Origin of the sequence: Kluyvera genomosp. 2, from assembly GCF_036759865.1 — a bacterium.
GTDB lineage: Bacteria > Pseudomonadota > Gammaproteobacteria > Enterobacterales > Enterobacteriaceae > Kluyvera > Kluyvera ascorbata_B.
Map to the genome: position 1 here is coordinate 182,651 of NZ_JAPKIA010000008.1, position 57,671 is coordinate 240,321.

The 57,671-nt window shown below is 56.4% G+C and carries 48 protein-coding genes, 1 tRNA gene, 1 other RNA gene and 1 pseudogene (2 of these 51 running past the window's edge); 18 read left to right on the forward strand and 33 right to left on the reverse strand.

Annotated features, from left to right (window positions below):
- Both V6942_RS10885 and V6942_RS10890 read left to right on the forward strand, forming a co-directional pair.
- A tRNA-Tyr gene (locus V6942_RS10885) sits at positions 1 to 32 on the forward strand; it begins 153 nt to the left of the window's first position.
- Positions 33 to 78: 46 nt separating this feature from the next.
- Positions 79 to 209: non-coding RNA, RtT sRNA (locus V6942_RS10890), on the forward strand.
- 237 nt (positions 210 to 446) lie between these two features.
- Here V6942_RS10890 and narI read toward each other — a convergent pair.
- The 5 genes from narI to V6942_RS10915 all read right to left on the reverse strand — a co-directional run bounded on the left by narI (position 447) and on the right by V6942_RS10915 (position 8,895).
- On the reverse strand, positions 447 to 1,124 hold the full coding sequence (gene narI / locus V6942_RS10895) for a respiratory nitrate reductase subunit gamma (RefSeq protein WP_035895580.1): 678 nt from the start codon (positions 1,122 to 1,124) through the stop codon (positions 447 to 449).
- On the reverse strand, positions 1,124 to 1,834 hold the full coding sequence (narJ, locus tag V6942_RS10900) for a nitrate reductase molybdenum cofactor assembly chaperone (protein WP_182929003.1): 711 nt from the start codon (positions 1,832 to 1,834) through the stop codon (positions 1,124 to 1,126). The genes narI and narJ overlap by 1 nt, the downstream gene beginning before the upstream one ends.
- Positions 1,831 to 3,369 (reverse strand): nitrate reductase subunit beta, encoded by a 1,539-nt coding sequence (gene narH, locus V6942_RS10905; protein ID WP_106928863.1) that lies wholly within the window; start codon positions 3,367 to 3,369, stop codon positions 1,831 to 1,833. Before narH ends, narJ begins: the two co-directional genes overlap by 4 nt.
- A complete protein-coding gene (locus V6942_RS10910; protein ID WP_333501246.1) occupies positions 3,366 to 7,109 on the reverse strand; it encodes a nitrate reductase subunit alpha in 3,744 nt (1,247 codons plus the stop codon). The genes narH and V6942_RS10910 overlap by 4 nt, the downstream gene beginning before the upstream one ends.
- A gap of 397 nt (positions 7,110 to 7,506) precedes the next feature.
- Positions 7,507 to 8,895, reverse strand: a complete 1,389-nt coding sequence (locus V6942_RS10915; protein ID WP_106928866.1) for a NarK family nitrate/nitrite MFS transporter — start codon at positions 8,893 to 8,895, stop codon at positions 7,507 to 7,509.
- A 311-nt stretch (positions 8,896 to 9,206) separates the two neighbouring features.
- Here V6942_RS10915 and narX point away from each other — a divergent pair, with 311 nt between their 5' ends.
- Together narX and narL are read left to right on the forward strand one after the other, a co-directional pair.
- A complete protein-coding gene (gene narX / locus V6942_RS10920; RefSeq protein ID WP_106928868.1) occupies positions 9,207 to 11,006 on the forward strand; it encodes a nitrate/nitrite two-component system sensor histidine kinase NarX in 1,800 nt (599 codons plus the stop codon).
- A complete protein-coding gene (gene narL, locus V6942_RS10925) occupies positions 10,999 to 11,649 on the forward strand; it encodes a two-component system response regulator NarL (RefSeq protein ID WP_182928277.1) in 651 nt (216 codons plus the stop codon). Before narX ends, narL begins: the two co-directional genes overlap by 8 nt.
- 43 nt (positions 11,650 to 11,692) lie before the next feature.
- Here narL and V6942_RS10930 read toward each other — a convergent pair whose 3' ends face one another.
- From V6942_RS10930 to nasR, 7 genes are all read right to left on the reverse strand, one after another.
- Positions 11,693 to 13,084: a YchO/YchP family invasin gene (locus V6942_RS10930; RefSeq protein WP_106929054.1), complete on the reverse strand. Its 1,392-nt coding sequence runs from the start codon at positions 13,082 to 13,084 to the stop codon at positions 11,693 to 11,695.
- A 117-nt stretch (positions 13,085 to 13,201) separates the two neighbouring features.
- Positions 13,202 to 15,808 (reverse strand): nitrate reductase, encoded by a 2,607-nt coding sequence (locus tag V6942_RS10935; RefSeq protein ID WP_333501247.1) that lies wholly within the window; start codon positions 15,806 to 15,808, stop codon positions 13,202 to 13,204.
- Complete coding sequence (nirB, locus tag V6942_RS10940) at positions 15,805 to 19,869, reverse strand: nitrite reductase large subunit NirB (RefSeq protein ID WP_333501248.1); 4,065 nt, start codon at positions 19,867 to 19,869, stop codon at positions 15,805 to 15,807. Before nirB ends, V6942_RS10935 begins: the two co-directional genes overlap by 4 nt.
- Before the next feature lie 11 nt (positions 19,870 to 19,880).
- Complete coding sequence (locus tag V6942_RS10945; protein WP_106928876.1) at positions 19,881 to 20,669, reverse strand: ABC transporter ATP-binding protein; 789 nt, start codon at positions 20,667 to 20,669, stop codon at positions 19,881 to 19,883.
- Positions 20,670 to 20,679: 10 nt separating this feature from the next.
- Complete coding sequence (ntrB, locus tag V6942_RS10950) at positions 20,680 to 21,558, reverse strand: nitrate ABC transporter permease (RefSeq protein WP_106928878.1); 879 nt, start codon at positions 21,556 to 21,558, stop codon at positions 20,680 to 20,682.
- Between the two features lies 1 nt (position 21,559).
- On the reverse strand, positions 21,560 to 22,816 hold the full coding sequence (locus V6942_RS10955) for a CmpA/NrtA family ABC transporter substrate-binding protein (RefSeq protein WP_333501249.1): 1,257 nt from the start codon (positions 22,814 to 22,816) through the stop codon (positions 21,560 to 21,562).
- Positions 22,817 to 23,016: 200 nt separating this feature from the next.
- Entirely contained in the window at positions 23,017 to 24,225 is a 1,209-nt protein-coding gene (gene nasR / locus V6942_RS10960) for a nitrate regulatory protein NasR (protein WP_106928880.1), read from the reverse strand.
- 71 nt (positions 24,226 to 24,296) lie between these two features.
- Here nasR and V6942_RS10965 point away from each other — a divergent pair, with 71 nt between their 5' ends.
- Both V6942_RS10965 and V6942_RS10970 read left to right on the forward strand, forming a co-directional pair.
- Positions 24,297 to 24,650 (forward strand): DsrE/DsrF/TusD sulfur relay family protein, encoded by a 354-nt coding sequence (locus tag V6942_RS10965; RefSeq protein WP_106928881.1) that lies wholly within the window; start codon positions 24,297 to 24,299, stop codon positions 24,648 to 24,650.
- 247 nt (positions 24,651 to 24,897) lie between these two features.
- Entirely contained in the window at positions 24,898 to 25,143 is a 246-nt protein-coding gene (locus tag V6942_RS10970) for a DUF1883 domain-containing protein (RefSeq protein ID WP_064544976.1), read from the forward strand.
- 39 nt (positions 25,144 to 25,182) lie between these two features.
- On the opposite strand, the gene V6942_RS10975 is transcribed toward V6942_RS10970, so the two are convergent.
- Entirely contained in the window at positions 25,183 to 25,863 is a 681-nt protein-coding gene (locus V6942_RS10975; RefSeq protein ID WP_182929010.1) for a gamma-glutamylcyclotransferase, read from the reverse strand.
- A 364-nt stretch (positions 25,864 to 26,227) separates the two neighbouring features.
- Between V6942_RS10975 and chaA the strand changes: the two genes are divergently transcribed.
- The 4 genes from chaA (at position 26,228) to V6942_RS10995 (ending at position 30,298) form a co-directional block, all read left to right on the forward strand.
- Complete coding sequence (gene chaA / locus V6942_RS10980) at positions 26,228 to 27,328, forward strand: sodium-potassium/proton antiporter ChaA (protein WP_333501250.1); 1,101 nt, start codon at positions 26,228 to 26,230, stop codon at positions 27,326 to 27,328.
- A gap of 156 nt (positions 27,329 to 27,484) precedes the next feature.
- Positions 27,485 to 28,552 carry an ABC transporter substrate-binding protein gene (locus V6942_RS10985; protein WP_106928887.1) on the forward strand — a complete coding sequence of 356 codons (1,068 nt, stop codon included), beginning with the start codon at positions 27,485 to 27,487 and terminating at the stop codon, positions 28,550 to 28,552.
- On the forward strand, positions 28,539 to 29,540 hold the full coding sequence (locus V6942_RS10990; protein ID WP_106928889.1) for a FecCD family ABC transporter permease: 1,002 nt from the start codon (positions 28,539 to 28,541) through the stop codon (positions 29,538 to 29,540). The genes V6942_RS10985 and V6942_RS10990 overlap by 14 nt, the downstream gene beginning before the upstream one ends.
- Entirely contained in the window at positions 29,540 to 30,298 is a 759-nt protein-coding gene (locus V6942_RS10995; RefSeq protein WP_182965487.1) for an ABC transporter ATP-binding protein, read from the forward strand. The genes V6942_RS10990 and V6942_RS10995 overlap by 1 nt, the downstream gene beginning before the upstream one ends.
- On the opposite strand, the gene V6942_RS11000 is transcribed toward V6942_RS10995, so the two are convergent.
- The 4 genes from V6942_RS11000 to V6942_RS11015 all read right to left on the reverse strand — a co-directional run bounded on the left by V6942_RS11000 (position 30,276) and on the right by V6942_RS11015 (position 35,198).
- Positions 30,276 to 31,013: a substrate-binding domain-containing protein gene (locus V6942_RS11000; RefSeq protein WP_182965489.1), complete on the reverse strand. Its 738-nt coding sequence runs from the start codon at positions 31,011 to 31,013 to the stop codon at positions 30,276 to 30,278. The genes V6942_RS10995 and V6942_RS11000 overlap by 23 nt on opposite strands.
- Positions 31,014 to 31,081: 68 nt before the next feature.
- On the reverse strand, positions 31,082 to 31,918 hold the full coding sequence (locus V6942_RS11005; RefSeq protein ID WP_106928895.1) for a shikimate dehydrogenase family protein: 837 nt from the start codon (positions 31,916 to 31,918) through the stop codon (positions 31,082 to 31,084).
- The gene (locus V6942_RS11010) at positions 31,908 to 33,257 is read right to left on the reverse strand and encodes an MFS transporter (protein WP_182929014.1); all 1,350 of its coding nucleotides are present in this window, start codon (positions 33,255 to 33,257) and stop codon (positions 31,908 to 31,910) included. Before V6942_RS11010 ends, V6942_RS11005 begins: the two co-directional genes overlap by 11 nt.
- A gap of 90 nt (positions 33,258 to 33,347) precedes the next feature.
- Positions 33,348 to 35,198 carry a bifunctional sugar phosphate isomerase/epimerase/4-hydroxyphenylpyruvate dioxygenase family protein gene (locus tag V6942_RS11015; protein ID WP_333501251.1) on the reverse strand — a complete coding sequence of 617 codons (1,851 nt, stop codon included), beginning with the start codon at positions 35,196 to 35,198 and terminating at the stop codon, positions 33,348 to 33,350.
- 132 nt (positions 35,199 to 35,330) lie between these two features.
- On the opposite strand from V6942_RS11015, the gene V6942_RS11020 reads away from it, so the two are divergent.
- On the forward strand, positions 35,331 to 35,969 hold the full coding sequence (locus V6942_RS11020) for a TetR family transcriptional regulator (protein ID WP_106928901.1): 639 nt from the start codon (positions 35,331 to 35,333) through the stop codon (positions 35,967 to 35,969).
- Between the two features lie 7 nt (positions 35,970 to 35,976).
- On the opposite strand, the gene fumD is transcribed toward V6942_RS11020, so the two are convergent.
- On the reverse strand, positions 35,977 to 36,192 hold the full coding sequence (fumD, locus tag V6942_RS11025; protein WP_106928903.1) for a fumarate hydratase FumD: 216 nt from the start codon (positions 36,190 to 36,192) through the stop codon (positions 35,977 to 35,979).
- Positions 36,193 to 36,432: 240 nt separating this feature from the next.
- Between fumD and V6942_RS23445 the strand changes: the two genes are divergently transcribed.
- The 3 genes from V6942_RS23445 to V6942_RS11035 all read left to right on the forward strand — a co-directional run bounded on the left by V6942_RS23445 (position 36,433) and on the right by V6942_RS11035 (position 38,600).
- On the forward strand, positions 36,433 to 36,633 hold the full coding sequence (locus V6942_RS23445; RefSeq protein ID WP_420107849.1) for a hypothetical protein: 201 nt from the start codon (positions 36,433 to 36,435) through the stop codon (positions 36,631 to 36,633).
- A gap of 7 nt (positions 36,634 to 36,640) precedes the next feature.
- Positions 36,641 to 38,053 carry a pyruvate kinase PykF gene (gene pykF, locus V6942_RS11030; protein ID WP_106928905.1) on the forward strand — a complete coding sequence of 471 codons (1,413 nt, stop codon included), beginning with the start codon at positions 36,641 to 36,643 and terminating at the stop codon, positions 38,051 to 38,053.
- A 310-nt stretch (positions 38,054 to 38,363) separates the two neighbouring features.
- Positions 38,364 to 38,600 (forward strand): major outer membrane lipoprotein, encoded by a 237-nt coding sequence (locus V6942_RS11035; protein WP_006118977.1) that lies wholly within the window; start codon positions 38,364 to 38,366, stop codon positions 38,598 to 38,600.
- Between the two features lie 63 nt (positions 38,601 to 38,663).
- On the opposite strand, the gene ldtE is transcribed toward V6942_RS11035, so the two are convergent.
- The 9 genes from ldtE to V6942_RS11080 all read right to left on the reverse strand — a co-directional run bounded on the left by ldtE (position 38,664) and on the right by V6942_RS11080 (position 48,255).
- Positions 38,664 to 39,656: a L,D-transpeptidase LdtE gene (gene ldtE / locus V6942_RS11040; RefSeq protein ID WP_106928907.1), complete on the reverse strand. Its 993-nt coding sequence runs from the start codon at positions 39,654 to 39,656 to the stop codon at positions 38,664 to 38,666.
- A gap of 110 nt (positions 39,657 to 39,766) precedes the next feature.
- A complete protein-coding gene (sufE, locus tag V6942_RS11045; RefSeq protein WP_106928909.1) occupies positions 39,767 to 40,183 on the reverse strand; it encodes a cysteine desulfuration protein SufE in 417 nt (138 codons plus the stop codon).
- A 12-nt stretch (positions 40,184 to 40,195) separates the two neighbouring features.
- Positions 40,196 to 41,416, reverse strand: a complete 1,221-nt coding sequence (gene sufS, locus V6942_RS11050; protein WP_106928911.1) for a cysteine desulfurase SufS — start codon at positions 41,414 to 41,416, stop codon at positions 40,196 to 40,198.
- Positions 41,413 to 42,687: a Fe-S cluster assembly protein SufD gene (gene sufD / locus V6942_RS11055; RefSeq protein WP_182965499.1), complete on the reverse strand. Its 1,275-nt coding sequence runs from the start codon at positions 42,685 to 42,687 to the stop codon at positions 41,413 to 41,415. The genes sufS and sufD overlap by 4 nt, the downstream gene beginning before the upstream one ends.
- Positions 42,662 to 43,408: a Fe-S cluster assembly ATPase SufC gene (sufC, locus tag V6942_RS11060; protein WP_106928915.1), complete on the reverse strand. Its 747-nt coding sequence runs from the start codon at positions 43,406 to 43,408 to the stop codon at positions 42,662 to 42,664. Before sufC ends, sufD begins: the two co-directional genes overlap by 26 nt.
- Before the next feature lie 17 nt (positions 43,409 to 43,425).
- Positions 43,426 to 44,913: a Fe-S cluster assembly protein SufB gene (gene sufB, locus V6942_RS11065; protein WP_333501252.1), complete on the reverse strand. Its 1,488-nt coding sequence runs from the start codon at positions 44,911 to 44,913 to the stop codon at positions 43,426 to 43,428.
- Positions 44,914 to 44,923: 10 nt separating this feature from the next.
- The gene (gene sufA / locus V6942_RS11070; protein WP_106928919.1) at positions 44,924 to 45,292 is read right to left on the reverse strand and encodes a Fe-S cluster assembly scaffold SufA; all 369 of its coding nucleotides are present in this window, start codon (positions 45,290 to 45,292) and stop codon (positions 44,924 to 44,926) included.
- Between the two features lie 639 nt (positions 45,293 to 45,931).
- Positions 45,932 to 46,759, reverse strand: a complete 828-nt coding sequence (locus V6942_RS11075; RefSeq protein ID WP_182929019.1) for a universal stress protein — start codon at positions 46,757 to 46,759, stop codon at positions 45,932 to 45,934.
- Between the two features lie 17 nt (positions 46,760 to 46,776).
- Complete coding sequence (locus V6942_RS11080) at positions 46,777 to 48,255, reverse strand: SulP family inorganic anion transporter (protein WP_106928923.1); 1,479 nt, start codon at positions 48,253 to 48,255, stop codon at positions 46,777 to 46,779.
- Between the two features lie 737 nt (positions 48,256 to 48,992).
- On the opposite strand from V6942_RS11080, the gene V6942_RS11085 reads away from it, so the two are divergent.
- Entirely contained in the window at positions 48,993 to 49,514 is a 522-nt protein-coding gene (locus V6942_RS11085) for a hypothetical protein (RefSeq protein ID WP_106928925.1), read from the forward strand.
- Positions 49,515 to 49,901: 387 nt separating this feature from the next.
- On the opposite strand, the pseudogene V6942_RS11090 reads toward V6942_RS11085, so the two are convergent.
- Positions 49,902 to 50,392: pseudogene (locus V6942_RS11090) on the reverse strand (ATP-binding protein); the annotation flags it as partial.
- 115 nt (positions 50,393 to 50,507) lie between these two features.
- On the opposite strand from V6942_RS11090, the gene V6942_RS11095 reads away from it, so the two are divergent.
- The gene (locus V6942_RS11095) at positions 50,508 to 51,020 is read left to right on the forward strand and encodes a hypothetical protein (protein WP_106928927.1); all 513 of its coding nucleotides are present in this window, start codon (positions 50,508 to 50,510) and stop codon (positions 51,018 to 51,020) included.
- A 415-nt stretch (positions 51,021 to 51,435) separates the two neighbouring features.
- Here V6942_RS11095 and uraH read toward each other — a convergent pair whose 3' ends face one another.
- The gene (gene uraH / locus V6942_RS11100) at positions 51,436 to 51,846 is read right to left on the reverse strand and encodes a hydroxyisourate hydrolase (RefSeq protein WP_333501253.1); all 411 of its coding nucleotides are present in this window, start codon (positions 51,844 to 51,846) and stop codon (positions 51,436 to 51,438) included.
- Positions 51,847 to 52,258: 412 nt separating this feature from the next.
- On the opposite strand from uraH, the gene ydfZ reads away from it, so the two are divergent.
- Positions 52,259 to 52,462 carry a putative selenium delivery protein YdfZ gene (ydfZ, locus tag V6942_RS11105; RefSeq protein ID WP_106928930.1) on the forward strand — a complete coding sequence of 68 codons (204 nt, stop codon included), beginning with the start codon at positions 52,259 to 52,261 and terminating at the stop codon, positions 52,460 to 52,462.
- A gap of 79 nt (positions 52,463 to 52,541) precedes the next feature.
- Here ydfZ and umuC read toward each other — a convergent pair whose 3' ends face one another.
- A complete protein-coding gene (gene umuC, locus V6942_RS11110; RefSeq protein WP_106928933.1) occupies positions 52,542 to 53,795 on the reverse strand; it encodes a translesion error-prone DNA polymerase V subunit UmuC in 1,254 nt (417 codons plus the stop codon).
- Positions 53,779 to 54,213, reverse strand: coding sequence for a translesion error-prone DNA polymerase V autoproteolytic subunit (umuD, locus tag V6942_RS11115; protein ID WP_333501254.1), 435 nt, complete (start codon positions 54,211 to 54,213; stop codon positions 53,779 to 53,781). The genes umuC and umuD overlap by 17 nt, the downstream gene beginning before the upstream one ends.
- Before the next feature lie 312 nt (positions 54,214 to 54,525).
- Between umuD and ttcA the strand changes: the two genes are divergently transcribed.
- Positions 54,526 to 55,461, forward strand: a complete 936-nt coding sequence (gene ttcA, locus V6942_RS11120) for a tRNA 2-thiocytidine(32) synthetase TtcA (RefSeq protein WP_333501255.1) — start codon at positions 54,526 to 54,528, stop codon at positions 55,459 to 55,461.
- 46 nt (positions 55,462 to 55,507) lie between these two features.
- Here the strand turns inward: ttcA and dbpA are convergent, their stop codons facing one another.
- Positions 55,508 to 56,881, reverse strand: a complete 1,374-nt coding sequence (gene dbpA / locus V6942_RS11125; RefSeq protein ID WP_106928938.1) for an ATP-dependent RNA helicase DbpA — start codon at positions 56,879 to 56,881, stop codon at positions 55,508 to 55,510.
- Between the two features lie 332 nt (positions 56,882 to 57,213).
- A protein-coding gene (gene zntB / locus V6942_RS11130) for a zinc transporter ZntB (protein ID WP_182930643.1) crosses the window boundary here: on the reverse strand, positions 57,214 to 57,671 show its end. It continues 526 nt past the right edge of the window; the window shows 458 of its 984 coding nt (coding positions 527-984); its start codon lies off the right edge, out of view — the gene reads right to left on this strand; its stop codon occupies positions 57,214 to 57,216.

Below are 57,671 nucleotides of genomic sequence, written 5' to 3' on the forward strand. Positions count from 1 at the left end.
CTTCGAAGGTTCGAATCCTTCCCCCACCACCATCACTTCCTGATAGTATCTCATTTAATTAAAACGCTAAAATTGTGTATTCTGCCCATGCGGGGAAAGATGAGAAGCTTCGACTAAGGTTCGATTCGAGCGTAGCGAGAAAGCGTTGTCGCAGACAACGACCCGAAGGGCGAAGCGCGTAGCGCTGAGTAATCCTTCCCCCACCACCACCTACTCTCGGTAGTATCTCCTCTGATTAAATATTCAAATCTTTCTCAGTTATTTCTTTTATTTCTCTAGCTCTATCTTGCGTCTTTGCCATATATATCCCGGCGGCGCTGCGCTTGGCCGGGCTACACGGATATCGAAGCATTTGTAGCCCGGCCAAGCGCAGCGCCGCCGGGGAACACAGGCCGCACAAACAAAAAACCCCGCCGAAGCGGGGTTTAGCACGTCACTACGCCGTATTAATGGCGCGCACGAACAATCTGATACTTGCGGGTCAAATACTCGACCGGCACGCTCCAGATGTGCACCAGACGCGAGAATGGGAACAGCAGGAACAGCGTCATCCCCAGCACCAGGTGCATACGATAGATAAACGCCACGCCGTCCAGGTGTGCAGACGCACCACCGTGGAAGGTCACCACGGACTGCGCCCAACCAACCAGTTTCATCATCTCGCTGCCGTCCATATGTTGCGCCGAGAACGGAATGGTCAGCAGGCCCAGCGCACACTGGATAACCAGCACGGAAAGCACCAGGATGTCAGCACCGGTCGTCGTCGCACGCACGCGTGGGCTGAACAAACGGCGTTTAAGTAACAGCACGCCGCCGACCAGACACATCAAGCCAGCCGCGCCACCGCCAAACATCGCCATCTTCTGTTTGACTTCCAGCGGCAGCCACGCTTCATACATCCAGTGCGGCGTCAGCATACCCAGGAAGTGACCGGCGAACACGCCCAGGATCCCAAGGTGGAACAGGTTAGATGCGAGATTCATCCCTTTACGATCCAGCATCTGGCTGGACGCGGCGCGCCAGGTGTACTGGCCGTAGTCGTAACGTAGCCAACTGCCAATCAGGAAGACAGAACCCGCAATGTACGGATAAATGTCGAAGAAGAACATATTCAGGAAGTGCATTATTGCTGTCCTCCGTTAGAGATATTCAGATATTGCGGGGCCACGGCACCGGCAAAACGACGCTGGTGGTGAGTAATTTCCGAGTCACCACAGCCCTGGTCGGCAAAGAATTTCACCTGCTCTTCTTCCCACACCGCATCCAGCGCCTGAGGCGTATCATCGCGCGCTTCGTCGGCAATTTTTTCCGCCACTTTCGCTTCATCAACCGCGCTGTTCGCAAGCTTCAGCAACTGCTCAAACAGCACCGCATAACGACTCTCACGCTGTTGCAGACGCGCGCAGAGCAGCGCCAGAATCGGCGCGATGTCCTGCAAGCCGCCAATCGCTTCGCTCTCTGGCAGCTGCGCCAGGTACTCCAGATACAGCGGCAGGTGGTCCGGCAGCTCGCGGCTGTCGAGAACCAGACCATGCTGCTCGTACTGATTCAGCAGATCGACCATCGCCTGCCCGCGGTCGCGGGATTCACCATGCACGTGTTCGAACAGCAGCAGCGACGTCGCACGGCCGCGGTCAAACAGCTCACTGTAGGCAGCCTGAGCATCCAGCAGATCCTGCGCGGTTAAATCGCGCAGGAAAACGCCCAGCGCCTGGGCATCCGCTTTTTCCAGTTTTTCTGATTCAGACAGAACGTCAAAGAGTTCGCCTTGATGCTGCCATAAGGCAGCATCCGGGTACTCAAGGAGACGTGAAATCACCACGAGTTCAATCATGCGTGTGGCTCCGTTTTGCTGCTCACATCCACAGAATCAATACGACGGCTGTTGAACAGGTTGAACTTGCTGTCCGAACCGTGGCAGCCATCGCCGAAGCTAAAGCCACAACCGTTTTTCTCCGGGAACGCGTCGCGCGCTTGTTCACGGTGACTGCTTGGTACCACGAAACGATCTTCGTAGTTGGCAATCGCCAGGTAACGGTACATTTCCTGCGCCTGCGCTTCGGTCAGACCGACCTCTTCCAGCGCGCGGGTATCAATCACACCGTCAACGGTCTCGGTACGTTTGAAATGGCGCATCGCCAGCATACGTTTCAGCGCCAGCACTACCGGTTGGGTGTCGCCTGCGGTCAGCAGGTTTGCCAGGTACTGAACCGGGATACGCAGGCTTTCCACGTCCGGCAGAATGCCGTTGCTGCCCAGTTCACCCGCATCGGCTGCGGACTGAATCGGTGACAGCGGTGGCACATACCAGACCATCGGCAGCGTGCGGTATTCCGGGTGCAGCGGCAGTGCCAGCTTCCAGTCCATCGCCATTTTATAAACCGGCGATTTCTGTGCTGCATCAATCACGCTCAGCGGGATACCATCTTTCTGCGCCTGCTCGATCACTTTCGGATCGTTCGGATCGAGGAACACGTCCAGCTGACGCTGATACAGGTCTTTCTCGTTCTCGGTGCTGGCTGCGGTTTCAATGGCATCCGCGTCGTACAGCAGCACGCCGAGGTAACGAATACGGCCCACGCAGGTTTCAGAACATACTGTCGGTTGACCGGCTTCGATACGCGGGTAACAGAAAACGCATTTTTCCGATTTACCGCTTTTCCAGTTGAAGTAGATTTTTTTGTACGGGCAGCCGGTGATGCACATACGCCAGCCGCGGCACTTATCCTGATCGATCAGTACGATGCCATCTTCTTCACGCTTGTAAATTGCACCGCTCGGGCAAGTAGCAACACACGCCGGATTCAGGCAGTGCTCGCACAGGCGCGGCAGGTACATCATGAAGGTGTTTTCGAACTGGCCGTACATTGCCTTCTGCATGTTCTCGAAGTTTTTGTCTTTCGACAGCTTCTCGAACTCACCGCCGAGGTCGTCTTCCCAGTTCGGACCCTTGGTGATTTTGTCCATGCGCTTGCCGGTAATCAGCGAGCGCGGACGTGCAATCGGCTGCGCCTTGCTATCAGCCGGCGCGTTGTGCAGCGTCTGGTAGTCAAAATCAAACGGCTCGTAGTAATCATCCAGACCCGGAAGATGCGGGTTGGCGAAGATTTTACCCAGCAGCAGCGCTTTGTTACCCATGCGCGGTACCAGCTTGCCGTTGATTTTACGGATCCAACCGCCTTTGTACTTCTCCTGATCTTCCCAGTTGGTCGGGAAACCGGTGCCCGGCTTGGTTTCAACGTTGTTGAACCATGCGTACTCGGTCCCTTCACGGCTGGTCCAGACGTTTTTACAGGTGACTGAGCAGGTATGACAGCCGATGCATTTATCGAGATTCAGCACCATGCCGACTTGTGAACGAATTTTCATTTTACGCTCTCCTGTACCTGGTCATTGCCTTCGCCGTCCAGCCAGTTAATGTTCTTCATCTTACGTACCACCACGAACTCATCACGGTTTGAACCTACGGTGCCGTAGTAGTTAAAGCCGTAGGCCAGGTGCGCATAGCCACCGATCATATGGGTCGGTTTTGGCGTAATGCGGGTCACCGAGTTATGGATACCGCCGCGTTGACCGGTAATTTCTGAACCCGGCAGGTTCACGATACGTTCCTGCGCGTGGTACATCATGGTCATGCCGGCCGGTACACGCTGGCTGACTACCGCACGCGCGGTCAGTGCACCGTTGTTGTTAAAGACTTCAATCCAGTCGTTGTCTTCAATACCGATCTCTTTGGCATCTTCTTCACTCATCCACACCACCGGGCCGCCGCGACCTAAAGTCAGCATCAGCAGGTTGTCGCTGTAGGTAGAGTGAATGCCCCATTTCTGGTGCGGCGTCAGGAAGTTCAGCGCCTTCTCTGGGTAACCGTTGGATTTCTTACCCATCACCTCTTTCACCGAGCGGGTGTCGATAGGCGGACGGTAAACCAGCAGGCTTTCCCCGAAGTCGCGCATCCACTGGTGATCCTGATACAGCGACTGACGACCAGACAGCGTACGCCATGGAATCAGCTCGTGAACGTTGGTATAACCCGCGTTGTAAGAGACGTGTTCGTCTTCCAGACCGGACCAGGTTGGGCTGGAGATAATCTTGCGCGGCTGCGCCTGAATATCGCGGAAGCGAATTTTCTCGTCTTCTTTGTTGAGCGCCAGGTGCGTGTGGTCACGACCGGTAAACTCACTCAGCGCAGCCCAGGCTTTCACCGCTACCTGACCGTTGGTTTCCGGCGCCAGGGTGAGGATCATCTCTGCCGCATCAATCGCCGTATCCAGCATTGGCTGGCCTTTCGCCGGGCCTTCCGCCTTGGTGTAGTTGAGCTTACGCAGCAGATCCATTTCGCTCTGGGTGTTCCAGGCAATCCCTTTACCGCCGTTACCGATTTTTTCCATCAATGGGCCGATGGAGGTAAAGCGTTCATAGGTTGCCGGATAATCACGCTCAACCGGAATAATGTGCGGTGCGGTTTTGCCCGGAATCAGGTCGCATTCGCCTTTTTTCCAGTCCTTCACGTCTAACGGCTGTGCCAGTTCGGCAGCGGAGTCGTGCTGAATTGGCAGCGTGACAACGTCGGTTTCTTTACCAAGGTGCCCCACGCAGACTTCGGAGAATGTCTTCGCGATGCCTTTGTAGATTTCCCAGTCGCTTTTTGATTCCCAGGCTGGGTCAACGGCGGCAGACAGCGGATGAATAAACGGATGCATATCCGAAGTATTCATATCGTCTTTTTCATACCAGGTCGCGGTAGGCAGCACGATGTCGGAGTATAGACAGGTGCTCGACAGACGGAAGTCCAGCGTCACCACCAGATCCAGCTTGCCGTCGAGGCCGTTATCCTGCCATTCCACTTCTTCCGGCTTCACGCCGCCCTGCTTGCCGAGATCCAGCCCCTGAATGCCGTGCTCGGTACCCAGCAGGTACTTCAGCATGTATTCGTGACCTTTACCGGAAGAGCCCAGCAGGTTAGAACGCCAGATGAACAGGTTACGCGGGTGGTTTTTACCGTTTTCCGGCTGTTCAGCCGCAAAACGGATAGAACCTTCTTTCAGCGCTTTAACGGTGTAGTCCACCGGGGTCATACCCGCTTTCTTCGCTTCATCGGCAATGCGCAGTGGGTTAGTACCTAACTGCGGAGCAGACGGCAGCCAGCCCATGCGTTCAGCACGCACGTTGAAGTCCAGCAGGTGACCGGTATAGCGAGATTTGTCCGCCAGCGGTGACAGCAGTTCCTGTGCAGTAACCGACTCATAGCGCCATTGGCTCGAGTGGTTATAGAAGTAGGACGTACTGTTCATATGACGAGCCGGACGCTGCCAGTCAAGGGCAAACGCCAGCGGCTGCCAGCCGGTCTGCGGACGCAGTTTTTCCTGGCCTACGTAGTGTGCCCAGCCGCCGCCGCTCTGACCGACGCAGCCGCAGAACACCAGCATGTTAATCAAACCACGATAGTTCATATCGAGGTGGTACCAGTGGTTCAGACCGGCACCGACGATGATCATCGAACGACCGTGCGTCTTATCGGCGTTATCGGCGAACTCACGCGCGATACGGACGATCTGCGCGCTGGATACACCGGTGATTTTCTCAGCCCACGCCGGGGTGTACGCTTTAATATCTTCGTAGCTGGTTGCGCAGTTTTCATCGTTCAGGCCGCGTTCCAGGCCGTAGTTGGCCATGGTCAGGTCATAAACGGTGGTCACCAGCGCGGTGCTGCCGTCTGCCAGCTGCAGGCGTTTCACCGGCAGTTTGTGCAGCAGAATATTTTCCAGTTCTACGCTGGCGAAGTGTTCGGTACCGTCGCCGCCAAAGTACGGGAAGCCAACCTGTGCAACATCGTCATGGCTGCCCAGCAGGCTAAGGCGCAGCTCAACCTCTTCGCCGGTTTTGCCGTCGCGCTGTTCGAGGTTCCACTTACCTTTATCGCCCCAGCGGTAACCGATAGAACCATTTGGCGCGATCATCTCACCTTTTTCATCAAAGGCGACGGTTTTCCATTCTGGATGCTCTTCCTGGCCCAGGCCATCAACCAGATCCGCTGCGCGCAGCATACGGCCCGCGGCGTAGAAGCCGTCACGCTCTTCCAGCATCACCAGCATTGGCATGTCGGTATAGCGGCGAACGTAATCGGTGAAGTACTGGCTCGGCTTGTCGAGGTGGAATTCACGCAGCATCACGTGGCCCATGGCCAGCGCCATGGCCGCATCGGTACCCTGCTTCGGAGCTAACCACAGGTCGCAAAGTTTAGCGATTTCAGCGTAGTCCGGCGTGATAGCAACGGTTTTGGTGCCTTTATAGCGAACTTCGGTGAAGAAGTGGGCGTCCGGGGTACGCGTTTGCGGAACGTTGGAACCCCAGGCGAGGATGTAGCTTGAGTTATACCAGTCGGCTGATTCTGGAACGTCAGTCTGCTCACCCCAGGTCTGCGGAGAAGCCGGCGGCAGGTCGCAGTACCAATCGTAGAAGCTCAGGCAGGTACCGCCAATCAGGGAAAGGTAACGTGCGCCGGAGGCGTAGGAGACCATCGACATCGCCGGAATTGGCGAGAAGCCTGCCACACGGTCTGGGCCGTAGGTTTTTACGGTGTAGACGTTAGACGCCGCAATCAGCTCATTCACTTCCTGCCAGGAGGAACGAACGAAACCACCGCGACCACGCGCCTGCTTAAAGCTTTTCGCTTTATCCGCATCTTCAATAATGGAGGCCCAGGCATCAACCGGATCGCTGTGCAGTTTCTTCGCATCACGCCACATTTTCATCAGGCGTTTACGCATCAGCGGGTATTTCAGGCGGTTGGCGCTGTAGAGGTACCAGGAATAGCTCGCGCCGCGCGGGCAGCCACGAGGTTCGTGGTTCGGCAGGTCCGGGCGGGTGCGCGGATAGTCAGTCTGCTGGGTTTCCCAGGTGACCAGACCGTTTTTAACGTAGATTTTCCAGCTGCAGGAACCGGTGCAGTTTACGCCGTGCGTGGAACGAACCACCTTGTCATGCTGCCAGCGCTGGCGGTATCCATCTTCCCAATCCCGGTTGGTATTTAGAATCTGTCCGTGCCCATCGGCAAATGTTTCACCCTTTTGTTTAAAGTAGCGAAACCGGTCCAGGAATTTACTCATCGGGTCTCTCCTGTGTGGAGCCTGACGGCTCTCTGATAAGTCGACATTGCTGAATTTGCAGCGAAGGTAACGCGCTGAAAGATGAAGGGAATTGATAACGATCAAGATGCTCTTGCTTAACAACCACCACGCAAAACACACATACCACTAAGGTGGTATTAACACCTATTTTTTAACACTATGTATTTTAAGGATATTTTATTAATTTTATGCGTTTCGTATTGTTACAACTTAGCGCACTGGTATTAAGGGGTAGGTATTTCTCTCTCGCTGCAAGGCCCCCAACGGGCACGCGGCTACAAGCACAGATTCGGTTATTAGTATGTTGTAACTAAGAGGGAATAAAATAAAAGCGCGAACCCTCGCGCTTTTATTTCACAAATAACCGTCGCGGTTATTATTTTGCTTTACGACCGTATACTGCCCAGGTGACGATCACGCAGACAATATAGAACACGAGGAATACTTTCATCGCGCCAGCCGGTGAGCCGGTTAATTCCAGCGAGGTCCCGAAGGCTTTCGGAATAAAGAACCCGCCGATCGCACCAATGGCGGAAATAAAGCCCAACGCTGCCGCCGTATCGGTCGCCGCTTCACGCATCGCTTTCTCTTCAGAACCGCCTTCGGCTTTCACGCGATCCATCGTCAGCTTACGGAAAATAACCGAAATCATCTGGAAGGTAGAACCACTGCCCAGACCGGCCGTCAGGAACAGCGCCAGGAACACGCCGTAGAACGCGATAAAGTTACCGCCTTCACCGTTGCTCGGCAGCGTCATGAACAACAGCGCGCTGAATACCGCCATCATAATGAAGTTGATCAACGTCACGCGCGTGCCGCCCAGGCGGTCAGAGATCGCCCCGCCCGCTGAACGCGCCAGTGCGCCAATAAACGGGCCGAAGAAGGCGTAATGCAGGATCTGAATTTCCGGGAACTGGGTTTTTGACAGCATCGCAAAGCCCGCCGAGAACCCGATAAACGAACCGAAGGTCGCCAGATACAGCAGGCTCATGATCCACAGGTGGCCGCGTTTCAGCACCGGCAGCTGCTCTTTCAGCGATGCCTTAGACGTCGCCAGTTCGTTCATCCCGAACCAGGCCGCGACGGTGAAGATGGCCAGGAACGGCACCCAAATCCACGCGGCGTTTGCCAGGAACAGCTCGGAGCCGTCCGGCTGCTGTACGCCATGACTACCGAAAGCGGCAAAGATGGACAGCGAGATCGCCAGTGGAGCCACCAGCTGCATCACGCTCACGCCCATATTCCCCAAACCGCCGTTCAGGCCCAGCGCCCCGCCCTGCTTTTGTTTCGGGAAGAAGAAGCTGATGTTCGCCATGCTGGAAGCGAAGTTAGCGCCCGCAAAACCACACAGCAGTGAGATAATAATAAAGGTGCTAAATGGCGTAGACGTATCCTGAACCGCAAAGCCCAGCCATACGCAAGGAATGATCAAGATCCCGGTACTGAATGCCGTCCAGCGACGGCCGCCGAACATCGGCACCATAAAGGAGTAAGGAACACGCAGCAGCGCCCCGGACACCGACGGCAGCGCCGTCAGCATGAACAACTGGTCAGTGGTAAACTGGAAGCCCACTTTCGGTAAATTCACCGCGACGGCGCTGAACAGCATCCAAACGCAGAACGCCAGCAGCAAGCACGGTACTGAAATCCACAGGTTCCGGCTTGCGACGCGATGGCCGCGCTCTTGCCAGAACGCCGGATCTTCCGGACGCCAGTCGGTAATGACAGCGCCGGTTGCCCTTTCGGGGGCAGTGGAGTGACTCATAGACACCTCTGATTATTAATATTAACCCCCGCCACATTAGGGTTTACACCGTGAGGTAAGTTGATATAAATCAAAGGAAAAGTTGGCTGTAGAATGCGCAAAAAAACAGCGTCATCCTTAGGGAGTAGGCTTTTATGCCCAAAAAAACCTGTTTTATCACGTGGCTGTTACGTCGCTACCCCTCCGCGTACCCGCGCTTTACTATTATGGAAATAAAGAGGTAACCCTTTAGGGGTATGGGTATACTCCAGGCGATAGCCGAAAATAACGCCACTCGCCGGAGAGTCTTCCGCCAGGAGCCGCATCGCACAATGTTTAAACGTTTTTTTACACCACTCACGCTGGTGAATCAACTGGCCCTCATCGTCCTGCTATCAACCCTTATCGGGGTGGCAAGCATGATGATTTCTGCCCGCCTGGTCAACGGTGTCCAGGGCAGCGCACACGCCATTAACCAGGCCGGTTCGCTGCGTATGCAAAGCTATCGCCTGCTGGCGGCCATCCCGGTAAAACCGAGCGACCAGACGTTATTTGATGAAATGCAGCGCACCGTCTTCAGCCCCGAGCTGCAGCTGGCAGCCGAGCGCGACGGCCAGGTGCCGCAGCTGAAGTCGTTACAGCAATACTGGCTGGGCCATCTGGCGCCGGACATTCGTAACGCCCGCAGTCAGGATGAGGTGCTGAACGACGTGACCGGTTTCGTGAGCCGTATCAATCAGTTGGTGACCGTCTTTGACCACACCACGGAAGAACGTATTACCCACGTGGTATGGATGCACCGCCTGATGGCCTTCTTCATGGCGCTGCTGTTTATCTTTACCGTCTTCTGGCTGCGTACTCGGCTGCTGCATCCGTGGCGTCAGCTGCTGCGTATGGCTGAAGCCATCAGCCATCGTGATTTTACCTACCGCGCGCAAATCAGCGGGCGCAATGAGATGGCAACCCTCGGTATGGCGCTGAACAATATGTCCGCCGAGCTCGCCGAAAGCTACGCCTCGCTGGAGCGGCGCGTTCAGGAAAAAACCGCCGGGCTGGAGCAGAAAAACGCCATCCTCTCCTTCCTGTGGCAGGCCAACCGCCGCCTGCACGCCAGCGCGCCGCTATGTGAACGCATTTCGCCAGTGTTGAACGGCCTTCAGGCGCTCACCCCGCTGCGGGAAATTGAAGTGCGGGTTTACGACACCGAAGATGAGGAAAACCATCAGGAATTCAGCTGTCATTCCGGCCGTGAATGCGACGACCGGGGCTGTTATTTGTGCCCGCGCGATGAAGAAGCCTCCGCGCCGGACGGCGTCACGTTGAAATGGCGGCTCACCGACCCTCGCAACCAGTACGGGATCCTGCTCGCCACGCTGCCACACGGGCGTGAACTGAGCCACGATCAGCAGCAGTTAGTCGACACGCTGCTCGAACAGCTAACGTCGACGCTGGCATTGGATAAACAGCTCGAACGCCAGCAGCAGCTGATCGTGATGGAAGAGCGGGCGACCATTGCCCGTGAGCTGCATGACTCTATTGCCCAGTCGCTCTCTTGCATGAAAATGCAGATCAGCTGTCTGCAAATGATGCAAAACGAAAACGCCTCGGCAGAGAGCCGCGAGCTGCTCGGCCAGGTGCGTAACGAGCTGAACACCTCCTGGGCGCAGCTGCGCGAGCTGTTAACCACCTTCCGTCTGAAGCTGACCGAGTCAGGTCTGCGTCCGGCGCTGGAAGCCAGCTGTCAGGAATACAGTAATCACTTCGGCTTCCCGGTCCAGCTGGATTACCAGCTGCCGCCGCGCCACGTGCCGTCACACCAGGCGATCCACGTCCTGCAAATTGCCCGCGAGGCGCTCAGCAACGCGCTAAAACACGCGCAGGCCAGCGAAGTGAAGGTAACGGTCACCCAGCAGGCCAATCAGGTCAAACTGGTGGTGGCGGATAACGGCTGCGGCGTGCCGATGCACGCAGAGCGCAGCAACCACTACGGTCTTATTATTATGCGTGATCGCGCACAAAGCCTGCGCGGCGATTGCCAGGTTCGCCGTCGTGAAAGCGGCGGCACTGAAGTCGTGGTCACGTTTATCCCCGAAAAATCGCTTTCAACCCTCCAAGGAGAAATCCATGACTAATCAGGAACGGGCTACCATCCTGCTCATTGACGACCATCCCATGCTGCGTACCGGCGTTAAACAGCTGGTCAGTATGGCCTCGGATATCCAGGTCGTCGGGGAAGCCAGCAACGGCGAGCAAGGTATTGAACTGGCGGAAACGCTCGATCCGGATCTGATTTTGCTCGATCTCAATATGCCCGGCATGAACGGTCTGGAAACGCTCGACAAGCTGCGTGAAAAGTCGCTCTCCGGGCGCGTTGTCGTGTTCAGCGTATCGAATCATGAAGAAGACGTTGTCACCGCCCTCAAACGCGGCGCCGACGGCTACCTGCTGAAAGATATGGAACCCGAAGATCTGCTGAAGGCGCTGCAACAGGCTGCCGCCGGTGAAATGGTGCTGAGTGAAGCATTAACGCCGGTGCTGGCCGCCAGCCTGCGCGCTAACCGCGCAACGTCGGATCGCGACATCAACCAGTTGACCCCACGCGAACGCGATATCCTCAAGCTGATTGCCCAAGGCCTGCCGAACAAGATGATTGCCCGCCGTCTGGACATCACCGAAAGCACGGTGAAAGTGCACGTGAAGCATATGCTGAAAAAGATGAAGCTGAAATCCCGCGTGGAAGCTGCCGTTTGGGTGCATCAGGAACGTATTTTCTGAGCCACCGCCGCTTAATTGTCGTGGCAGCCGCTGTCACGCACAATTAAGGTGCAACGTTCGACCAACCGTTCTCGGTCGGCGAAACGCTGACCACCGGTTCGGTCAACGCCAGCGTGATCTCATTCGAGGTCACCCGCTGGCCCTTGTTATCCTCCACCACCACCGATAAATGCCAGGTGTTGCTGGCGCCTTCCGTATAATCCCACGCCGGCATGATGATGCTCCAGCCCTCGGTGCTGTTATTAGCCGCAGGTGGCGTCAGGCTGAGCGCCGTGGTATCCCCCTGCCAGGTCAGCGACTTCACGCCATACCGATCGCGCACCTGCAGCTTAAGCTCAACCGTTTCATCATCGGTGAGGTTCCACGGCGGCGTCGCCAGATACACCGTCAGGCTCTTACGCTGACGAAACTCCATGACCGGTAGATTATTGCGCTCCGGCGCATCGTAGCGGCTGCCGCGTAGCGTACGCCGCTGCGCAACCTCGTCGGCTGCCAGCTGTTTTTTTAACGGCACGCCGAAGCGGTAGTTCACCTTCATGCCAAGGTTGTTCTGATTAACCCCGCTTTCGCCCTGTTTGTGCTGGGCGCTGAAGGTAAGCAGCGGAACGGGCGTGTAATTGAGCCCCAGGGAAACGGCGACCGGATTGTGGTAGCCGGTACCGCTGCGAAACAGATCAACGTTATCACCAAAGTATTGTTCAACGCTGAGGCTGGTATTGATGTGGTTATAGGCCGGTATCCAGGCCTGTGCGGTCACATCGTAACCGCGCGCCATCCGCTGCTGCAACGTCGTACCGCCACGATACCAATCATGAAGAGGATGATAATAGTTGGCTGAGAAGCGCAGGTTCTCGCCCCACGCCTCCGCGCCGACGCCGCCGCGATCGAGGCTGGCGTCCAGCAGGCTGTCATAAAAGGTGTTATAGCCCAGCAGCCAGTGCCCCGCGACCCAACGCTGCCCCACGCCGAGATTGCCCACCAGCCCTTCATCCTGCTGGCTGAGTCCAAGCTGGCTCCAGGTGAGGTAGCGCGTATTGTCCTCAAGCGGAATAAACCAGCTGCCGTGGCTGCCGGTCAGTTTGCCCTTTTCATCCACCAGCATCTGGAAGTCGGTGTTCCCCCACGGCGACAGCCAACTGCCCAACTGTTCGTTCACTTCGCCGTTGACCTTTTCCTGGATCTGCGTGAGGGCAAAAAGCCGCGCCTGCTCGCCGGTATCAAGGCCGTTGTCGGTCATGCTGGCTTCGCCAAACGACTTTACCATTTCGGCAAACTGTTTTTCGCCATCGTGTGTTTCCGGCGCGATACCCAGATCCGGTAGATTATCGAAAGGGTGTTCGGCCTCTTCAATAAACGTTTGCCGTGCCCGCGCGCTGCCGCTGGTTAATATCAGCAGCACCAGAAATGACGAGTAAAAACGCAAAGACAAATCCACAACCTCATAGCCAGCGTAAATCAAAGGTCGGAAATCGCCGACCCTAACGCCTTAAGTCTATTCCCTTTACGCGCATTGTTCAGCTTCTGCGGCGCATTCCAGGAATAGACTGAAAGGCTATAAAATCGCCGCCCTGCGTTCGGCGCAGGCCAGCAGCGCCTTTAGCTCCGGCAGACACGAACCGCAGTTGGTCCCGCATTTCAACCGTTCCCCCAAAGCCTCCGTTGTGGCGCATCCCTGCCTTTCAATGGCATCGACGATGGTTTTTTCACCCACGCTGAAACAGCTGCACACAATTTTCCCCACCGCCGGCCGCGCCAGATCGCGCCCGCCGAGCAGCGCATGACGTTCGGCAAGCGCCTGCGGCGCTTCGTCGAAAGCGCGTAAAATCAGCGAGACGTCAACGTCCGGCAGCGTGCGGCTGCTCCAGAATCCCAGCATCAGCTGCCCGTCATGCCAGGCCAGCAGATGCCAGGTATCCCCCAGGCTTGCGACCTGAATCTGCCAACCTTGCCGTTGACACCAGGCGAGCAGTGCGCTCTGAATCAGGCGCTCGCCGCACAGCGTCAGATGATGCAACCCCGGTGCGGCTTTACGCCACCAGTGCAGATGGCGCGGTAGCATTACCGGCGCGCGGCTCAACAATTCCCCTTGCCACAGCGGCTGCCACGGCGCAATACGCACCGCCGTTTGCTTGCTTTCCGGCTGCCCGGAATGCGGATCGACCGTGGGGGCAACCAGATTGTTGACTTTACCCTGACGCGCGAAGCCGTCATTCCAGTGCATCGGCGTAAACAGCGAGCCCGGGCGCTGCGTATCGCTCACCGCGACGCGAGCCACCATCACGCCGCGCGGTGAGCTGATCCGCGCCAGGCCGCCGTGCTGTATCGTATAGTGGGCGGCATCCTGTGGCGAAATTTCCACCATCGGCTGCGCGATATGCTGCATCAGCAGCGGTACGCTGCCGGTTCGGGTCATGGTGTGCCACTGATCGCGTACGCGCCCGCTGTTGAGAATCAGCGGATACAGCGGCTCGCTGCGCGCCTGCATGGTTTGCGGGGTTACCGGCACCATTCGCAGACGGCCATCCGTACGCCAGCCGCGATGAAGATCCCATTTGCCTTCACCACAGCTAACCGGCCAACGCACCGGCGCCAGCGCATCCCACTGCGCACGGGTAAGGCTCGCAAGCCCACTGATATCGAACGCCCGCTGGCCGTGGTTCTCAAACCCGGAAAGCGCCGCATGTTCGCTGAACACCTCATGCGGATGCTGCCAGCCGAATGCCTCGGCAAAGCCGAGTTTGCCGGCCACCTGAGCGATTATCCACCAGTCGGCACGCGCCTCGCCCTGCGGCGGTAAAAACGGGCGCTGACGGGAAATGCGCCGTTCGGAGTTCGTCACGGTGCCATTTTTCTCCCCCCAGGCCAGCGCCGGGAAACGAATATCGGCATAGTGCGACGTGTCCGTTTCCGCAGCGACCTCAGAGACAATCACCAATGGGCAGGCCGCCAGCGCCTGACTCACCGCATGGCTGTCCGGCAAAGATACTGCCGGGTTGGTCCCCATGATCCATACCGCTTTGACATCACCGCGCCCAATGGCAGTGAACAGGTCAACCGCCATCAGTCCCGGCGTCTGCGCCAGCCGCTCAGTGCCCCAGAACCGAGCTACACGGGCCAGATCCGCTGGCTCAAAATTCATGTGCGCCGCCAGCATCGTCGCCAGACCGCCCACCTCGCGCCCCCCCATAGCATTGGGCTGTCCGGTCAGCGAAAATGGCCCACAGCCTTCGCGGCCGAATTGACCGCTCGCCAGATGGACATTAATGATGGCGTTGCATTTATCGCTGCCGCTGGAGGATTGGTTGATGCCCATGGTGTAGAGCGTAATGGCGCGCGGCGCCGCGATAAATTGGGCATAGAACGCCTGCACCTCGCCCTCACTCAGGCCGCAAAATGCGGCGACGCGAGCCACCGTCCACCCCTCTGCCGCCGTCAGCGCAGCGCTAGCGTCGGCGTAGTCCATTCGGGCCACGCCCGCTTGCGCCAGCGCCCGCAGCAGGCCGACAAACAGCCCACCGTCGGTGCCCGGTGAAATCGCCAGGTGGCAATCGGCAATATCGCAGGTAGCCGTGCGTCTGGGATCGATAACCACCACTTTCATCTGCGGACGCCGCTGTTTTGCCTGCACCAACCGCTGATACAGCACCGGATGGGCCCAGGCAGCGTTGGAGCCCACCAGAATAACCAGGTCGCTACGCTCCACGTCTTCATAGCTGCACGGCACCACATCCGCACCGAACGCGCGCTTATAGCCCGTCACCGCCGACGACATACACAGCCGTGAGTTGGTATCAATGTTGCCCGCACCGATGAACCCTTTCATCAGCTTGTTGGCCGCGTAATAATCCTCGGTCAGCAGCTGGCCTGACGCATAAAAAGCCACCGCCTGCGGGCCGTACGCATCGATGATCGCCCGCAGCCGTTCGCCGGCCGCGGTCAGGGCTTGCGGCCAGCTCACCGCCTGACCATCAAGCTGCGGGTACAGCAATCGCCCTTCCAGGCCGATAGTTTGCGCCAGCGATGCCCCCTTGACGCACAGACGCCCCGCGTTGGCCGGATGAGTCGCATCGCCCTCCACGCTGACGACGCTGCCCTCAACGCGCGCGACAACCCCGCAGCCAACGCCACAGTAGGGACAGGTGGTTTTCGTTTCCCTCATGACGCCTCCGCGCGCAGTACCAGCGCCTGGTTGCCAACCCATACCTGCCCCTGTTCAATCTTCACCGGCCAGGCCCGCACGACCTGCTCGCCGCTGTCGCACTGTCGCCCGTCGCGCAGACGAATGCGCTGCTTATACAACGGTGAAATGACAATCGGTTCACCGCTGGCGTCGCCCAGCAGCCCGCGCGACAGCACGTTAGCCTGGCTGCCCGGCTCCAGATTATCCAGCGCATAGACCTTATCGTTAAGCCGGAACAGCGCTATCTGCAGCTCGCCCAGACGCGCGCCAATACCGGCCTGCGGCGGAATATCCTCCAGCGAGCAGATAGCCTGCCAGGGCTTACGGCTGACCTCCAGCGCGAGCGGTGCAGCGATGACAGCCCGTTGCGGCTGCCCGCGCACCGGCTGTCGCTGCATCGCTTCGTCCGGCGTTTCGCTGTTGACGAAGGAACGGAACAGCGCCAGTCTCTGCGGATCGTTGAGGGTGGTTTGCCATTCGCACTGGTAGCTCTCAATCACCCGCGCCATTTCCTGCTCCAGCTCGTCGCCGATGCCCAGCGAGTCGTCCATGATCACGCTACGCAGATAGTCGATGCCGCCTTCCAGGTTATCCATCCAGGTGCTGGTGCGCTGCAGGCGATCGGCGGTGCGAATATAGAACATCAGGAAACGATCGATGGTGCGTAGCAGCGTGGCATCATCCAGATCGCTGGCGAACAGATCCGCATGGCGCGGCTTCATACCGCCGTTGCCGCAAAGATAAAGGTTCCAGCCCTTGTCCGTCGCAATCACGCCGACGTCCTTGCCCTGCGCCTCGGCGCACTCCCGCGTGCAGCCGGACACCGCCATCTTAATTTTGTGCGGCGCGCGTAACCCCTTGTACCGATGCTCAAGCGTCACCGCCAGCCCGGTGGAGTCCTGCACACCGTAGCGACACCAGGTCGAGCCGACGCAGGATTTCACCGTACGCAGCGATTTTCCATAGGCGTGTCCGGTCTCAAAGCCGGCCTCCAGCAGCGCACGCCAGATTTCCGGTAGCTGTTCTAATCGCGCGCCGAACAGATCGATACGCTGCCCGCCGGTAATTTTACTGTACAGCGCATAGCGCTTGGCGATCTGCCCAATGGCGATCAGCCCGTCCGGCGTGACTTCCCCGGCGGGCATTCGTGGGACAATCGAGTAGGAACCGTCTTTTTGAATGTTGGCAAAATAGCGGTCGTTAGTGTCCTGTAGCGGCAGATGCGCCGGTTTCAGCAGATATTCATTCCAGCAGGAGGCCAGCACCGAGCCAACCAGCGGTTTACAAATTTCGCAGCCATCGCCATGTCCATAGCGGGCAATCAGCTGATCAAAGGTATGAATACGGTTGACGCGCACCAGATGATAGATTTCCTGCCGCGAATACGGGAAATGTTCGCAGATGTCTTTCTTCACCTCCACCCCCTGCTGCGCCAGCTGATATTCCATCACCTGTTTTACCAGCGCGCTACAGCCACCGCAGCCGGTCGCCGCCTTGGTGCATTGCTTAAGCGCCCCCACGCTGGTTGCGCCATCGCTGACCGCCTGACAAATATCCCCTTTGCTGACGTTATGGCATGAGCAGATCTGCGCCGAATCAGGCAGCGCCGCCACCCCCAGCGCTTTAGGCGCACTGTCCTCCAGCGCGGGTAGAATCAGCCATTCCGGCTGCGACGGCAGCGCCATGTCGTTAAGCATCATCTGCAATAATGTGGCGTAGTCGCTGGCGTCGCCCACCAGCACGCCGCCGAGCAGTCGTTTACCGTCGGCGCTGACCACGATCTTTTTGTAGATCTGCTGCGGCCCGTGGATCCACTGATAGCTCTGACTACCGGGAGTGCGCCCTTGGGCATCACCAAACGAGGCCACATCAACACCCAGCAGCTTCAGCTTGGTGCTCATGTCAGCACCGGTAAACGCGGCCGGTTCACCGGCCAGGGTCGCGGCCGCGACGCGTGCCATCTGGTAGCCCGGCGCCACCAGGCCATAGATTTTGCTGTCCCACAGCGCGCATTCACCGACAGCGTAGATATCCTCACAGGAGGTACGACACTGATTATCAATCAAGATGCCGCCGCGTTCACCCAGGCACAGCCCGCTGGCACGCGCCAGGCTATCCTGTGGGCGGATCCCGGCCGAGAAGACCACCAGATCGCCGCTCAGGCTCTCGCCGTCGGCAAAACGCAGCGTCAGCCCCTGCTCCGTCTCTTCAATGCAGGTTGTCGCCTTACTGGTGTGTACATTCACGCCCAGCGCCGTGATTTTTTCACGCAGCATCGCCGCGCCGCCGTTATCCAGCTGTACTGCCATCAGATTTGGCGCAAACTCCACCACGTGCGTCTCCAGCCCCAGCTGACACAGCGCATTCGCCGCCTCCAGTCCCAGTAAGCCGCCGCCGATCACCACGCCACGGGTCGCCGTTTTTGCGCGCGCGGCAATGGCATCCAGATCGTCGAGTGTGCGGTAAACAAAACAGCCTGGCAGCGTGCTGCCGGGGATCGGCGGCACGAACGGGTAAGATCCGGTCGCCAGCACCAGCTTATCCCAGTGCAGCTCGTGACCGTCGGCATCGCGAATCAGCCGGGCATCGCCATCAATCGCCGCCACGCGCTGCGACAAGCGCAGCTCAATGCCGTGTTCGGCGAAAAAGTCGCCCTCAACCAACGACAGCGAGTCGGCGCTGCGTCCGGCGAAATATTCTGACAGATGGACGCGGTCATAGGCGGCATAACGCTCCTCGCCAAAGACCACGATCTGGTACTGCCGATGCAGATTACGGCTGACGCACTGCTCAAGAAAATGGTGGCCGACCATGCCGTTTCCGACCACCGCTAAGGTTGATTTAGTCATTGTTTGCGTTCCTGCAGCCCGCGGCTGCGTCGTGAATTGGTCGAAGATCCAACCCGCTTGCGCAGGCTGCGTAGCGTGCAATAAATCGGTAAAGGTCGCCGCACGGGCGCAGTCGCCCAGCAGCAGAACGCCTATCAGGCGTTCATCGCGCACCAGCAGGCGACGATAATGGCCGGTCTGCGGGTCGAACGATGACCACTGTTCATCCTCATCGCGAGCCTCAACCTGCCCGGCGCTGAACAGATCGATACCGCTGACCTTGAGGCGCGTTCCCGCATCCTGCCAGTGAAAATCCTTGCCGGGCGCGCCGCACAGCCGTGCCGCCAGCACATCCGCTTGCTGCATACAGGGTGCGACCAGGCCAAAGGTCTGGCCGTCAATTTCGCAGCATTCGCCGATGGCGCTAACGCCGGGGACCGACGTCGCCAGCTGGCGATCAACCACGATGCCGCGCTGACACAGCAGTCCTGCGGTCTGCGCCAGCGCGATGTTTGGCCGTACGCCGGTCGCCATCACCACCCGCTGTGCAGGAATGTTGCGGCCGTCATCAAGCATGACTGCCTGAGGGGTGATGGCCGCAATTCCGGCATTCAGTTCGCAGCGGATGCCGCGCGCCGCCAGGCGCTGTACCAGCAGTTTGCTGGCCTGCTCATCGAGCTGCTGCTCCATCAATCGACCGCTGCGCTGCACCAACGTGACGTTGTCACCTGATTGCCGCAGCGCGGCCGCCGCTTCCACCCCCAGCACCCCGCCGCCGATCACCACCGTCGCCCCCGGACTTGCCAGGATGGCATCAACATCAGCCTGAGTGCGGAAGGCAAACACATGCGGCAACGCGATGCCCGGCAACGACGGCATAAAAGCGTGGGAGCCACAGGTGAAGACCAGCTCGTCCCAGATCAGCGTGCGCTGGGTGGTGGTGACCCGACGGGCCGCAATATCCACCGCCAGCGCCGTCTCCCCGGTGCACAGCGTGATGCCGTGTCCGGCGTACCATCCCTCCGGCTGCAGCAGCGTCTGCGGAAACGTTTTCTCTCCGCCCAGCACCGGAGAAAGCAGAATACGGCTGTAGGCCGGGTGCGGCTCATCGCCGATAATCGTTATCGCAAATACCCCCGGTGCAGCGGTCACCAGCTTCTCTGCCAGCCGGGTTGCCGCCATACCGTTACCGATCATCACCAGTTTCCGCATACGCCCGTCCCTTACGCCGCTTTGGGCTGTTTTTCGTAGAGGAAATGCAGAATCTGCTGACGCAGATGGTGATAGCGCCCGTCATCAGCCAGCTGTACCCGATTGCGCGGGCGCGGCAGATTAACCTCCAGTATTTCGCCCACGCTGGCCGCCGGGCCGTTGGTCATCATCAGCACGCGATCGGAGAGCAGCACCGCTTCATCCACGTCGTGGGTTATCAAGACGATGGTGGTATTCAGCGCCTGCTGGATCTGCATCACCGAATCCTGCAAATGCGCGCGGGTCAGCGCGTCCAGCGCACCGAACGGTTCATCCATCAGCAGCACCTTAGGTTTCATCGCCAGCGCACGGGCAATGCCAACGCGCTGTTTCATGCCGCCGGAGATTTCCGCAGGCCGTTTGTGCATCGCATGACCCATCTGTACACGATCGAGGTTGTGTTCAATCCACTCCCGGCGCTCGGCCTGGCTCATGCTGCGGCGGAAAACGTGGTCAACCGCCAGCGCGACGTTATCAAAGCAGGTCAGCCACGGCAGCAGCGAATGGTTCTGGAACACCACCGCCCGCTCCGGTCCCGGCCCCGCGATCTCCCGGTTATCGCAAATCAGCCCGCCTTCGCTTGGCAGGGTAATCCCGGCGATCAGGTTGAGCAGCGTGGATTTCCCACAGCCAGAATGGCCTATCAGACTCACCGTTTCCCCTTCGTGAATATCAAACGAGACGTTTTGTAAAGCCAGAAACTCGCCGCTGGCGGTATGGAAACGCTGGCTCACGGCCTGGACCTGAATTAATGGTTTCATGCGATTCTCCTTATTTCTCTTGCCAGCTAAAACGACGCGCAATCAGCATCAGCCCCTGCTCCAGCAGCAGCCCGACGACGCCAATGATGACGATCGCAATGAGGATGTTTTCCACGTTGAGGTTGTTCCACTCGTTCCAGATCCAAAAACCAATGCCCAGACCGCCGGTGAGCATTTCCGCCGCCACAATCACCAGCCAGGCAATACCGATCGACAGCCGAACGCCGGTCAGCACCGAGGGCAATACCGCCGGGAAGAGGATTTTGCGCATGACCGTCCATTCAGAAAGCTGTAGCACTCGCGCAACGTTGAGGTAGTCCTGCGGAATGCGTCTGACCCCTTCAGCGGTGTTGATCACCATCGGCCAGATAGAGCAGATAAAAATGGTCCAGCTCGAGGCAGGCTCCGCCTTCTGGAACAACAGCAGGCCAATTGGCAGCCACGCCAGCGGGCTGACCGGGCGCAGCAGTGCGATAAGCGGCGTAAACATGCGGGAACAAAAGGTAAAGCGGCCAATCAGGAAGCCCAGCGGGATCCCGACCAGCGCCGCCAGACCGAACCCCACGGCCACACGCTGGAGCGACGCCAGCACATTCCAGCCAACGCCCACATCGTTAGGGCCATTGTTGTAGAACGGATCGGCGAACAGCGTCAGCGCGGAGTCGAGCGTGCTTAGCGGGGTCGGAAAACCTTTGCTGTTGACTGCCGCCAGTTGCCAGAGCAGCACCAGCATGCCTAATCCCATCAGCGCCGGGATCGCGCGCTCAGCCAGACCGCGAATCCGCCGACCCCATACGGGGGCCTGTCGACGTACTTGCACCGGCGGCAGCGTAATCACTTCTCCCGCTGGCGCGGGCATCTTCTCAACGGTTTTGTTTCTGCTCTTCATCTCATGCTCCCAAACGTTGAATGGCAAAACGGCGGGCGTATCCGGCGGGGTCATTCCCATTCCAGACGGTGCCGTCAATCAGGGTGCTGCTGCGTAAGGTTTGCGTTGGTGCGGCGATCCCTCCCACGGCCTGCGCGGCGTCTTTCCACACGTCGATGCGGTTGATGCGCTGGGCAACGGCCAGATAATCCGGATCGCTTTTCAGCAGACCCCAGCGGCGGAACTGGGTCTGGAACCACATGCCGTCCGACAGCCACGGGAAGCTAACATCGCCCTGGTCAAAAAAACGAATCGGGTGCGCATCGCGCCAGCGACGCCCGATACCGTTGTCGTAGTCGCCGAGCATACGGCCGGTCAGGTACTGTTCTTTGGTGTTGAGCCACCCGCGCTGGGCCAGAATTCGGGCGGTTTCCCGCTTGTTATCCGCAGAGGCGTCAATCCAGCGGGCGGCGTCCATCAGCGCAGCCACCAGCGCACGACTGGTATTCGGGTACTGTTCAACCCACTCACGGCGCGTGCCCAGGACTTTTTCCGGGTGTTCCGGCCAGATTTCCTGGCTGGTGGCGGCGGTAAAGCCGATGCGATCGTTGATGGCGCGGGCGTTCCACGGCTCGCCGACGCAAAAACCCACCATGTTGCCAATACGCATGTTCATCACCATCTGCGGCGGCGGAACCACCACGGTACGAATATCGCTGAAGGGATTAATGCCGCCGCTGGCCAGCCAGTAGTAGAGCCACATCGCATGAGTGCCGGTCGGAAAGGTATGCGCAAAGGTGTAGGTGCCCGGCGCGCTGTTGCCAATAAGCGTCTTCAGCGCGCTGAGATCGCTTACGCCCTGCGCATGCAAATCCGTCGATAGGGTGATCCCCTGGCCGTTACGGTTCAGCGTCATCAGGTTAGCCATCGCCTGCGGTTTACCCGCCACGCCCAGCTCCAGCCCATACAGCAGGCCATAGAGTACGTGCGCCGCGTCCAGCTCGCCGTTAACCAGTTTGTCGCGCACTGCCGCCCAGCTGGCTTCTTTACTTGGCACGAGGGTGATGCCGTACTTCTTATCGAATCCCTTTAACGCCGCAATCGCCAACGGCGCGCAGTCGGTGAGCGGGATAAACCCCACCTTGACCGTTTGCCGTTCCGGTTTATCGGAACCGGCCGCCCAGGCTGCCTGCATGATGCCCGGCAGCAGCATCGCGCCGCCCAGCGCCGCGCCCGCCTGAATAAATCGCCGCCGTGATAGTGAAAACGTCTCGCCCATATTCGCTCCCGAATGCAAAAAAAAAGCGCCCGGCAATGCTTCGCATTGCAGGACGCCTTTATCCTCGTGGTCTCCGAACCGCCGTTGGCTCGTGACCGATGATTTATTAAGTTAATGCAATTCAGATGCCAGGTCGTAAGCACACGGGGTTGCGGCAAATAATGTTGTCTGCGTCACTTTTTTGCACCGCAGCAAAGCATTCATGCCCGTTCATTGTGCAACGGTGGGGGGGCCTCCTGCTGCCATAACGTCTTTACCGCCAGCAGCGCGCGCGCGATCTCTACCATGCGCTGATTCTTCTCCATCGCCATTTTGCGCAGGCAGTGCCAGGCCTGCTCTTCGTTCATCTGCCGGTAGGTCATCAGCACGCCTTTGGCTTTATCAATCAGCCGCCGCTCTTCCAGCGTATCCTTCAGCGACGCCAGTTGGCTGGAAAGCTGCTCCAGTTCGCGCGCCTGCTGGCGCACCAGCGGCAGCAGCTGCCTGTCCAGGTGCAGCAACATACCGTCGCTGACGGCGTCATCCTGCCGTGGATCGGGGGCGTTATCGTCCAGCAGCAGGCCATCAACGGCCGTCATCAGCTCGCCAATCAGCAGCTCTTCCAGCCCGCGCATCTGCTCCAGCCGCTGAGTTTGCAGCTGGAACCAGCGCAGCGCCGTTTCGCCATCATCCTCGCCGGGCTGGCGGGTACAGGCGATCCGCCGCAGCTGTTCAATCGCTATCCCCGCCTGACATTCGGTGTAAAACAGCATCTTCAGCGGGCTCGTCGCCAGCGACAGAAAGCTGTCAAAACAGGGCTGCTGGCCGTCAATACGATCGACCAGCCGTTGGCGAAGCTCCTGGCTAAAACAGCCCAGCGCAAACCCCTGCGCCCCCAGCGCACGCTCCTGACCCACCAGCTCTTTGCCCTGCATAAAGCTGTACAGCGCCACCAGCCGCGCGGCGAGCTGCGGATCGTCAATGCTGTCGTTCAGCTGTGGAATAATGTTGAGTAAATGGCGAATGGTGCGGCTGAACTGGCCGGTGGCCGTCTCGGCGGCAATTTGCCGGCTGGCAACATTTTCGCGCAGCGCGGGCAGCTGTTCCAACGACCAGACCGCACGAGCGATGCGCTGGCAAAGGCCGCTGGTTGATGGCAGATGGCGCGGCGACAGGCACCGCAGCAGCGGGCGCAGCTGTTCATCCACCAGCGCGGCGCTGGCCCGGCGCTCGGCGCCGTACAGTCGCCCCTGTGAACATAACCAGATGTTGGAGGCCCCGCGTTCACACTGTAACATATGCACGACGTGGCTTATCTGGCTGACCAACTGCCCTTGCCGCGCCAGCTGCCGAAGCTGGTCTTTCTGCACCTGCCGCGCGTAGCGAAACCACTCGATAGCGTCGGGGGTATCATCTTCATGATTTATCATATGCGCTCCCGGTAGAGGATTTACCTATCTTTAGCAACAACCAGCAATAACCGTGCCTAAAAGGAGTTCAGATGCAACGTATCGTCATTATCGCCAACGGTGCCGCCTACGGCAGCGAATCTTTGTTCAACAGCCTGCGCCTTGCTATCGCCCTGCGCGAACAGCAGGAAGACCTGCATCTTCAGCTATTTTTGATGTCTGACGCCGTCACCGCAGGCCTGCGCGGGCAAAAACCCGCGGAAGGCTACAACATTCAGCAAATGCTCGAGATCCTCACTGCGCAAAACGTGCCGGTGAAGCTGTGTAAAACCTGCACCGACGGCCGTGGCATCACCGCCCTGCCGCTGATTGACGGCGTCGAGATTGGCACGCTGGTCGAGCTGGCGCAGTGGACGCTGGCCGCGGATAAAGTGCTGACCTTCTGATATCGTCGCCATTTACCCCGTTTTTAAAGGATTTTGTATTACGTCTGCTGCATTCTGCGCAGCAATGTGGTGAAGGCTGAATGCATTCAGGAACATTGTCATTTTTGTTGAAGCATTGCGGCATTTTTTGATCAAAATCAGCATCCGCAGGCACAGGGTTTGGTGTTATGCGATGAGTGAATTGTGAACAACATCACAAGCAGGATTTCATCGCAGGGAGCGCATTGACTCATGGCAGCGGGGTATTTTGGTGATGGTAAAGGCAAGTTTGACGTTATTTGGCGGAGATACGGTGGTGGTGCGTTGCTCTGAGCGTTGCCACATTCATTTAATGAGCACCCAAAAGAGCGCCAGCAATCACGGCGCCGATATTCTGAGCGTACAGAACGAAGAAAAGGCATACCTGACCGTGCCTTACAGCGGTACCTGGAACGTACTGATTGACAGTCATAGCCAGTCTCTTGAGCACTCTATCAGCTACGTCGCTGCCTGAGCCCTGCCCCGGAAGCACGCTTCCGGGGTGGTCCTGCGACTAAGCCAGCCCCGGCGGATTGACGCCCCCCACCAGCAGCCGCACTTTATGAATCAGTTCATTTAATCCATCGTCCGGCATACCCAGCTTTTGCAGTTCCTGTTCCAGCGAGAAAAGATACTGCGCATTTGTGCCAAGCGGGCCGCTTGCGCGCGCAATCAGCGGGGCAATGACCTGCACGCTGGTGTCGGATTCATACAGCGGATGGCGCGGGTCCATAATAAACACCAGCGCATTTACCGTACGCCCATCGTCGAGCGCCAGTTTGCACCAGGTGGGCAGGTAGCAGCCGGTGATCATCTCGCGTTTCCACAGCAGCGACAGCTCGTTTTCAATTTCGTCATCCGGCAGTCGATAGGCGACGCCCGTGGTGCGCCCGCCTTCTTTCAGCGCCAGCATACGACCCGGCTGGCACGCGCTGCCGCGCCCCGCCGTCAGGCGCAGGCAGAAGGCCCTATGCCAGCCAACCAGCGTGCCGGTAACCGACTCGCTGTAGTTGAGCGCCGGGTTCCACATCAGCGAACCGTAGCCAAATATCCATACCGGGCCATCATCCGGCCGACAGGCCAGCGTTGCCGCCAGCGATGCCGCGCGCTGTTCAGCTGACCATAGCAGCGACGCCTCAATGGCGCCAAACGCCGTCGTACAATCCGCCTTCATTAAGAAATCACGCGTTAACACTTTAAACCTCCACCACCACAACTCGTCCTTGCAACACATACGCTCTCAAGGGAACGGATGGCGACTTCCGGCGCTGTCATTGCCGAAATATTATCCAGCTTTACGCCCTCGGATGCAATTTGTCTGCCGGATCCCTATTGCGTTTCACCGTGAACACTCCAGAAGAATAATAAAAATAACAACATGACAATTGATTGTTATTTAATAGATATTTATCAGTTGTTTTATATTATAGACCTTTAACCATAAAATTCGCGCCATGGGTAAATTTTAGTAAAAGATTGCCTGACACATGGAAAAATTTGTTAATTTATGCCCCTGATTTTTTCTATAATTATAAATACCTGCATATATGGAGAAACACATGACCCACGCACATGAGGCGGTGAAAACTCGCCACAAGGAGACGTCGCTCATTTTCCCGATCATCGCGCTGGCAATCCTGTTCTTCTGGGGAAGCAGTCAGTCATTGCCAGTGGTTGTTGCGATTAATGCTCTCGCTCTGGTTGGTATTCTGAGCAGCGCCTTTAGCGTGGTTCGCCACGCCGACGTCTTAGCCCACCGTCTTGGCGAGCCCTACGGTTCCCTGATTTTGAGTCTCTCTGTCGTTATTCTGGAAGTCAGCCTGATTTCTGCGCTGATGGCCACCGGCGATGCCGCCCCCACCCTGATGCGCGATACGCTGTATTCGATCATTATGATCGTGACCGGCGGACTGGTGGGCTTCTCGCTGTTGCTTGGCGGGCGCAAATTTGCCACGCAATATATGAACCTGTTCGGCATCAAACAATATTTGATTGCCCTGTTTCCGCTGGCCATTATTGTGCTGGTGTTCCCGACGGCGCTGCCGGGGGCCAATTTTACCATCGGCCAGTCGCTGCTCGTGGCGCTGATTTCCGCCGCCATGTACGGCGTATTTCTGCTTATTCAAACCAAAACGCACCAGAGTCTGTTTGTCTACGAGCATGAGGACGACAGTGACGATGATGACCCGCACCACGGTAAACCGTCGGCGCACAGCAGCCTTTGGCACGCCCTGTGGCTGATTGTCCATCTGGTGGCGGTGATTGCAGTGACCAAAATGAACGCAAACCCGCTGGAGACGCTGCTGACCAGCATGAACGCGCCGGTCGCGTTTACCGGTTTCCTGGTCGCTCTGCTGATCCTCTCGCCGGAAGGCTTAGGCGCGCTGAAGGCGGTTCTTAATAACCAGGTGCAGCGTGCGATGAACCTGTTCTTTGGCTCGGTGCTGGCGACCATTTCCCTCACCGTGCCGGTGGTGACGCTGATCGCCTGGCTGACCGGTAACGAACTGATGTTCGGCCTGGGGATGCCGGAGATGATCGTGATGGTTGCCTCGCTGATACTGTGCCACATCTCGTTCTCGACCGGGCGTACCAACGTGCTGAACGGCGCGGCGCACCTGGCGCTGTTTGCCGCATACCTGATGACCATTTTTGCCTGAATGGCAGCATGCGCCCGAACCAGGCCGCCGCGGAAACGCTGCGGCCTTTTTTGTTTTCAGGAGAAATTTAGGGGTATTTCCGTCAGACGGTTTGCATTTCCCTTCGTTATATAATCAAATACACACCGATTACTTCCCCTCCTGAATGAGCGACTCATGTCTACATTACACCGTTTACTTGTTGGTCTGACGCTAGCCTGCGCCAGCCTGGCGGCAGCGACCCCTGCGCTTGCCGACCGTACCGTAACCGACCAGCTTGGCCGCCAGGTTACCCTTCCCGATACGGTCAACCGCGTGGTGGTGCTCCAACACCAGACCTTAAACCTGCTGGTACAGTTGGACGCCTCTGCGGATATCGTAGGCGTCCTGAGCAGTTGGAAAAAACAGCTCGGCCCGGGTTTTGCCCGCTTCATGCCCGGCATTGAAACGCTGCCGATGCCGGGCGACCTCACCCAGGTCAATATTGAAAGCCTGCTGGCGCTGCACCCACAGGTGGTGTTTGTCGCCAACTACGCACCGGCGGCCATGATTCAGCAAATTTCCCATGCGGGGATCCCCGTCGTTGCCATCTCTCTTCGTGAAGACGCCGCCGGTGAGCAAAATAAAATGAATCCCACCATGGCCGATGAAGAACGCGCGTATAACGAAGGTCTGAAACAGGGTATTCGCCTGATTGGTGACGTGGTTAACCGTCAGGCACAGGCGGATGCGCTCATTGATTACACCTTTGCCGCGCGCGCCAAATTCAACGCGCCGGTCGCCGCCATTCCGTCCGCAGAGAAAGTTCGCGTGTACATGGCTAACCCGGATCTGAATACCTATGGTTCAGGGAAATATACCGGCCTGATGATGCAACATGCGGGCGCTATCAACGTGGCCGCCGCAACCGTAAAAGGCGCACGCCAGGTATCGATGGAACAAGTGTTGCAGTGGGATCCGCAGGTTATCTTCGTGCAGGACCGCTACCCCGAGGTGGTGAAACAGATAGTCAACGACCCGCAGTGGCAAGGCATTGATGCTGTGAAAAATCACCGCGTCTGGCTGATGCCGGAATACGCGAAAGCATGGGGCTATCCAATGCCGGAAGCGCTGGCCATTGGCGAACTGTGGCTGGCGAAAAAACTCTACCCGCAGCGCTACAAAGATATCGACGTCGATGCGCAGGCGCAGGATTACTACCATCGTTTCTACCGTACCGATTGGCAGGCTAATGCACATCCGTAGTCGCCCCAAAACGTTACAGGGTGGGCTGATGCTGCTCACGCTCACCGTTGCCGTGCTCTCTTTGTGTTTTGGTCAATACGGTTTATCTATCGGTGAAGTGCTGGCGCAGTTGATACACCCGCATAGCCGCGATATCGCCCACCAGATCGTCTGGTCCGTTCGCCTGCCGCGCATTCTGATGGCGCTGCTCGCCGGCGGCGCGCTGGGGCTATGCGGCGCGACACTCCAGGGCGTGTTCCAGAATCCGCTGGTCGACCCGCATATTATCGGCGTCACTTCGGGCTCTGCCTTTGGCGGCACGCTGGCTATTCTGCTCGGACTCAGTATGCCGCTGATGATGGGCACCACCTTCTTCTTTGGCCTGCTGGCGCTCACGCTGGTTTACCTTCTGGCGGCGCTTCAAGGCCGGGAAAGCACGCTGGTGCTGATACTTGCCGGGATTATTCTCAGCGGTTTCTTCGCCGCACTGGTCAGCCTGATGCAGTACATGGCCGACACGGAAGAGGTATTGCCGAATATTGTCTTTTGGCTGCTTGGTAGTTTTGCCACCGCCAACTGGCACAAAGTGCTGCTGCTCGTCATCCCGGTGGCGGCCGCCTCGCTGGTGCTTTACACGCTGCGCTGGCGCATCAACCTGCTGTCGTTGGATGATAAAGACGCCCGCGCGCTGGGCGTTAGCGTAACCGCGTTGCGCCGCGTCGTGCTGCTGTGCTGCGCGCTGCTGGTCGCGGCGCAGGTGGCCGTCAGCGGCAGTATTGCCTGGGTTGGTCTGGTGATCCCTCACCTCGCGCGAATGCTCAGCGGCGCCGATCACCGTCGCCTGCTCCCCTGCGCCTTCTGGATCGGTGCCAGCTTTATGGTATTGGTTGACGATCTCGCCCGTACGCTGACCGCGGCAGAAATCCCCATCGGGATTATTACTGCGCTGGTCGGTGCGCCGCTGTTTGCCATTATGCTGGTACGCGCCAGCCGAAAAGGAACGATCTGATGACCCCGACGCTCACATTCTCGCAGCTCGAATATGGTCACCACTTGCCGCTGTTTACCCCGCTGAATCTGCACTGCCAGCCCGGCGAAGTGTGGGCGATTCTGGGGGCCAATGGTCGGGGGAAAAGTACGTTACTGGACACCATTACCGGCGTACTGCCGTCGTTATCCGGCCGGGTGGTGGCCAGCGGTGGCGTAGGGATTGTTCCACAGTCTTTTCGCCCCGCTTTTGGCTGGCGGGTTCGAGAAATCGTACTGATGGGACGCGCGCGCCATATTGCCCTGTTTTCACAGCCGCAGGAAGAGGACGAACGTCAGGTGCAGGCGGCGTTGGTTCAGCTGAATATCGCCAATCTGGCTGACGCGCTGTTCAGCAATCTGTCCGGCGGTCAGCAGCAGCTGGTGATGATCGCCCGCGCGCTGGTCAGCGCCAGCCAGAATATCCTGTTGGATGAACCCTGCTCGGCGCTCGATTTGGGCAATCAGCAGACGGTATTACAGTTGATAAGCGATCTGTCGCGCGCCCAGTCGCGTACCGTGATGTTTACCACCCACGATCCTACCCACGCGCTTCAGGTGGCGAGCCATACGCTACTGCTGATGCCTGACAGTCAATGGCTGGCCGGACGAACAGCCGAGGTGGTACAGGAAGCCAATCTCCAGCGCGCTTACGGCGTACGGGTTCGTAAGCTTCAGCTTGAGGATTACCCTTCCCCGGTGGTGACTCCGCTTTTTACTATTCACCGCTCGCCGACATAAACCCGGCGTCGCGCAGGCAGCGCTGCCCCTCTTCACCCAGTATAAACTGGCGGAACAGCCGCGCGTCGTCATGCTCATCAACATCGGTCAGGTAATATTCACAGTGAATATTCCACGGCTCGGGAATAACGACGCAGCGAACGTTGCTTTGATTCTCCAGCGCGGTGGCGTAGTGAGCATAGCCGATAAACAGATCGGCGAACCCCTCATCAATCAACCATTGGCTGGCCATCGCCCCGTTCGGCAGCGCGAGCGAATGCCGCCCGCCAACCAGCGGCATTGCGCGCTGCTTGAGCGCATTGCCCAGCGCCGGATAGCAGGACGCTATACGCTCAAAAAGCTGCCAGGTGTAGTCACCGGAAGGGTCGCACAGCGGCGTCGAAGTCGCTAACCGCAGCGTCTCATCCGCCAGCAGTTCCCGCCACGTTTTTCCCTTCGTCTGCGGGGTATTTCGCACGGTAAGCATCAGCGAATTGCGGGCAAAAAGATGGAGACCGCTTGCGCGGCCGGCGTCACAAAGCGCCTGAGGATGCTGGCGATTCGCCGATGCAAACAGCGAACACGGTTCACCGCTTTCAATACGCTCGCGCAGTAAACCTGCGGGGCCAAAAACCAGCTTCAGCGCAATGCCGGTTTGCCCGGAAAACTGCGCCTGTAACGGGATAAACGCGCGGCGCAGGCTGCCGGCCGCCAGAAGTGTTAACGTGGAATGCATAAGAAGAAACGAAGTAGCCCAGACATAAGCGTTATATTATCTGGGCTATTACGCTTCTGACCAGCACTTTAGTCGTGAATTTCCGCCAGCATCCGCAGCCGATCCGGCGTTGCCACCGGCAGATGGAAGAAGTCCAGATAGGCCGGGATCATTTCAAACAGCATATCCGTCCCTGGCTGTACCGGACACCCGCGCGCCATTGCCGCCTGCAAGAAAGGCGTAAACGTCTGCTTCATGACGACTTCGCCCACGAACGTGCCGGGCTCTATTCGCTGAACGTCCATCGGCAGCGGATCGGCAGGGAGCATGCCCAACGGTGACGCATTGACAACCAGGCCATGCCCCGCAGGATCGTTGTCCATCACCGTCAGTTCGAGCTGCGGGTAATGCCCCTGTAAACGGTCAGCCAGCGCGTGCGCCGTGCTTTCCCGCGCATCGTATAGCGTCAACGCACTGACGCCCGCTGCCGCTAGCGAAGCCGCAATCGCCGACCCCACGCCGCCGCTGCCCACCACCATCGCGCGTGCCCCGACGGTACCAAAGCCCTTGCGCTGAATGCCACGCACAAAGCCGTCACCGTCAAACATATCGCCGGTCAGCGAACCATCGGCTTCGCGGCGGATAGCGTTGCAGGCACCGGCAATTTGCGCGGTGGGACTCATCCGGTCGACCAGCCCGCAGGTCGCCACTTTATGTGGCATCGTCACCAGTGCGCCCGCAATATTGGTTAGCGAAAACAGCGCGGGGATCAACGACGCATAATCTTCCGGCTTGATGCCCATCGGCACCACTTTAACGTCGACGCTCTGGTTTTCAAACCAGGGGTTATAGATCATTGGTGCCTTGAAGCTTTCCGTCGGATATCCCAAATGCGCAATCAACCGCGTACGTCCACTAATGTGCATGCGTTTCCTCCTGTTCAGGCAGATCCAGTTCGATGCGCTTCACATCACCGAGAATAAACAGATACGCCACCACGCCAAGCAGCGCCGCGCCGCCGATATACACCAGGGCGTAGAAGAAGCTGCCAAACGCCGCCACGATAAAACCAATCACCAGCGGCGTGAGGATCCCCGCCAGGTTGGCGCAGAAGTTAAATAGCCCGCCGGTCAGCCCGCCCAGCCCCTTCGGTGCCATATCGGAAATTAACGTCCAGCCCAGCCCGACCATCCCCTGGCCAAAGAACGCGAACGACATCACCAGGATCACCGCCGTGTCGCTGGACAGCCAGTTAGCACTAATAATGCAGCTCGCCATCAGCAGCCCCGCGATAATGGGCAACTTACGTCCCAGGTTGGCGCTGCCGGTAGCTTTCAGCAGCTTATCCGACACCCAACCGCCGAACATCACGCCGCCCGCCGCTGCCAGAAACGGCAGAATGGCGAAGAACCCGACTTTCAGCCACGGCATATGCCGCTCGGTCGCCAGATAGGTGGGGAACCAGGTCAGGAAAAATACCAGCACGGTATTGCCCGCAAACTGGCCGATACTGGCGCCAATAATTTGCCGTTTGCGCAACAGCTGACGTACCAGCGGCCAGCTGAACGCCTTGCGCTGCTCAGCGCCAGAGCTGATGCCGCCGCCGGCGGCAATGTACTCGCGCTCCTGCTGGCTCAGACGGCTGTCCTCATGCGGTTCGCGATAGCATCGCCACCAGACCAGCGCAAATAACATGCCGACGACACCTACCGAGATAAACAGCGTGCGCCAGCCAAAACCGCCCATAATCCAGAACAGCAGCGGCGCAAAACAGGCCAGCCCGAGATATTCACCAACGGTATATACCGCGGTCGCTTTTGCTCGTTCATGCTGCGGAAACCAGGCGCTCACCACCCGGCTATTCACCGGGAAGCACGGCGCTTCGCTGACGCCAAGACCAAAACGGCACAGCAGCAGCGTTTTCAGACCTACGGCAAAACCATGCAGCAACGTAAACAGCGACCAGAAGCTCAGCGCCAGAAAATAGGTCAACTTGTTGCCGAAGCGATCGAGGAACATGCCGCCGGGGATCTGCGCCAGCGCGTAGGTCCAGGCAAAGGCGGAAAAGACAATCCCCATCACCGCGGCGCTAATGCCCAGCTCCTGGGTCAGCTGCGGCGCGGCAATCCCCAGCACCGTGCGGTCGAGATAGTTGATCATGGTCCCCACGGCCAGCAGCGCCAGAATACCAATGCGCCGCCGGGAGCGAGGGATCGCGTTCACCGCCGCAGCGGTGGCCACACGAGGTTGGCCGAGTGAATTCATAGTGTTTACCTGTCGTTGTCGAGTGCAGATGAATGTTTATTGTTATGGTCTAGCCTGCGGCGCCAGCGTACCGAATGGTACATTCCGGCGCTAACGGTACTGCATTGCCGCCAGTCGTACGGCAGCATTCACCGCGCCGTACTGCGCGTAGCCGTGACGACGTTCGGTAAATTCAAAGAAGAAGCGCCCTTCGCTGAACGGTAAGGTGTAACGATGTAAAAATTCGCCGCCCGTACCGTCACGATCGTAGAGAATCTGCTGGCGGCGTAGGGTTTCCACCTGCGCGCTATCGCCAAATCGCGCCTGCAAATCATCGTAATAGTTTGCCGGAACCGGCAGCGACAGCGCGGCTGCCAGCGGTTGGTTGTCCAGCAGCGTGGGGAGATCGCGACCCGCGAACGCCGCGTGCTGTAGCCCGGCCCCCTGATAGCAGGCCACCGAGCGGGCAATCTGCGTTGCGCGGCTTTGAGAGATATTCAGCGCCAGGCGTACGGTGCCCTGCGGGCTTTGCACCGCCAGGCTGCGCACCAGGCCGTAAGGGTCTGGTAGCGTTTGTTCATGCTCCAGCGTAAAACCCAGCACCGCGCGAACAAACATCACCCAGTTGTCACGGCTGTCGGCCTCCATCCCTAGCGCCAGATGGTCGATCCCCAGCAGTGGCCCCACGTTCGCCGTTTCGGTAAGGGTAAAATCCTGCGCGTAAATATCCTGTTGGCTATCGACAAGATAAATCAGGCTGCCGTCCGGTGCGCATACCGCCGGGATGGTGCTTTCATTCGGCCCGGCTTCGCCCTGCCAGGTGGCGTAGCCATAGGCTTTGGCGCGAGCGATCGCTGGCGCACTTTCGCTGACCCGTAGCGCAATCGCACACAGCGAGACGCCGTGACGTTGATAGAAGTGATCCGCCCAGCTGTGGGGCTGATAGTTGATAATTACCCGCGCGCCGCCGTTACGCCACAGCGCGACCTGCTTGGAACGGTGCATCCCCTCCAGCTGGAATCCCATACCGCCGAGCATGGTGCTCAGCTTTTTCGCTTCGCCAGGGCTCGCGGCGAACTCAATAAACTCAATGCCCTCAAAAGTCGGTAGATTGGCCGTATGGAACAGATCCGCCCCGCTCTCACCGAGTGTGCGTTGAGTCTGCTCTTCCAGCCACAGCAACGAGCGATAGCCGTCTTTGGCCGTCGCGCCGTTGGGCGAGGCGCGGAAGCCGTCGTTAAAAATTTCCAGCGACCATGGGCCACGGTAGCCAAGGCGCGTCAGTTCTTGAGTAAACGTCACCAGCGGCAGTTCACCCTGCCCCGGAAAGCAGCGGAAATGGCGGCTCCATTCGAGCACATCCATTTTCATCAACGGTGCATCGGCCAGCTGGAGGAAGGTGATTTTGTCCATCGGCACTTCGTGCAGACGATGCAGATCGTCGCCTAATGCCAGGATATGGAAGCTATCGAGCACGATCCCCAACGCCGGGCTATCTACCGCTTTCACCCGCTCCCAGGCCTGATACCAGCGATTTACGTGGGTACCCCACGCCAGCGCTTCATAGCCAATGCGGATATTTTCCCGCTCCGCCAGCGTCGCCAGCGCGCGCAAATCTTCAACCTGCAGGGAAAAGTCGGCAGAACAGTCGGCCTGAACGTTACTGCACAGCAGCAGCGTGTCGCAGCCCAGCTCGTGCATCAGCGCAAATTTGCGCTCGGCTCGCGCCAGGTTAGCCGCAAACCGCTCGCGCGGGCCGCCTTCAAAATCGCGAAAAGGCTGAAATAACGTGATTTTAAGCCCCAGATCGTCGGCCATATTACGGACATCCGTCGGCGTACCGGTATAATAGAGCAAATCGTTTTCAAAGATTTCAACGCCCTGATAACCGGCAGCGGCAATCGCGCTGAGCTTTTCAGGCAGGGTTCCAGAAAGGGATACGGTAGCAATTGAACGCAACATGGTTTCACCTGGCTTTGGCGGTAGCAGTTGCATCGAATATGAATCATTTGGTTCAAGTGCGCCAGATTTGGTTGCTAATTTGTGATCATTGTGTGTATTTTTTGTGCCCGGTAAAAATGAACAGGAGTGGTTATGTCAGCCATCGCTCACGATGAAGCGCAGTCGCTAAAAACACGGATTTTTACCGCCGCAATCGCGGTTTTTGCGGAACACGGCTTGGCCGGTGCGCGTATGGAACAGATAGCCGGCGAGGCGCAGACGACCAAGCGTATGGTGGTGTACTACTTTAAGACTAAAGAGCTGTTGTACCAGGCGGTACTGCAGTACGTCTATACGCGCATTCGCGAGACCGAGCAGCAATTGGGGCTGGAGAACCTGCCGCCGGTGGAAGCACTCGTCCAACTGGTGAAATGGAGCGTACGTTATCACGCCGAGCACGCTGATTTTATGCGGATTATCTGTATGGAGAATATGCAGCGCGGGAAATGGCTGCTGGCTTCGGGCGATCTGAAGCGGCTGAATAAAAGCGCCCTCTCCTTGCTGGAGCAGATTCTGCACCGCGGGCAAGAACAGGGCATATTCCAGCCCGCGTTAGACGCGCGCGACGTTCACCGTCTGATTAGCAGCTTCAGCTTTTATCAGGTGTCTAATTTTTACAGCTTTAACAGCCTCTATCTGGACGGTCCGCTTCCGGATATCAACGATGAGGGGCTGATTCATCACCACAGCGAGCTGGCGGTGAAATCGATTTTGCGCTTTGTGATCGCCTGATCCGCTGTCAGGCCTGCCCTGACAGCGCAGTTACCACCTTCTGCATCGCTTCACGCGTCAGCTCTGAACGCTGGACCTTGGTGTTTGCCAGCGCCGTGCGGACCACGCCAGCGATCACAATATGCTTCGGTTCCTGGCCCAAATCGCGCATTTCCAGCACAACTTTTCCCACTACGCGGCACATTTCCTGGTATAAAACGTCGTCTTTTGCCTGATTTCCCATCGTTTACGCTCGCTAATTTCCATTAAGAATCAAATTATTATTGTTTCGTTTCGCACAGAAAGCAAATCAGCAGGCTCCCGGCGTCTGCCGTTGCGCATCTATGCTGTTACATTTTCACCTATAATTCGTTTTTATTTTGTTAAACAGCCTTCATTCATTTTGAAACAGCGTTTTTATTTTCTTTTTTCGCCATAACATCGTATAATCCGCCGCGTTTCTTTCTTGAATGGTTTCAGCTCATTGGACTACATCAATAAACGATTAAAACATCGCCTTTTTGACTATGCTGAACCTCTAGCACACTTTCCTCTGCACGCTTTTTTTATGTCACCTATCCTTATGGCGTGGCATAGCAACTTTCGTAACACAGGTTTGACTCCGTGGCCGTGCGCGCATGGGGCGAGAATTCCAAATCCTTCTCAATCTCAACTTAAAGACTAAGACTGTCATGAAAAAGACCAAAATTGTTTGCACCATCGGGCCGAAAACCGAATCCGAAGAGATGTTAGGCAAAATGCTCGACGCGGGCATGAACGTTATGCGTCTGAACTTCTCCCACGGCGACTATGCTGAACACGGTCAGCGCATCAAGAACCTGCGCAACGTGATGAGCAAAACCGGTAAGAAAGCCGCTATCCTGCTGGATACCAAAGGTCCGGAAATCCGTACCATCAAACTGGAAGGCGGTAACGACGTCTCCCTGAAAGCGGGCCAGACCTTCACCTTCACCACCGACAAATCCGTTATCGGCAACAGCGAAATCGTTGCGGTCACCTACGAAGGCTTCACCTCTGACCTGAAAGTGGGCAACACCGTGCTGGTTGACGATGGCCTGATCGGTATGGAAGTGACCGCTATCGAAGGTAACAAAGTTATCTGTAAAGTGCTGAACAACGGCGACCTGGGTGAGAACAAAGGCGTTAACCTGCCGGGCGTTTCCATCGCGCTGCCAGCGCTGGCTGAAAAAGACAAACAGGACCTGATCTTCGGTTGCGAACAGGGCGTTGACTTCGTTGCCGCATCCTTCATTCGTAAACGTTCTGACGTTATTGAAATCCGCGAGCACCTGAAGGCGCACGGCGGCGAAAACATCCAGATCATCTCCAAAATTGAAAACCAGGAAGGCCTGAACAACTTCGACGAAATCCTCGAAGCCTCTGACGGCATCATGGTTGCTCGTGGTGACATGGGCGTTGAGATCCCGGTTGAAGAAGTTATCTTCGCCCAGAAAATGATCATCGAAAAATGTATCCGCGCGCGCAAAGTCGTTATCACTGCGACCCAGATGCTGGATTCCATGATCAAAAACCCGCGTCCGACCCGCGCTGAAGCCGGCGACGTAGCAAACGCCATCCTCGACGGCACCGATGCAGTCATGCTGTCCGGTGAATCCGCAAAAGGTAAGTACCCGCTGGAAGCCGTGACCATTATGGCCACCATCTGTGAACGTACTGACCGCGTGATGACCAGCCGTCTGGAGTTCAACAACGACAGCCGTAAGCTGCGCATCACCGAAGCCGTCTGCCGTGGCGCAGTAGAAACCGCTGAGAAACTGGACGCACCGCTGATCGTGGTAGCAACCCAGGGCGGTAAATCCGCACGCGCTATCCGTAAATACTTCCCGGATGCCACCATCCTGGCGCTGACCACCAACGAAACGACTGCGCGTCAGCTGGTGCTGAGCAAAGGCGTTGTCGCACAGGTTGTCAAAGAAATCAGCTCTACCGATGATTTCTACCGTCTGGGCAAAGAAGTCGCTGTAGAAAGCGGTCTGGCACAGAAAGGCGACGTCGTGGTGATGGTTTCCGGCGCGCTGGTACCGAGCGGCACCACCAACACCGCCTCCGTACACGTACTGTAATAATCCACATACTTATTATAGTTTGCCTAAAAAGCGCCCATTGGGCGCTTTTTTTATACACTCAGATAACCCTGCTCAATAAAAAATCAAATAGGCTCTCACTATTTAAACTTCGATTATCTAAGATGAATCCGATGGAAGTCCTCTGTTTTCACACGCATTTTCCCGGCAAAAGCGCAAAGTCGGTGCTTCTTTGAGCGAACGATCAAAAATAAGGGAAAACGCATAAAAAAATATTCTCAATATAAAAAAGTTTGTGTAATACTTGTAACGCTACATGGAGATTAACTCAATCTAGAGGGTATTTATAATGAATCGTACTAAACTGGTACTGGGCGCGGTAATCCTGGGTTCTACTCTGCTGGCAGGTTGCTCCAGCAATGCTAAAATCGATCAGCTGTCTTCTGACGTTCAGACTCTGAACGCTAAAGTTGACCAGCTGAGCAACGACGTGAACGCAGTGCGTTCCGACGTTCAGGCTGCTAAAGACGACGCAGCTCGTGCTAACCAGCGTCTGGACAACCAGGCTCACTCTTACCGTAAGTAAGAGTTCTGGTAATAAAAATGGCGCACATTGTGCGCCATTTTTTTTGCCTGTAAATCCCCCGCCCTACTGCGTAACCTTCCCTGATGTCATGTCCGCATTCTGTGCTGACACGACCGGCTCCGAAGCTGAAGCCGCCCCAGCGCCCTGAGACACCGCCACCGGATATCCGGCACGACGAGACAGCACGCGCTTCACCTGCGCTTCATCCACGCTACCGTGACCAGCAAACGCTTTAAAGCCGGATGACAGCGTCATCTTCATCGTTTGCGTGTCCTGCTCGGCGTTCTGCGACAGCGGGCGGTGCACTTCCAGATAGCGCGCGCCGTTCGGTTCCACTGAATATTTCACCGGCTCATTGATCACCCGCACCGGCGTCCCGCTGCGTACCTGGGCGAACAGCGCCTTAATGTCCGGCGCATTCATGCGAATACAGCCCGAGCTGACGCGCAGCCCGACGCTATCCGGCGCGTTGGTACCATGGATAAGGTATTCACCGTTACCGTACGCCAGACGCAGCGCATACAGCCCTAGCGGGTTATGCGGCCCGGCAGGCACGACAGCGGGCAACGTCACGCCGCGCTCCAGCGAACGCGCGCGGATACCCGGCGTTGGCGTCCAGGTCGGGTTCGGGATCTTCTGCCCGACCCGAGTCGTCATTTCCGGCGTTTCCAGCCCCTGCAGGCCGATGCCTATCGGATAGACCTGGACCTGCTGTTCACCCGGCGGGAAGTAATACAAGCGCAGCTCGGCGAGGTTGACGACAATCCCTTCACGCGGGACGTCCGGCAGCAGCATCTGCGACGGAATCGTCACCACGGTGCCGGGACGGGGAACCGGTGCGATGGTATTGTTGGCTTCAAGAATCAGCATCGCCGCCGTATCAAAGCGTCTGGCGATGGCCTGTAGGTTCTTATCCCCCTCCTGAACCGTGTAGGTTTGATTGTGGCCGATTAAACGACTGTTGGCAGGGGGTAATGGGTAGTCAACCGCCCAGGCGCTTGAGATCGCGCTGAGGGCGCCTAAAATGCCGAGTGTTAAGAGGGACGCGCGCTTCATATCTGGATTCCTTATTCATATTCACTGACAACATGCCAGAAAGCTGAACCACCAGCGTGGTGGGCTGCCCGCCCACCTTTCGTAACAGAATGAAAGCTGTCTATTTGATATTAGCTAAAACTTGCCGCCTGCGTGCGGATAGCGCGAATCATGGCCTCCAGCCCCTGAGATCGTGACGGCGTCAGATGCTGCGCCAGCGCCATCTGTTCAAACCAGGGCCGTACATCAAAAGCCTGTACGTCCGCAGCGGTCATCCCATCGTAGAGGATAAACACCACGGCAATCAAGCCTTTAACAATTGCCGCATCGCTGTCGCCCTGCAGCGTGATACGACCCCGATCGTCACGCCCCATCACAATCCACACCTGGCTCTGGCACCCCTGAATAATATTCTCCGGGCGGTGCTGCTCGGGGCTGAGCGGCGCCAGACGCTGGCCCAGCTCAATAATATAGAGATACTTCTCTTCCCAGTTGGCGCAGCGGTTAAAGTTGCGCAACAGTTTATCTTTGTCCGGTAAAGCCGCCATGGTTGCTCCCTGTTACCCCAGTAATCGGCGAATGCGCTGCAGGCCCGCCACCAGGCGGTCGACCTCTTCAACGGTGTTGTACATGGCCAACGACGCCCGGCACATCGCGGGCACCTGATAAAACGCCATCAGCGGCATCGCGCAGTGATGGCCGGTGCGTACGGCAATCCCATAGTTATCGAGAAAGCTGCCAACGTCGTAGGCATGATGCTTGCCGAGATTAAAAGCGATGACCCCCAGGCGTTCGGCGGGCCCGTACAAATGCAGATCCGGCACGTCTGCCAGCGCGTCCAGCGCGTAGCGCATCAGCGTCTGTTCATATTCAGCAACGTGCGTCAGCCCCAGGCCGTTGACATAATCCAGCGCGGCGCCCAGACCGATAATGCCGCCGGTATTCGGCGTACCGGCCTCGAAACGCCACGGCGCTTTCGCCCACGTGGTGCCTTCCGTCAGGCTAACGGTGGCAATCATTGACCCACCGCCTTCCCACGGCGGCATCGTCTGTAGGATGTCGGCGGTAACATACAGCGCGCCAATACCCGTGGGGCCGTAGAGTTTATGGCCAGAGAAGGCGTAGAAGTCGCAGCCCAGCGCCCGCACGTCGACCGGATGATGCATCACCGCCTGCGCGCCGTCCACCAGCACTTTCGCGTTATGGCGATGCGCGATGGCAATCAGCTCCGACAGCGGGTTCTCGGTCCCCAACACGTTAGACACCTGGGTCACCGCCAGCAGGCGGGTGCGCGCATCAAATAGCCCCTCGACCGCCGCCATCTGCAACGTGCCATCGGCGTTGAGCGGGATGACCCGCAGCTGTGCCCCCGCACGTGCACAGAGCATTTGCCACGGCACAATATTGGCGTGGTGCTCCATCGCCGTGATCACGATATTATCGCCCGCCTGAACGTTACGGTTGCCCCAGCTGTTGGCGACCAGATTAATCGCTTCAGTCGTACCGCGCACAAAGACGATCTCTTCGGCGCTGGCTGCATTAAGAAAACGCGCGACCTTCTGGCGCACCTCTTCCATTCGCTGGGTGGCTTCGGCGCTCAGCGTGTGAATGCCCCGGTGTACCGCCGCGTAGCCGTTGCGATAAAACGCCGCTTCCGCGTGGATCACCTGCTCGGGTTTCTGCGCGCTGGCCGCGGAGTCCAGATACGCCAGCGGCTGGCCGTTGACTTCGCGGGAGAGTACCGGAAAATCGGCGCGCACCTGTTGTACGGAAAAAGTCATTGTTTACCTCCTGCCAGACGCAGCCCGATCCGCGCCAGTACGTGCTGCTTCAGCGCCTCCAGGGTAATGGCATCGGTCAGCCCGGCGGCAAACGCATAAAGGATGATGTTCCTCGCTTCCTCCAGCGCCACGCCGCGTGAACGTAAATAAAAGAGCTGCTCGTCGTCGATTCGCCCGACGGTGGCACCGTGGCTGCATTTCACATCGTCAGCGTAAATCTCGAGCTGCGGTTTGCTGTCGACTTCTGCCAGCCGACCCAGCAGCAGATTGTTGTTGGTCATCTGGCCGTCGGTTTTAACGGCGTGCGGCGCCACGGTAATCACACCGTTGAATACCGCCCGCCCCTTATCATTGACGATGGTTTTATGCAGCTGCCGGCTGTTACAGTAGCCCTGATTATGTTCAAGCCAGGTGCGGGAATCGCACACTTCAGCGTTAACCGGCATCGCCAGGCTATTCAAACGCAACGTGCTGTTTTCGCCATTCAGCTGGCTGCTGGTGTGGTGTCTGGCAACCGCCGCGCCCAACAGGAAGCTGTGGCTGAAAGCGGCTGCGTCTCGCCCTAGCCGTAGATCGTTATGGGAAAAGTGGTAGCTCTGATCGTTTTCAAACCCCAGCTTCAGATGCTGTAGCTGGGCATTATCGGCCACGTCCATCGTCAACCTTGCGCCGGTAAAGTGGCGCAGCGCATTCAGGCTGACATAGTGCTCGATAACCGTCGCCTGGGCCCCTTCCTCTAGCTGTAAATGGTGGCGGTAATGCGCCGTATTCATCTCGCCCGTTTCCAGGCCGCGCGTCAGATGCAGCAGCAGCAGCGGTTTTTCGGGACGCTGATTACGCCGTACGCGGATACGCGTCACGCTGGTGGCCAGACTTTCCGTCAGATGCAGGAAGGCCTCGGGATGAACCGCATCCGGCAGCGACTGGCGCTGATTATCCACCGTCACCTCAAACCCGCTACCGCCAGGATCATCGCTGAGACGTGCATCAAACTGACCGTCAACGAACACCAGCCGATGCGCCGCCAGCGCTACCGCGTGAGCATCGCGCTGTTGAGCCGTCAATGCAGGCAGCGCGGGCGCGACAAAGGTGCTGGCGAGCAGCTTATCAAGCGCGGTGTACTTCCAGTCTTCATCCTTGCGTGTAGGCAGGCCAAGCTGATGGATCTGCTGCAGGTGCGCCAGCGCCTGCGGCGACGGCTGTCCGCCGCGCGCCTGCAATAGCGCATGCCACTGCTGCAGCGCGCTACTGTTGTTCGCTAAGCCAGCCATAGCCCTGCTCCTCCAGCTGTTTCACAAGCCGAAAATCACCCGATTTCACGATCCGCCCCTGATACAGCACATGCACCACGTCAGGCTTGATATAGTCCAGGATACGCTGGTAGTGAGTGACGATAATAAAGCTGCGTTTGCCGTCCCGCAGCGCGTTAACGCCTTCCGAGACAATTTTCAGCGCATCGATATCCAGCCCGGAATCGGTTTCATCAAGAATGCATAATTCAGGCTCCAGCACAGCCATCTGCAAGATATCGTTGCGTTTTTTTTCACCGCCAGAAAACCCGACGTTCACCGACCGGGTCAGCAGGTCCGCCGGCATTTTCAGCAAGGCGATTTTCTCTTCCATCAAATCCTGAAAATCGAAGCGATCCAGCGGCTCTTGCCCACGATGGGCGCGCACCGCGTTGAGCGCGGTTTGCAGGAAAAACTGGTTGCTCACGCCGGGAATTTCAACCGGGTACTGGAAGGCCATAAAAATCCCTTCCCCGGCCCGCTCTTCCGGCGACAGCGCTAACAGGTCATGGCCTTTAAAGGTGACAGCCCCTCCGGTCACCGTATAGTCTTCACGGCCAGCCAGCGTCGCAGAGAGCGTACTTTTCCCCGACCCGTTCGGTCCCATAATGGCGTGGACTTCGCCCGGGCGGACGTTCAGGCTGACGCCGCGCAGAATCTCTTTATCCTCAACGGAGACCTGTAAATCTTTGATATTCAACATATCGTTTCCCTTAATGCTTAACCGACGCTGTGTTCAAGGCTGATAGCCAGCAGTTTTTGCGCTTCCACGGCGAACTCCAGCGGCAGCTCCGAGAAAACATCCTTACAAAATCCGTTAACAATCATTGAGATGGCATCATCTTCGCTGATGCCGCGCTGCAGACAATAGAACAGCTGGTCTTCACCAATACGCGAAGTGGTCGCCTCGTGCTCCAGCTGGGCGCTGTTATTGCGACACTCCACGTACGGAAACGTATGTGCACCGCAGTCAGGGCCGATGAGCATCGAGTCACACTGGGTGTAGTTGCGGGCGTTGGTCGCCGTCGGCATAATTTTCACCAGCCCGCGATAGCTGTTCTGGCTATGCCCGGCGGAAATCCCCTTCGAGATGATGGTCGATTTTGTGTTTTTACCGATGTGGATCATCTTGGTGCCGGTATCAGCCTGCTGGTGACCGCTGGTCAGCGCCACGGAGAAAAATTCCCCCACCGAGTTATCGCCGCGCAAAATACAGCTAGGGTATTTCCAGGTAATGGCCGAGCCCGTTTCCGACTGCGTCCACGACATTTTGCTATTTTCACCTTCGCACAGCGCGCGCTTGGTCACGAAGTTGAGGATCCCGCCGCTGTTGTTGTCACCGGGGAACCAGTTCTGCACGGTAGAGTATTTCACCTCGGCATCTTTATGAATGATCACCTCTACCACCGCCGCATGCAGCTGATAGCTATCGCGCACCGGCGCCGAGCAGCCCTCAATGTAGCTCACATAGCTGCCCTCGTCGGCTATCAAAATCGTACGCTCAAACTGGCCGGTTTTTTCTGCGTTGATACGGAAATAGGTCGACAGCTCCATCGGGCAGCGGACGCCCTTAGGGATATAAATAAAGGTACCGTCTGAAGCCACCGCCGCGTTTAACGCAGCAAAGAAGTTGTCATTTTCCGGAACAACCGTACCGAGGTAACGCTGGACCAGCTCCGGATGGTCATGAATCGCTTCACCAAACGAGCAAAAAATAATCCCTTGTTCAGAGAGTTTTTCCCGGTAGGTTGTCGCCACCGACACCGAATCAAAAATGGCGTCTACCGCCACCTCTTTACCTTCACGTACCGGAACACCAAGCTGGTTAAACGCGGCTTCAACCTCATCGGTTAAAAAGCTGCTGCTCCCGGTTTGCTGCTGTGCGCCAGGTTCAGAGGCGCAGCTATCGTCGCAGTTTCCGCAGGACGGCGCGGAATAATAGCTGTAGTCCTGATAGTTCAGCGCATCATAGTGCGCCTTCAGCCAGTGAGGCTCTTCCATTTCCAGCCAGTCACGATAGGCCTTGAGGCGAAATGCCAGCATCCATTCCGGCTCGTTGCGCCTGGCGGAGATCGCCCGCACCACGTCTTCGTTAATGCCCTTCGCCAGCTCGTCGGTTTGCAGCTGAGTGAAAAAGCCTTCTTTATAGTTCAGCGGGCCGCCGGCCCAGGTCTGGACATCGTCAGTTGCGTCAGTATTACGCGTCATTATGTACCGCCTATACCCCGAAGCTTTCGCCACAGCCGCATTCGTTCTGCGCCTTGGGGTTATGATATTTGAACAGCTGATTCAGCCCTTCGCGCACGTAATCCACCTCGGTACCGTCAATAAACGGCATTGCGCGTAAAGGCACCCACAGCTTCGCGCCCTCGTACTCAAACAACAGATCGTCACGATCCGGCTCGCTGACTGCGTCCAGCACGTAGCCGAAGCCCGCACAGCCGGTTTGCTTAACCCCCAAACGCACGCCCTGGAGCGTCGGCTGCTGTTTGACCAGTTCGCGAATATGCGCCGCTGCCGAAGGCGTCAGCGTGATACCGCGCCAGGTCACATCGTTGGGATCAAAGGTTCCAGAATGCACTTCCATAGGTCTACCTCATCAGTGGAGCCACAAAGGGAATAATGCCATGTTAGTGATAATGATTATCACTTCAACCCGCGCCGCGTGGGAGTATTGCGCCTGCGCCCCTTTGTGTATCGCTTTTTATAAGCATAGACCCTGCTACGGCAGGTGAATGGGATAGAGAAAATTTTGCAATACTTTGAAAAATAATAGATTTAATTGCATTGATAGGCTTAATGCGGCAGAGAATTAAAGATGCATAGCTAATGCCTATTTATTTAATCGGTTTTGGCGTGTTCTGTGAATCAAGGGGTTAGAGCACTATCAATGGGTTACGGAAACTACTGTATAGCTATATAGGGACATATACAGACTTTTTTATGCCCCCAAACATGCCCCCACAATACCTTTTGCCCCCATTCCCCCCAGATTCGTGCTATTGCATTTCGCTGTAACCTCTTAATGATCGTTTACATGCGCAGGGAATTTTAAATCGTAGAATCTCTGGTAGTGTGCTGCAATGGTAACTCCCCCTACCGGCTCCTAATAAATCATCATGTCACGGTATAGCTAACGTCCGCCTCTGGCACAAAGCGGAAAAGATCACAGAGCTAAAGGGCTGCTGTGAGCTAGAAGCAGCCCCGAAATCAGGGCCCGCCTGTTTTATCTGAGCATTAGCAGGGGCTGACGGCTATCAGATAGCATCTCTGTTGTGTTGCTGCCGATAAAGAATTTGCGCAGCCGTGAATGTCCGTACGCTCCCATAACCATAAGATCAATCCCGTGTTCCTCGGCGTAGCGGCACAGCGCATGAGCCACAGTATCGGCTTTTAGCAAACTTGCCTGACTGGTTATGCCTGCTCTTTGCAGCAGAGACTGAGCGACCTCCAGCGACTCTGACCTTCCATTCACCATCACCAGATGGCATGTCAGATTCAAAAACAATGGACTTACGGATAATTGGCGCAAATTTTCCAGACTCGCTTCACTTCCGTCATAGGCGAACATGACACGTGAAGGAACAGAGAAGGTTTCGGGTACAATTAAGACAGGATTTTTTTGCAGACGAATAACATTCTCAAGATGGCTTCCGACCGGATTTGATGCCCCTCGACGCCCCAGCACCATAAGACGCGCCTCCCCTAATTCAGCCAAAATCCCATCTAGCGTGCCATGTTTTTGCAATTGTTGTGGTGCTTGTAGCCCCGTCTCTGCCAGCAGCTCAGAACAATTTTTCAGAATGGCTTTACCCTGCGCCATCAATAATCGGTTACGTTCGCCCTCAAGGTGAACCAGCTCTTCTGTAAAATGTTCCCAACTGTCTAAGCCGATGGTTCCTGTCAGGTCCGAAGCCACAGGCTGGCTACTTTTTTCCAGTACATGAAGCAGGGCCAGAGAGACCTTCAGCGTGGAGGCCGCCCAAGCCGAATATTTACAGACGGCCTGTGTTGATGACGAACCATCCACACAGGCAACAACGGTGTTGTTCATTTCATGACTTCCGGACATTAATGACCTCCCATTAATTTATCAACTTCTTCGGGTTTATCATGCATACCAAACCGATCAACAAGGGTGCGGGTGGCATCATTCATCCCGCGAATCTCAACCTCAGTACCCTCTCTGCGGAACTTAATAACCACTTTGTCCAGGGCTGTAACCGAAGTGATGTCCCAGAAATGGGCATGTGAAACGTCTATCACCACATTCTCAATCGCTTCACGGAAATCAAAGTGGCTGGTAAAGCGATCTGCTGATGCAAAGAATACCTGGCCGGTAACGGTATACGTCCGGCTCATCCCTTCCAGAACTGAGGTTACACGCATGAACCGGGATACTTTAGTGGCAAAGTTAAGCGAAGCAATCAGTACACCGGTCAGTACACCGAAGGCCAGATTATGTGTTGCCACCACAACCAGGACGGTGGCAAGCATGACCACGCTGGTTGAAAGGGGGTGTGAACGCAGGTTTGTAATAGAGCGCCAGGAGAATGTTCCGATGGAAACCATAATCATCACTGCGACCAGCGCCGCCATCGGTATTTGAGATACCCAGTCGCGCAGGAACACAATCAGGCAAAGCAGAACCACGCCCGCCGTGAGGGTTGAAAGCCGTCCACGTCCACCAGATTTTACGTTGATAACGGATTGCCCAATCATCGCGCAGCCTGCCATTCCTCCGATAAAGGATGTGCAGATATTCGCGATACCCTGAGCTTTGCACTCCCGGTTTTTGTCACTTGGCGTGTCGGTCATGTCATCCACAATCGTGGCGGTCATCATCGACTCAAGCAGGCCAACCACCGCAAGCCCGGCAGAATAAGGCAGGATGATGAGCAGCGTCTGGAGATTTAAAGGTACGTCAGGAAGCAGGAATACCGGCAGGCTGTCGGGAAGTTTCCCCATGTCCCCGACGGTCCGAACATCAAGCTGCAGCAACACGGAAATGCCGGTCAGTACCACGATGCAGACAAGAGGTGAAGGAATGGTTTTGTTGAGGTAGGGGAAGAGATAGATAAGCCCCAGGCCCGCTGCAGTCATGGCATAGACATGCCAGGTTACGTTGGTCAGTTCTGGCAACTGGGCCATGAATATCAGTATTGCCAGCGCATTAACGAATCCCGTCACCACTGAGCGTGAAACAAAGCGCATCAGCCCGCCGAGCTTCAGATAGCCGGCTATCAGTTGGAATACCCCTGTAAGAATGGACGCGGCCAGTAAATATTCCAGGCCTTGATCTTTCACCAGAGTCACCATCAGCAGCGCCATTGCCCCCGTGGAGGACGAAATCATTGCCGAACGCCCGCCAAAGAAGGCCGTAACGAGAGGGATACAGAACGCTGAGTAGAGGCCTACCTGGGGATCCACACCGGCAATAATGGAAAATGCGATCGCTTCTGGAATGAGCGCGAGCGCGACAACAATACCGGCAAGAACGTCACCACGGACGTTACCCAGCCAGTCCCTACGTGTCGAGGACAGCAGCATAATAATTTCTCAGTTTTTAGATACAGTCAGCCCTGGAGGGCAACGATTTTACGTACGATAAAGCACATCCGCAGACGGGATGTAATTGAGTGCGTGCTGAGACTCGCTCAGTACGACGGAGGTAGGAAAAACTCAGGGTGGCGTAATACGCATAACGGTTATCAGATTCTCCATTGCTGGTGTATATGTATTGTCCGCGTGTTGCCTTGGGGCAACTGACAGGCATAAGGCCGGAACCTGAATTCGTTCAAAGCCGAACAATACTATAAGCAAACCACAGACAGGGTCAAACTGTGAGTGGACTTCTGTACGCGCTATTTGACATTTATTTATCCATTCTGTTTTGGAAGTGTCCGCTTTTGGCACAACGCGGACCAGCTAGCTGAACTGAAGTTCCGCAGTAAGCGAGTAACGGACATTAGGCTTACAGGATAACTGAACCGTTCTCCAGATAGTCTTTGAAAGTGAATGGTTCGGTTTGCCATGGATACTTATAGGGGCTGTTCCCTCACCTGAACAAGGAGAGATGTGTTCTGAGCATTCCTACCGACGTCAAGACTGCCAGTCTTTAAATACCTCAATACCCTGAAGCAAACAGCTTCATCATTTCTACAAGGTGTATTATCAACTTTGTGAACAAGGCGGCTATTCGACTCCCATAACTATCTGTATCATAAGCCAAAATCACAAATTTTGTTAATGATGAAAACTATCTATCTAATTAAGGTTGATATGATATGAAAATAGAGAAAATAATCATAATTGCAGCAATATCTCTTGGGGTTACTGGATGCGCAAGGGTACTGCCCCTTGATTATGATAATTATAATGGCAGTGATGCTGCAACATTGTATGTACTGAATCGTCAGGGAAACATAGGAACTATCTATCTCGGCTCTTACGTCCTGAATAGTAAAGATGATTGTTTCGAAATGGCTGATCGTTATGAGCTTGATTCTAATGTTTTCAAATCAAAAGGAAACGTAGTCGTCAGTAAAGTAAAACCGGGTGCTTTGTATTCTGTCTCACAATTAAAGAATCTCGGCTCATTTATTAGTAGCACTCATTCATCACTTATTCCAGAAGCAGGAAAGTACTATTACATATCATCCGGAAGCCACGCGGTTCAGGTCCCTGCGGACTTTGTTCCTGACGCGTCAGTCAGCTCAGAAGAGGTGGTAAAACAATACAGCAATAATCCAGTTAAATATTGGAATGTTAAAAAAATATGTTCTCGCCCGTTCTGGAAGGTTTTTTAATTTCGGCTTCGTAGCAAGAAATACGACATTCTGTCTGCCAGTAATTCAGGCCCACGCTCAGTGGGCCTATGTATCCATCATTGACTGTAACAAAATAGATGATCGCTACAGTGCGCAACTTACTGACTGCGCTAAGGGTGAACTGCCACAAGGGGAGATGGAGGTCAATGTTGACGATTAATTCAGCCATTACAAAGACGCACTAGCCCTTCCGTGCCGGAGCCCAACCGCACGCTCCACAATGCCTGCGCAGGAGGAACGTACGTTTGGCTTTCTTGTTCATTAAGCCACCTGTTTTATGTTGTGGTGAGAATATCACCTTTAATCAGGTGGCCAAATTTACTGCGCCACTAGAGCGATTTCTTCAAAGAACTTCTCCCGGCTATGGCTGATCATGGTCTTCTCGCCGCTGCGGCCGCGCTGAATGCTGACCTCGTCCAGCACAAGCAGGTCAACCGTGCATAGATTCTCCTGGTGAGAGGCTTCCGACTGGCCGCCGTCGTAGCACTCTCAAACCCGAAGCATCAGATCCGGAATGGTGACGACCAGGGCCGAATAACCAGCAGACAGTAGATGGTTACCAATCGCCGCGGCAAGATGGTTTTTCCCGGTACCCCGGCCGCAGCTAAACACGAAGCGAGCAAAGCCATTCCCGAAGTTCTGCGCGTAGCTTTTCGCTATGGTGTAGGCCTTGCGCTGTTGCTCGCTGGACCCTTCGTCGTTGGCGAACGTACAGCTGCGATGCAGGCGTTTAATGCCGGAACCACTGCAGATTTTATCTGTCCGCGCTTCTGGCTCAGTTTGTCCAGCGCCTCACACCGTTTGAGTCCGTCTTCCCATTGCCGCGCCAGCAGCTCTGCTGGGTTGGTGAATTTCGGCTAGATAGCACATCCCCCCCTATTATCGGAGGGATGAAATCAATCACCGCTTTAAAAATACATATTCATATCCTGTATACTTTGCGGCGAATGAATCCACTGAATGAGAATTACGATGAAGACTTATGGTGTTTTAGCCACAGGATTGGGTTGTTTAATAATAGGTGGCCTCGCCGGTTACCATTTTGCTGGCAACTCCCACGATAGCGCAGGGGAGATCCCACCATCAGTTCCGCACCAGCAGGAAGTAAAGCCACAACCGAAAATTGAGGTTTACACATACAGCATCGATAGCGTATCCGAGCAGCGGCTTAAAAACGAACTGAAGCTGAAAGACCAACTCAAACGAGGCTGGATCAGATTCTCAATGACTATCGACCGTATTCAATGTGAAACAGACGTTGATTGTTACGCAGTGAGTAAAGAAGGCGGCATGGGATTTTCTTTCCGCCCGCACAATACGAAATCTGAAGACATTCAGTGGCTGAAAGATCTGGATGTTGGCAATGCTGTAGACCTGGTTTGCAGCCGCTACATCGACAAAGGGCTGTATTACGACATGCGCGATTGCGTGCCATTCGACCGCCTGAAACCCGAGTTAATCAATACGCATAATATAGGTGAATAATTAATCACCAGAACGCCCCTTCTTTTCAGGTGTATGAAAAAAGCCGCAATCTGCGGCTTTCGTTGTTATTTTTTCTCGTCAGTGTAACGACGAGCATTATCAAAAAGATTAGTGCACATATTACCCCCATTAAAAATATGACAATAACATGCCCCATAATGGGGTGATATCTGACCAGTTTTCTCCCATGGAAGCAGCGTAGATTAGACATAAACGCTGGCGATTTGGGTTCCATGCAAAACCACCGCGGTGCGAAAAACACCAGCATACGGCGGTTTCATTTCATCGTGGGCAATGGAGGGTGGATAATAAATCCCCTTCGTCCGACTGGATTTTTCCCCGCACCATCCGAATAATGCATAAAAAAAGCCAGCGTTCAGGCTGGCCTGGCGGTCGTTCGGGCAGAGAACGAAACTCAGCTTCCTTTATAGGTCGAATATCCATACTGACTCAGCAGAAGTGGAATATGCAGCTTTTCATTGGTCTTTGTCACCGTGAATAATACCGGGACTTCAGGGAAGAACGACGCGTACTTTTCACGCTTAAAATACTCCCCGGTTTTAAACGTGACCCGATAAACGCCTGGCTGCATGTCCCGATCGTCAGGATACAGCGATTTAATCCGGCCATCGCTGTCCGTTTTTCCTTTCGCCAGCATATCCCAGCCCGTCGCCTGCTGTTTTTCCAGCGTCACATCAACGTCTTTTGACGGTATCCCGGTTTGCTGGTTGAGAATGTGGACGCTGAGCGTTCCTATTGGTGCGCTGTACGCCACCGGCGCTAACAGAGAGGTCAGTAACAACGCCAGACTTATTTTTACATTCATTGTTTGCTTCCTGTAATCAAAATCACAGGTCAATCTTAGTCATCTTATTGATAAATAAAATTCAACTTTTTGTTATCAATTGATGGGAAAATGTCCTCTGTTCACGGAGTGGTGTTCTGAAGAAGCACGCGCATATTTTACATGGTGAGCCGCATCTGATGCTGGCGAATAAGACAAGCGGTAAAGCGGCTTCCGGCGTTTTTGTCGATGCCGATGGCCAGTGTTTCAGCCTGAACAACATTCAGCTTGTCCATCGGGATAGGTATTAAGCGGGCAATGACACAGTTGTTTTGTCCATAAATCCCGACAAAAAAAGCCGCATTTTGACAGAGCGCAAAACATGACACCGTCTACCGCGCTATTAATTCATACCGCCAATCTAACCCGTCTTACAATGTGAAAGGAGGAGACGATGAAAACTTACGATCGTAACCGTAACGCTATCACCACTGGTAGCCGTGTGATGATCGCCAACAATGGCGCAACCGGTGTGATTACCACTATCCACGGAGAAGGCAAAACGGCGGAACAGCTACGCCGCGCAAGCTGCGTAGAGATTGATGGTCAGGACGGTACGTTTTGCCCGATTGATCTGATCCGCCTGGGGCTCAACTAATCAGCCCCCCGTTCTCACCGCGTTAAACGGTGAAAGCACGCCCATTAAGGCCGCTCAGCGTGGCCTTAATGGCAGCCCGCTATCTGGCAACCGGCAGATCCGTATAGCGCGTTGTGTAGCCAGGAGACAGCATCGCTCGCTTCATTGCCCATGCCTGTTCAATCCCTTTACCGGCAAAGCCAATGTGCCCCCGTCCCGAGTGATTAATACTATCGATAACCTGCATCAACGCGTGCCCGTTAGCCTGCGGCGGATGAGGGTCAAACAAGTTAAGCTGCGCTACGCCCTGGCTGAAAAAATCGCTTAGCATCACCCCCGCCTTCATATAACGAAAACCCTCGCGCCAGACGGTGTCCAGCGAACGGGTCGCTGCACGAATAATATCTCGGGTGTCACAGGTCGGAACGGCCAGCCTGCCGCTAGACTGCGGCGCGTAAAATACCTCATTTACCGCATGCGGGCTGGTGCGCATAAACAGACTAATCACACAACAGTACTGCCTTTCCGCACGCAGTTTCTCCGCTGCGCGTTCAGCATAAGCACAAACAACCTGATGCATTTCATCGTAGTCCGTGATGCGGTGGCTAAACGAACGGCTATAGATAATTTGCTGCTTAATAGGCGCAAACTCCTCAAGCGCCAGGCAAGACTCGCCGCGCAGCTCCCGCACCGTACGCTCCATCACCACGTTAAAATGCTGGCGAATCACCCATGTTGACGTGTCAGCAAGCTGCAATGCTGTCTCAATGCCCATCAGTTCGAGTTTTTTACGCGTGCGACGCCCGACTCCCCAGACTTCATGTGCCGGGAGCAGCGCCAGCAGCTTGCGCTGGCGCTCTGTCGCTGAAAGATCCACCACGCCATGGGTTTTACGCCAGGTTTTAGCGGCCAGGTTCGCCAGTTTGGCGAGGGTTTTGGTTGGCCCGATCCCCACGCCGACCGTCAGCCCGGTATGCTTCTGCACCGTTTCGCGTATCTGGTGGCCAAATGATTCCAGCGAACGGCAGCCCGACAGATCGATAAACGCTTCATCAATAGAATAAATCTCGACATTCGGCACGAACGCCAGCAGCGTCTGCATGACCCGATGGCTAAGATCGGCATACAGCGCGTAGTTTGAGCTAAAAACGGTTACTCCCTGACGGCGCAGCTCATCCTTAATTTTAAAATACGGCGCAGCCATCTTGATACCGAGCGCTTTTGCCTCTGCCGAGCGCGAAATAATGCACCCATCGTTATTGGACACCACGACCACTGGTTTACCCTGGAGATCGGGGCGAAAGACCGTCTCACAGGAAGCATAGAAATTGTTAACATCAACCAGCGCGAACATATTTATGGGCTTTTAAACTAAAGGTCACGACGCCGAAGATTTGCAGCTCCTCTTCCGCGTGAAAAACAATCGGCGCATAGCGAGCATTATGCGCAACCAGCTGAACCGATGGCCGGATTCGCAGCTCTTTAACCGTAAACTCCCCCGCCACCGCCGCCACCACGATGTCGCCATGGCAGGCTTTTAGTGAGCGATCCACGACCAGCAGGTCGCCATCACCGATCCCCGCGCCAATCATCGAATCCCCGCTCACCCGGATAAAATAGGTCGCACTGGGATGCTTGACCACCAGCGCAGTCAGATCCAGACTTTCTTCCACATAATCCTGAGCCGGGCTAGGAAAACCGCAGGGAACCCGCTCTAAGAACAGCGGCAGTTTGACAGGGGGTTCGGGTTTAGAGAGATAAGGCGCCTTCATATTCAACCACTCAATAATACTGTTTATATATACAGTATTATAGGACACATAAAAAGATCAAGTCATCCCGTGCCCCACGGCGTGAACCCATTGAAGACGAACAACATTTACCGCGTGGCAACGACCATCGGCGGGTCAGTCGGCGCTGTCGTGCAAAACATGCTGGCATTCGTCGCCGTAATCCGTACCATACACGCCACACATTCGCTGATTCGCCGTCAGCGCGGGACAGCGCTTTTATCGTAAATCAAATGGACTGGAAGACGCTGTAGTGGGCCTGAGTTTCCATTTAGATTTCTGAGTAACTATTAAATGCAACAAAATCAAGAAATTAGCAAAAAAGAACAATACAATCTGAACAAATTACAGAAGCGTCTGCGTCGTAACGTGGGCGAAGCCATCGCCGACTTCAACATGATTGAAGATGGCGACCGTATTATGGTCTGCCTGTCCGGCGGCAAAGACAGCTACACGATGCTGGAAATTCTGCGCAACCTGCAGCAGAGCGCGCCGATCAGCTTCAGCCTGGTGGCGGTCAACCTCGACCAGAAGCAGCCGGGCTTCCCGGAGCATATTCTGCCGGAATACCTTGAGAAGCTGGGCGTCGAGTACAAAATTGTCGAAGAGAACACCTACGGCATCGTGAAAGAGAAGATCCCGGAAGGCAAAACCACCTGCTCGCTGTGCTCTCGCCTGCGCCGCGGTATTCTCTATCGGACAGCCACCGAACTGGGTGCGACGAAAATTGCCCTCGGCCATCACCGCGATGACATTCTGCAAACCCTGTTCCTGAACATGTTCTACGGCGGGAAAATGAAAGGGATGCCGCCGAAGCTGATGAGCGATGACGGCAAACATATCGTTATCCGCCCGCTGGCCTACTGCCGTGAAAAAGACATCGAGCGCTTCTCCGAAGCGAAAGCGTTCCCGATCATTCCGTGTAACCTGTGTGGTTCGCAGCCGAACCTGCAGCGTCAGGTGATTGGCGATATGCTGCGTGACTGGGATAAACGCTATCCTGGCCGTATTGAGACCATGTTCAGCTCGATGCAGAACGTGGTACCGTCGCACCTGTGCGATACCAGCCTGTTTGACTTCAAAGGACTGACCCACGGTTCTGAAGTGGTTGACGGCGGTGACCTGGCGTTTGATCGGGAAGAGCTGCCGCTACAGCCGATGGGCTGGCAGCCGGAAGAAGAAGACGGCCAGCTGGACGAGCTGCGTCTGAACGTGGTCGAAGTGAAGTAAGCGATTTAGCGTCTCAGGCTGCGGCCTGAGACGCTGATTCAAGCGGTTATTTCAGCAGACGCGCACGGCACGCTTTGCCTTTGATTTTCCCTTTCTGCAGCAGTTTCCAGGCCTGATGGGCCACGCCTTCGCGCACCGCCACGTAGACATGCGCCGGGTGCACGTCAATTTTCCCGATATCCGCAGCCACCAGCCCCACGTCACCGGTTAATGCGCCCAGCACGTCTCCCGCGCGCATCTTGGCCTTTTTACCGCCGTCGATGCACAGGGTCATCATTTCCGGCGCCAGCGGCGTAACGCGCGTTTTGGCCGGTTCCGGCATCCAGTTCAGCTTTAATTGCAGCATTTCGGCCAGGATATTGGCGCGCTGCGCCTCTTCCGGCGCGCAGAAACTTACCGCCAGCCCGCTGTTACCCGCGCGGGCGGTACGGCCAATACGGTGAACATGCACTTCCGGATCCCACGCCAGCTCGTAGTTCACCACCATCGCCAGCGATTTGATGTCCAGCCCGCGAGCCGCGACGTCGGTTGCCACCAGAATACGCGCGCTGCCGTTGGCAAAGCGCACCAGCGTCTGATCGCGGTCGCGCTGTTCAAGGTCGCCGTGTAAGGCGATCGTGCTCTGCCCTGCGGCATTCAGCTCCTCAAACACGGCCTGGCAATCTTTTTTGGTATTACAAAACACGACGCAGGATGCTGGCTGATGCTGGCTCAGCAGCTGCTGTAAGAGTGCAATTTTACCGTGGCGCGGCACATCAAAGAACTGTTGCTCTACCGCCGGTAATGCATCAACGCTGTCGATTTCGATTGTCTCCGGCGAGCGCTGCACGCGGCCGCTGATGGCGGCAATGGCCTCCGGCCAGGTGGCGGAGAACAGCAGCGTCTGGCGAGATGCGGGCGCAAAGCGGATCACCTCATCCATCGCATCGCTAAAGCCCATATCCAGCATGCGGTCCGCTTCATCCATCACCAGCGTATGCAGGGCATCCAGCGAAACGGTGCCCTTTTGCAGGTGATCCAGCAGGCGGCCCGGCGTCGCCACAATAATATGCGGCGCGTGCTGTAAGGAATCCCGCTGTGCGCCGAACGGCTGACCGCCGCACAGCGTCAGCACTTTAATATTCGGCAGATAGCGGGCCAGTCGACGAATTTCACCAGCGACCTGATCGGCCAGCTCACGCGTGGGGCACAGCACCAGCGATTGGGTCTGGAACAGGCTGGCATCAACGTGTTGAAGCAGACCGAGACCAAACGCCGCCGTTTTACCGCTGCCGGTTTTTGCCTGCACGCGCACGTCCTTCCCGGCCAGAATTGCCGGCAGCGACGCGGCCTGAACCGGCGTCATAGAGAGATAGCCCAGATCGTTCAGATTATCGAGCTGGGCGGCAGGAAGGGCATTCAGGGTGGCAAAAGCGGTCACAATATTTTCTCGCGAATTAGGGGGCTAACGGTCAGCAGGCGCGTATCGTCGCAGATCTCGCCGCGGGATGCGACAAATTAATCGGCGGGTGCGGTCAGGCCGCGGAAAAAGGACAAAAAAAAGCCGACTATTCTAAGCCGGCGTCGTACGAATCAATTGTGCTATGCAGTAATTCAAAAAAAGGAAGTAAGACAATATGGAGCGCAACGCCCATCGCTTGACGTTGCATTCACCTGCGAGATCGATATTGCCTCGATTGGCATACCGTTTTATTGACTTCGCTCAAATTAAGTGGCGTTACCCTATCCTAAGGGGGTAAAAAAGGCGATTTTTTACAACCAGTTACTACGATGTAACCACCACGTAACACCGCCTATCAGCAGCACCAGCATAATGCAGAAGAGCGAAAAACCCAGATGCGATCCGCCGCCGGGGATGCCGCCAAGGTTGACGCCAAACAGCCCGGTCAGGAAGGTACTCGGCAGAAAAACCATCGCCATCAATGACATGGTATAGGTTCGTCGGGAGAGCGATTCCTGCATCATCTGGGCAATTTCATCGGTCATGACTGCCGTACGCGCAATACAGCCGTCAATCTCATCCAGCCCGCGTCCCAGACGATCGGCGATATCCTGCATCCGTCGGCGCTGGTCATCGGTCATCCACGACAGACGTTCGCTGGCGAGCCTGGCGTAAACATCACGCTGTGGAGCCATATACCGGCGCATGACGATAAGCTGCTTACGCAGCAGCGCCAGAAAACCGCGCGGCGGTACCTGCTGCTCCAGCA

Excerpts from the sequence above, each read along its gene's own strand:
- narI (WP_035895580.1), bottom strand. The coding sequence starts at position 1,124 with ATGCACTTCCTGAATATGTTCTTCTTCGACATTTATCCGTACATTGCG.
- narJ (WP_182929003.1), bottom strand. The coding sequence starts at position 1,834 with ATGATTGAACTCGTGGTGATTTCACGTCTCCTTGAGTACCCGGATGCT.
- narH (WP_106928863.1), bottom strand. The coding sequence starts at position 3,369 with ATGAAAATTCGTTCACAAGTCGGCATGGTGCTGAATCTCGATAAATGC.
- V6942_RS10910 (WP_333501246.1), bottom strand. The coding sequence starts at position 7,109 with ATGAGTAAATTCCTGGACCGGTTTCGCTACTTTAAACAAAAGGGTGAA.
- V6942_RS10915 (WP_106928866.1), bottom strand. The coding sequence starts at position 8,895 with ATGAGTCACTCCACTGCCCCCGAAAGGGCAACCGGCGCTGTCATTACC.
- narX (WP_106928868.1), top strand. The coding sequence starts at position 9,207 with ATGTTTAAACGTTTTTTTACACCACTCACGCTGGTGAATCAACTGGCC.
- narL (WP_182928277.1), top strand. The coding sequence starts at position 10,999 with ATGACTAATCAGGAACGGGCTACCATCCTGCTCATTGACGACCATCCC.
- V6942_RS10935 (WP_333501247.1), bottom strand. The coding sequence starts at position 15,808 with ATGAGGGAAACGAAAACCACCTGTCCCTACTGTGGCGTTGGCTGCGGG.
- nirB (WP_333501248.1), bottom strand. The coding sequence starts at position 19,869 with ATGCGGAAACTGGTGATGATCGGTAACGGTATGGCGGCAACCCGGCTG.
- V6942_RS10945 (WP_106928876.1), bottom strand. The coding sequence starts at position 20,669 with ATGAAACCATTAATTCAGGTCCAGGCCGTGAGCCAGCGTTTCCATACC.
- ntrB (WP_106928878.1), bottom strand. The coding sequence starts at position 21,558 with ATGAAGAGCAGAAACAAAACCGTTGAGAAGATGCCCGCGCCAGCGGGA.
- V6942_RS10955 (WP_333501249.1), bottom strand. The coding sequence starts at position 22,816 with ATGGGCGAGACGTTTTCACTATCACGGCGGCGATTTATTCAGGCGGGC.
- nasR (WP_106928880.1), bottom strand. The coding sequence starts at position 24,225 with ATGATAAATCATGAAGATGATACCCCCGACGCTATCGAGTGGTTTCGC.
- V6942_RS10965 (WP_106928881.1), top strand. The coding sequence starts at position 24,297 with ATGCAACGTATCGTCATTATCGCCAACGGTGCCGCCTACGGCAGCGAA.
- chaA (WP_333501250.1), top strand. The coding sequence starts at position 26,228 with ATGACCCACGCACATGAGGCGGTGAAAACTCGCCACAAGGAGACGTCG.
- V6942_RS10985 (WP_106928887.1), top strand. The coding sequence starts at position 27,485 with ATGTCTACATTACACCGTTTACTTGTTGGTCTGACGCTAGCCTGCGCC.
- V6942_RS10990 (WP_106928889.1), top strand. The coding sequence starts at position 28,539 with ATGCACATCCGTAGTCGCCCCAAAACGTTACAGGGTGGGCTGATGCTG.
- V6942_RS10995 (WP_182965487.1), top strand. The coding sequence starts at position 29,540 with ATGACCCCGACGCTCACATTCTCGCAGCTCGAATATGGTCACCACTTG.
- V6942_RS11000 (WP_182965489.1), bottom strand. The coding sequence starts at position 31,013 with ATGCATTCCACGTTAACACTTCTGGCGGCCGGCAGCCTGCGCCGCGCG.
- V6942_RS11005 (WP_106928895.1), bottom strand. The coding sequence starts at position 31,918 with ATGCACATTAGTGGACGTACGCGGTTGATTGCGCATTTGGGATATCCG.
- V6942_RS11010 (WP_182929014.1), bottom strand. The coding sequence starts at position 33,257 with ATGAATTCACTCGGCCAACCTCGTGTGGCCACCGCTGCGGCGGTGAAC.
- V6942_RS11015 (WP_333501251.1), bottom strand. The coding sequence starts at position 35,198 with ATGTTGCGTTCAATTGCTACCGTATCCCTTTCTGGAACCCTGCCTGAA.
- V6942_RS11020 (WP_106928901.1), top strand. The coding sequence starts at position 35,331 with ATGTCAGCCATCGCTCACGATGAAGCGCAGTCGCTAAAAACACGGATT.
- fumD (WP_106928903.1), bottom strand. The coding sequence starts at position 36,192 with ATGGGAAATCAGGCAAAAGACGACGTTTTATACCAGGAAATGTGCCGC.
- pykF (WP_106928905.1), top strand. The coding sequence starts at position 36,641 with ATGAAAAAGACCAAAATTGTTTGCACCATCGGGCCGAAAACCGAATCC.
- V6942_RS11035 (WP_006118977.1), top strand. The coding sequence starts at position 38,364 with ATGAATCGTACTAAACTGGTACTGGGCGCGGTAATCCTGGGTTCTACT.
- ldtE (WP_106928907.1), bottom strand. The coding sequence starts at position 39,656 with ATGAAGCGCGCGTCCCTCTTAACACTCGGCATTTTAGGCGCCCTCAGC.
- sufE (WP_106928909.1), bottom strand. The coding sequence starts at position 40,183 with ATGGCGGCTTTACCGGACAAAGATAAACTGTTGCGCAACTTTAACCGC.
- sufS (WP_106928911.1), bottom strand. The coding sequence starts at position 41,416 with ATGACTTTTTCCGTACAACAGGTGCGCGCCGATTTTCCGGTACTCTCC.
- sufD (WP_182965499.1), bottom strand. The coding sequence starts at position 42,687 with ATGGCTGGCTTAGCGAACAACAGTAGCGCGCTGCAGCAGTGGCATGCG.
- sufC (WP_106928915.1), bottom strand. The coding sequence starts at position 43,408 with ATGTTGAATATCAAAGATTTACAGGTCTCCGTTGAGGATAAAGAGATT.
- sufB (WP_333501252.1), bottom strand. The coding sequence starts at position 44,913 with ATGACGCGTAATACTGACGCAACTGACGATGTCCAGACCTGGGCCGGC.
- sufA (WP_106928919.1), bottom strand. The coding sequence starts at position 45,292 with ATGGAAGTGCATTCTGGAACCTTTGATCCCAACGATGTGACCTGGCGC.
- V6942_RS11075 (WP_182929019.1), bottom strand. The coding sequence starts at position 46,759 with ATGAACAACACCGTTGTTGCCTGTGTGGATGGTTCGTCATCAACACAG.
- V6942_RS11080 (WP_106928923.1), bottom strand. The coding sequence starts at position 48,255 with ATGCTGCTGTCCTCGACACGTAGGGACTGGCTGGGTAACGTCCGTGGT.
- V6942_RS11085 (WP_106928925.1), top strand. The coding sequence starts at position 48,993 with ATGAAAATAGAGAAAATAATCATAATTGCAGCAATATCTCTTGGGGTT.
- V6942_RS11095 (WP_106928927.1), top strand. The coding sequence starts at position 50,508 with ATGAAGACTTATGGTGTTTTAGCCACAGGATTGGGTTGTTTAATAATA.
- uraH (WP_333501253.1), bottom strand. The coding sequence starts at position 51,846 with ATGAATGTAAAAATAAGTCTGGCGTTGTTACTGACCTCTCTGTTAGCG.
- ydfZ (WP_106928930.1), top strand. The coding sequence starts at position 52,259 with ATGAAAACTTACGATCGTAACCGTAACGCTATCACCACTGGTAGCCGT.
- umuC (WP_106928933.1), bottom strand. The coding sequence starts at position 53,795 with ATGTTCGCGCTGGTTGATGTTAACAATTTCTATGCTTCCTGTGAGACG.
- umuD (WP_333501254.1), bottom strand. The coding sequence starts at position 54,213 with ATGAAGGCGCCTTATCTCTCTAAACCCGAACCCCCTGTCAAACTGCCG.
- ttcA (WP_333501255.1), top strand. The coding sequence starts at position 54,526 with ATGCAACAAAATCAAGAAATTAGCAAAAAAGAACAATACAATCTGAAC.